Below are 49,722 nucleotides of genomic sequence, written 5' to 3'. Positions count from 1 at the left end.
CCTCACCGTGCAACGCGGCCAGCGCGCCTTCTGGGAGCAACCCTCCGGGAGCGGCCAGCAAGCGTCGCCTGCCGTTGTTGTGGCTCCTTGCCGTAGCACCCTACGACGCGTCGCCACGCCTAGGCAGACAACGCTTGCTGGCCACTCGCACTCGTAAATTAAATGTTAACAGGCCCTAAATTGCAGTCAATGGATTATCGCACGCGAATCGTTTCTTCTCTGGCCGAGATCGGCCAACCGGCATGGGACGGCCTGGTCGCCGCCCAGGATGAAGCTACTCCCTTCCTGTCCTACGCTTTCCTGCACGCGCTGCATGAGAGCGGTTCGGCCTGCGCCGAGACCGGCTGGCAGCCGCATTACCTGACGGTCTGGCACGACGATGCGCTGGCTGCCGCCCTGCCGCTGTACCTGAAATCGCATTCCTACGGCGAATACGTCTTCGACTGGGCCTGGGCCGAGGCCTACCAGCGCCACGGCCTGGAGTACTACCCAAAATTGCTGTCAGCCATTCCTTTCACGCCGGTACGCGGCAGCCGCCTGCTGGCATGCGACGAACAGGCGCGCTCGGCGCTACTGGCGGCGTTGCAAGCCCTGCAGCAGGATGAAGCGCACTCCTCCACCCATATCCTCTATCCGCCGCCGGAGCAGGCCCAGGCGCTGGCCGACGCCGGTTTCCTGCTGCGCAGCGGCGTGCAGTTCCACTGGCATAACGACGGCTACGCCAGTTTCGAGGAATTCGCCAGTACGCTGGATCGCAAAAAACGCAAGAACATCCTGGCCGAACGGCGCAAGGTGGCCGAGCAAGGCGTGCGCTTTCTCACGCTGCGCGGCAAGGAGATCGATGAAGCGCACTGGCGTTTCTTCCACCGCTGCTACCGGCGTACTTACGCCGACCACTATTCCACTCCATACCTCAACCTGGATTTCTTCCTGCGCATCGGCCAAACCATGCCGCAGAACCTGCTCCTGACAGTAGCCCAGCGGGACGGAAAACCCATCGCCTCCTCGCTCACGATATACGACAGCAACTCGCTGTACGGCCGTTACTGGGGCGCGCTGGAGCATGTACCCTGCCTGCATTTCGAAACGGCCTACTACCAGCCGCTGGAATTCTGCATCGCCGGGAAGATCGCCTGGTTCGAAGGCGGCGCCCAGGGCGAGCACAAGATGGCGCGCGGCTTCCTGCCGCAAAAGACCTGGTCGGCGCATTGGCTGGCGCACCCCGGCTTCTACGATGCGGTTGAACACTTCCTGCAGCGCGAAAGCGGCGGCATCGACGACTACATGAGCGAACTGAACGACCGCAATCCGTTCCGCGGCGCATAACGCACTGCCCCCTTTCCCAAAAACGAAGGCCGGCATCCGCATGCAGCGGATGCCGGCCTTCTGCCATGGCGTCAGACGTTACTTGTAGCCGACGCGATCCAGCATTTGCAGTACCTTCTGCTGGTTGGCGCCGACCGCGCCAATGTTGATCACTTCCGCCTTGAACGACCCCATCTTCAGCAACGCCGGGTTATCGGTCTTGACGCTCTTGACCGCAGGCCACTCGTTATTGCCTTCGGCGAAATAGCGCTGCGCATTGTCGCTGGCCAGGTACTCCAGGAACTGCACTGCCTCGGCCTTGTGCGGCGCATGCTTGGCCACACCGCCGCCGGCGATGTTCACGTGGGCACCATAGCTCTTCTGGTTGGGCCAGACGATGCCGACCTTCTCCATCAGCGCCACGTCTTCAGGCTTGGTCGAGCGCAGCAGGCGCGCTACGTAATAAGAGTTGGAAATGGCGACACCGCACTCGCCCGAACCGACTGCCTTGATCTGGTCGGTGTCGCCGCCCACCGGCTGTCGCGCCTGGTTGGCAACCATGCCCTTGAGGATTTCCTCTGTCTTGGCAGCGCCGTTATGCTCCAGCAGGGAACCGAACAGCGAGACGTTGTAAGGGTGCGAGCCACTGCGGGTGCACAGCTTGCCCTTGTTCTTCGGGTCGGCCAGCGATTCATAGGTGTCCACATCTTCCGGCTTGACGCTGGCCTTGTTGTAGACGATCACGCGGGCGCGGGTCGAGAAGCCGAACCACTGGGCGCCGTCGCTGCCTTCCTTGCTGTGCAGGTTGGCCGGGATGCGCTCATCGAGCACCTTGGACTTGACCGGCTGGAACAAGCCGTCGCTTTGCGCTTTCCACAGGCGCGCGGCATCCACCAGCAGGATCACGTCAGCCGGGCTGGACGCGCCTTCGCTTTTGAGGCGGGCGATGATGCCGGCGTCGTCGCCGTCGATGCGGTTGATCTTGATGCCGGTGGTCTTGGTGAAATCGGCATAGAGCGCTTCGTCAGTCTGATAGTGACGCGCCGAATAGAGGTTGAGGACCTTCTCCTGGGCGACGGAAGACAGCGCGGTACCGGCCAGCAAAGCGCCGACCACGAGTTGACGAGAGAACATGGACCATCCTTTTCCAAAAAATTGACGAATGCCGCGGCCTTAGAACCTGTTCTTATCCGGGCTTCTTTTTTGGCGCTGGAGGCGGTCCGGGAAATGAAGCGGTTTGCCCGACCGGGAAACAGCAAGGTGCAGCACCTTGCGCTTCCGCAGAAATGGCATCGTGCGATGCCTTGTAATTGGTATGTGGGCCGTTGAAGCGGCACGTGCCTCGCCGCGAATCAAAAACCGGATGCGACTATATCACAAATAAGAAGCATTACCATTTAAATCCAAAGACCCCCACAATGCCCCAAAACATTCGATGGAAAATCCATCGCTGAAAACAAAATACCCCTGCCGGCTTACGACGGCAGGGGTATTGCAAAAACGGGAACACCAACCGGTCAGGCCAGAACCCTGACCGCAAAATCGACGCCGATACCGGCCCACCATTCCTGTTCCTTCTGGATCCAGAAAGAAATACTGGGATGTTCCTTGACATAATCGCGCCGGATTTCCAGCTCGATCTTGCTCTTGAACTTGACCTTCACCTTATCCAGGTCAAGCGTGATATGCGAATGCCGGAACATCACCGCCAGCCGCAACGCCAGCACCGATTTGGCAAAATCGACATCGGCCAGCATCTCGCTGATCTTCTTCAAGTTGCCCTTCTGCCCCAGGATCAGCGTGCTCATCAAGCGTTGCTCACGCGTGGTGAAGCCCGGCAGGTCGGCGTTGGCGATCAGGTAGGACGAATGCTTGTGGTAACCGGTGGGCGATACCACCAGGCCCGCCTCATGCAGCAAGGCACTCCAGTACAGGTAACGCGCATAGGAGTCGGTGGCCGGCTTGAGCAGCTGGAAAAAGCCCAGCGCCGTATCGGCCACGCCATGGGCGCGCGCCGCATCGACATGGAAGCGGTGGGAGAAATCATCCACCGACATATCGCGCCGGTCCGCCTTGGTGGCGCGCAACTGCAGGTCCCACATCACGCCCATGCGCAATCCGGCTTCCACCGGTGTGACGACCTCAATGCCAAATTCCTGCATGAAACCGATCAGCACCGCCAACCCCCCCATGATGACGCCAGCGCGATCGGGCTTCATGCCATCCAGCTCGATCTGGCTCACGTGACCGAAGTCGATCAGGCGCTGCATCAGGTCTTCCAGGCCGGCCGGCGTGACGCGGCCATCGCCCATGCCGTTGCGGGCGATCGTATCGGCAATGGCGCGGATGGTGCCGGAAGAGCCATAGATGTTGACGCTGTCACTGAAGCTGAACAGATGCACCGCATCCTCGACATACGAGCGCGCCGACAGGATCGCGCGCTCAAAGGCGACAGCGGTGATCGCGCCATCCGGGAAAAACGCCAGGCTCTGGTTAACGGTGCCGATGCCAAAGGATTCGACATGGCGGATATGTCCACCCAGGCCGCGAATGACCTCGGTCGAACCACCGCCGATATCGATCACCATGCGCTCTTCATTGGGCTCGGCCAGCACGCCGGCCACCCCCATGTAGATCAGGCGCCCCTCTTCTTCGCCGGAAATGATTTCGACCGGATAACCGATGGCGCGCTCCAGCTCCGGCAACAGCTCGTGTGCGTTCTTGGCCACGCGCAAGGTATTGGTCGCCACGACGCGTACAGCGTCCAGCGAGTAGTCGCGCAGGATGGCGCGGAAACGGGTCAGCGAATCGAGCGCGCTCTTGCATGCTTGCTCGGTGAGATAACCATTCTTGTCGATACCGGCCGCCAGGCGGATAGGGTCGCGCGCGCTCTTGATGACGCGGATACTGTCGTTTTCATATTTTCCGATATGCAAACGAAAGCTGTTGGAACCGAGATCTACCGCTGCAAACATTCATTCCCTTCCGAACGATTCCAAGCATTCAGCGATGCTTAAAAATACTTAAAACGATTTAACCCGATAACACTGGCCAAGCAGACAAGATAATCGGCTTACGTGACAGTTTGATGACACTTTGGCGTACCTGAAGCGCCATACGGCACATCGTCCATCCCATCTTTCCATGGCTGCCGCCCGCAAAGCCGCGCGCAGCCTGTAAAATGACGATTCTGTACGCAGCATTGCGACACGAATATTATTTTATACAATTTATTCAATTTTCTCCGATGCCGGGCACTCTTTATCTGATACCCAACACCCTTGGCCCTGTCGACATTCCCCTTCAGGAAGATGGCACGCCGCACCCGCTGGACGCCATCATCCCGCGCGAAGTACAAGCCGTGGCCGCGCGACTGGATTATTTCGTCGCCGAAAACGCCAAGACTACGCGCGCCTTCCTGAAACTACTGGGCAGTTGCCAGGCGCTGTCCAAACCCATCCAGGAAATCGGCATCGCCGAGCTTAACGTCAATACCGACGCTTCGGCCTTGCCTGCCCTGCTGGCGCCGCTGCGCGAAGGCCGGGACGGCGGGTTGATTTCCGAAGCCGGGGTGCCTGCAGTGGCCGATCCGGGCGCCAACCTGGTGCGCATGGCCCACCAGCATGGCATCCAGGTGCGTCCGCTGGTCGGCCCGTCATCGCTGCTGCTGGCGGTGATGGCCAGCGGGCTGAACGGCCAAAGCTTCGCCTTCAACGGCTACTTGCCCACCGATGCCGATGCGCGCAGCAAGCGTATCCGCCAACTGGAAGATCGCTCGCGCAAGGAAAAGCAGACCCAACTGCTGATCGAAACGCCTTACCGTAATGCCGCCATGCTGGAAGCATTGTCCAGTCATTGCCAGAGCAACACGTTGGTGTGCGTGGCGACCGACTTGAGCTTGCAGACGGAGTCGGTGCGCACGCAGACAGCGGGGCAATGGAAAGCTGCACTGGCGGCTGGCAAGGGGCCGGATTTCCATAAGAAGCCGACGGTGTTTTTGTTATTGGCGGATTGAAGATACCCATGCCCTCCTGATAAAAATCAGGCCGTATTTCATTCGGATCGCACAAAACAGAAGGCCGGCTGTGTATCAGCCGGCCTTCTGTTTTCCGGTCACCGCGTTCAGCGCAACGAAGGCAGCGTCGACGACATCATTGTCTTGGCAACACCAGCCCCGAAGGCCACGCCGAACTTCTTCAACACGCGCTCGGAAAGGTTCTCGGTCTGGGTGTAGTCGACTACGTCTTCAGCCTTGATCACATCGCGCGCCACGCTGTCGACCGTACCATAGCCATCCGCCAGGCCCAGTTCGACGGCCTTGGAACCGGTCCACACCAGGCCGGAGAAAGTCTCGGGCGTTTCTTTCAGCCGCGTGCCGCGGCCCTGGCGCACCACTTCGATGAACTGCTGGTGGATCTCATCCAGCATGGCCTGCGCATACTCACGCTGCTTGGCGCTTTGCGGGCTGAACGGATCGAGGAAACTCTTGTTCTCGCCGGCCGTCAGCAGGCGACGCTCGACGCCCACCTTGTCCATCAGCCCGGTGAAGCCGAACCCGTCCATCAGTACGCCGACCGAACCGATCAGGCTGGCCTTGTTGACGTAAATGCGATCAGCCGCGGCGGCGATGTAATAACCGCCGGAGGCACACATTTCCTCGACCACCACGTAGATCGGCTTCTTCGGATACTCCTTGCGCAGGCGGGTGATCTCGTCGTTGATCATGCCGGCCTGCACCGGGCTGCCGCCGGGGCTGTTGATCTTGAGGATCACGCCGACCGAATCGGCTGCGGCGAAGGCCTTGTCCAGCGCCGGGATCACCACGCCGGCCGAGCCCTGGCCTTCCGATTCGATGGTGCCCTTGATTTCCACCAGCGCGGTATGCGTACCCAGCGGTTGGCTCTCGGTCTTGCCGTAGGTAAAGGCCATCCAGACGCCGAACACGATGACCATCAGGATCACGATGCGGAAGAAGATGCTCCAGCGGCGCCGCGCGCGCTGTTCCTTGACCGCGAACAGCGCCAGCTTTTCCAGCACGTCGCGCTCCCAACCGGTGTGTTTCTTGTCGTCGCGCCCAGCCTTGGACGCGGCAGCCGGCTCCGGGGCAGGCGAAGGCGAAGGCGTGGCGCCGGTCTGCGGCGGCGATTGGGGATTCTCGAATTCGTTATTGCTCATATGCTCACTCAAAACGAAAGGCGCTCATGCGCCTTCGCGGATTGCCCCGAGGCTCATGCCTCGGCAGCCTTGACCAGTTCGTCCGGGCGCCAGTAAATCCGGCCATCCCGCTCTACCGTCATGATCTTACGCAAATGCGCACCGGTACAAGGGCCGCCTTCGCATTTTCCGGTATCGGGCGCATAAACCGCGCCATGTGTTGCGCACATGAGATACAAGCCGCTGGATTCAAAGAATTCGCCCTCGAACCAGTCCAGTTCCACCGGCACATGCGCACAACGGTTCAGGTAACCATACACCTGGCCGCCATAGCGCACCACGAAGCCGCTGGTATCGTCGCCCCGCACTGTGACAGGAAAGCGCTTGCCTTTGCCACCCTCTTCAATCTCGGTCGAGGCGCAAATGTCGATGTCGGTCTGGCTGCTCATGGCGTTGGCAATGATCTGGCGATGGCGGAAGGCAGCGGCACCATGCCGCTTGCCAGGGTCGGAATTGGTTGATGTCAGGCGTTATCGGTGAGCCATTGGTGCAGCTCGCGGATGGATTTGGCGGAATACAGCGGGTTGAGCGCTTCCAACTGCGCCACCGGATGCGCGCCGAATTCTACCGCAACGCCTTTGGCGCCGGCGTTGATGGCCATCTGCAGGTCGTGAGTGGTGTCGCCGATCATCAGCGTGCGGCCCATGTCCTGGCCCAGTTCGCGCGTCAACTCCTGCAGCATGGCCGGATGCGGCTTGGAAAAGGTCTCGTCGGCACAGCGGGTGGCGTCGAACACCGACAGCAGGCCGGTGCTATTCATCGCGCGGTTCAAACCCACCCGGCTCTTGCCGGTGGCCACCGCGAGGAAATAGCCTTGTTGCGACAAGTCGGCCAGCATCTCCGGAACGCCATCGAACAGCGTGAGATCCTTGTCCTGCCCCAGGTAATGGTGACGGTAGCGCTCGACGATGCGCGGATAATATTTGGGATCGACGTCAGGAATGGCCGCCTGCATGGCGTCCTGCAGGCCCAGCCCGATCACGTAGGAGGCGGCGCTCTTGTCGGGAATCGGCAGCCCGAGATCCCGTGCGGCCGCCTGAATGCAGCGCACGATGGTCGAGGTGCTGTCCATCAGGGTACCGTCCCAGTCGAAGACGATCAGGTCGAATTGCTTTCTAGCCATGTTTTCTGTTCACTCTCGGCAAGCCCGCCGGCATCGCGACGATGGCCGGGCGGACATGCATAATTGTTAATGCCGGCCAGAAAGTATCACATCCGGCGCACCGCGGCACTCATCTTCAATCGCCCGCGGACTGGCCGGACCATACCGGATCGCTGCCGACATCTTGCAGGCTGCGCAGGAAATTCTCGCACTCGGCCGGCAAGGCGGCTTTCAGCGTCACGGTCTCGCCGCTGTCGGGATGGGTAAAGCTGATCTGCCAGGCATGCAGGAACATGCGCTTCAAGGCGATGCGCTTGCCATCGGCCTTCTGCAGCGCCTTGTTCAGTGCGAAATCGCCGTACTTGTCATCCCCTACGATCGGGAATCCGCTGGACGACAGGTGAACCCGGATCTGGTGCGTGCGTCCGGTCTTGAGTTCTGCTTCCAGCAGGGCAAACTCGCCGAAACGTTGCAGCAGGGAAAACACCGTATGCGATGCCTGGCCGTCGGCCTGCACCCGCACCCGCCGCTCGCCGTCAGGCGTGCTGTATTTGAATAATGGCAACTTGATGTGCTGGCGGGCATTCTTCCAGTCGCCCTGCACCAGGGTCAGGTAGCGCTTGTCGGTCACGCCGTCGCGCATCTGGTCATGCAGGTTGGTCAGGGCCGAACGCTTCTTGGCGATCAGCAGCACGCCGGATGTGTCGCGGTCGAGCCGGTGCACCAGTTCCAGGAACTTGGCCTGCGGACGCGCCGCGCGCAATTGTTCGATCACGCCATAGCTCACGCCCGAGCCGCCGTGCACCGCTACGCCGGCCGGCTTGTCGATCACCAGCATATGGCTGTCTTCAAGCAAGATCCGGAATTCGGCGCCGGGCACGGCAATTTCTTGTCTTTCTGCAACTCGTATTGGTGGAACGCGCACCACATCGCCGTCGACCAGGCGGTAGGTCTGGTCGATGCGGCCTTTGTTGACGCGCACCTCCCCCGACCGCAGGACACGATAGATATGGCTCTTGGGAACGCCTTTGCAGATCCGCAGCAGGAAATTGTCGATCCGCTGTCCGGCGTCTTCTTCGGAAATGGTCAGCAACTGCACTTGAGGGACGCTGTGCGAGCCTGCTGCGTTCCGGGGAGCTGCCGCCGTTTTGGCGGATTCAGAAGCCCCCCTAGAAAATCTCGCTAAGTCCTTCATTTTGAATATATAATCGTTCGACGCTGGTCAAAAAACAGCGTCAGTAGAATAAAAAGGAACATTCTACACAAGAGGAGACTTCGTCAGCCTCGCGAATTGCAAAATTGACGAAGGGGGCCCCGAAAATGACGACGTGCGGCACTGCAGATGCCCAAAACGGCGCTGCAACGGCTCGATCAAGCCAGATCAAGCAGCCGTAAATGCCGCCCGACTGACTACCAAGGCCTCGAAACGAGTACGCACCTTCCCTGCGCGAGTCTAGTTTGCACCGCAGTTGCAATCGGATAACGCACTTGGAAGTGGAACAGAATTGTTTGGATCATCAGGATAAAAGTCTGGCAAGACTCGCATCCGGTGGCCCGGATTCTGGATCGCAGCGCACAGCCCGCTGGCAACAAGCAGCGCAACAAGCGGTTGGCCTACATGGCCGGCCGCGATTTGCAGCGCTTTGCCCGGGCCGGGCCGCGAACCAAAGCCGGATCACCGCGAAGCTTGCCGGTTGATGCATTGAACCCGATCGCCGTCGCCAACCCATATAAACATGAATCGTTTGGCTCCACAGACCAGCTTACCGTCCGCAGCAGACTGCGCGACCGCCTATGGCGGAGCGCGCGGCGCGGATACGGCGCTGCCCGGCGTTCCCGTCCAGCGCATCCGCGCCCCGTTGTGCTTGAGTGCTTTATAAACTGCACTCCACACAGTAAGGCAATTCCCTCCCCGATCACTTCCGTTCTCGCGTACATCCCCTGTACTTTTGGCGTCGACTCCGCAACCGGACGGCGCCATTTGAAGGATCTTCGGATCCCGGAGTGAAAACATGAAACGTATGTTGTTCAACGCTACGCAGCAGGAAGAGCTGCGCGTAGCCATCGTTGACGGTCAGAAACTGATCGACATCGATATCGAAACGACCGGACGCGAACAACGCAAGTCCAACATCTACAAGGGTGTCATCACCCGCATCGAACCCTCGCTGGAAGCCTGCTTCGTCAACTACGGCGAAGAGCGGCACGGTTTCCTGCCTTTCAAGGAAGTGGCCCGCACCTACTTCAAGGAAGGCATCGATGTCCGCAATGCCACCATCAAGGAAGCGCTGCGCGAAGGCCAGGAAATCATCGTCCAGGTTGAAAAGGAAGAGCGCGGCAACAAGGGCGCCGCCCTGACCTCGTTCATCTCGCTGGCCGGCCGCTACCTGGTGCTGATGCCCAACAACCCGCGCGGCGGCGGCGTCTCGCGCCGCGTCGAAGGCGAAGACCGCCAGGAACTGCGCGAAACCATGGACAAGCTGGACCTGCCCGGTGGCATGTCCGTCATCGCCCGCACCGCAGGCATCGGCCGCAACGTCGACGAACTGCAGTGGGACCTGAACTACCTGATGCAACTGTGGCGCGCCATCGAAGGCGCCGGCCAATCGGCATCGGGCGCCTTCCTGATCTACCAGGAATCCTCGCTGGTCATCCGCGCCATCCGCGACTACTTCCAGCCCGACATCGGCGAAATCCTGATCGACACCGACGACATCCACGACCAGGCCCAGCAGTTCATGGCCCACGTGATGCCGGACATGGTCCATCGCGTCAAGCGCTACCGCGACGACGTGCCGCTGTTCTCGCGTTTCCAGATCGAACACCAGATCGAAACCGCCTACTCGCGTACCGTGCCCCTGCCCTCCGGCGGCGCCATCGTGATCGACCACACCGAAGCCCTGGTCTCGGTGGACGTCAACTCGGCGCGCGCCACCCGCGGCAGCGACATCGAGACCACCGCGTTCCACACCAACCTTGAAGCGGCCGACGAAGTGGCCCGCCAGTTGCGCCTGCGCGACCTGGGCGGCCTGATCGTGATCGACTTCATCGACATGGAGAACAGCAAGAACCAGCGCGAAGTCGAAGGCCGTCTGAAGGATGCCCTGCACCACGACCGCGCCCGCGTCCAGATGGGCAAGATCTCGCGCTTCGGCCTGATGGAACTGTCGCGCCAGCGCCTGCGTCCGTCGCTGTCGGAAGGCAGCCACGTGACCTGCCCGCGCTGCAACGGCACCGGCCACATCCGCGATACCGAATCGTCCGCATTGCAAGTCCTGCGAATCATCCAGGAAGAGGCAATGAAGGAAAACTCCGCCGCCATCCATGTGCAGGCGCCGGTTGATGTCGCTGCCTTCCTGTTGAACGAGAAGCGCGGCGAAATCCTGAAGATCGAAACGCGCCATCGCGTCACGGTCATCATGATCCCCAACAAGCACCTGGAAACCCCGCACTACAAGATGGAACGGATCAAGCACGACGATCCGCGCCTGGACGACGCCCAAGCCAGCTACGCCATGGCTGAACAGGCCGACACCGACATCGGCTACAGCAAGCGCCAGAAGGAAGACGTCAAGCCGCGCCAGGAAGCCGTGGTCAAGGGCATCACCCCGGACCAGCCCGCTCCCATCGTCGAGCGCCGCGTCCCCGAAGCAGCTCCCGTGCCACCGCCGACCCTGGCGCCTGAATCGGGCCTGCTGGGCAAGATCTTCAGCTTCTTCCGCAAGAAACCCGTCGCTCCAGTGCCTGCCCCGGCTCCGGTCGAAGCCAAGGCCCCGGCCAAGCGCGAGGGCGATCGCAACAACCGCGACCGCAACGGCCGTAACCGCAACCGCAGCGAACGCAGTAATGAACGTGGCGGCGAGCGCAATCCGCGCAACCGCGATGGCAGCCAGGCTGCCCCTGAGCTGAAGGCAGGCGAGGCGGCCATCGAAGGCAAGCAGCAGCGCTCGCCGCGTCCGCCGCGCGAAGGCCGTGAACCGCGCGAGCCGCGTGACACCCAAGCCCGCGAAGGCCAGGAAAACAAGGAAGGCCGCCGCGAACCGCGCGAAAGCCGTGAACCGCGTGAAGGCCGCGAAGGTCGTGAACAACGCGAACCGCGCCAGCCACGTGAACCGCGCGCACCGCGCGGCGAACGCAAGGAAGCCAAGTCCGAAGAGGCGCTGCCGCTGGAAGCCGCACTGGCTGCCGACGCCGCAATCTCTACTGGAACGGTAGCAATCGCGTCCGACGAGCAAACCACCCAGGTGGAAGGTGCACAGGTCGAAGCCGGCGAAGGCGCAGAAGCGTCCGAAGGCGGCACCGAACCGCGCCGCCGCCGCCGCCGTGGTGGCCGCAACCGCCATCGCCGCGAACGCGACGAAAACGGCAATGTGATTGAAGAAGGTTCGGAAGCCGGCAACGCTGATGCTGCTGATGGCGCCGACAACGCCACCACCGCCGCAGTGGTTGGCCAAGCTTCTGGCGAAGCAGCCGATGCTGCCATCGCACAAGCTTCCTTTGCCGCATCGCCGGTTCCGCAAGCCATTGCAGCTGAAACGCCTGCAGTTGCAGCGCCTGTCGAAAGCGCAGCCACCGTTGAAAGCGGCGTGAACTCGGTGGAAGCCGTCGCTGCCGCCGCAGCGGAAGCGACCGAAGCGGTATTCGCACGCAGCGAACCGATCGAGCCGCCGGCACAGTCCATCGATGCCAGCTTTGCCCCGGCGCCGGCCTTTGAACCGGTCCAGGCTCCCGCTGCCGTTCTGGCTGCATCGGAAGCTCCTGTGGAGTTGGTACAAACGGTACAAGCTGCCGAACCCGTCAGCGCCCCGTCGGCACCGCAGCAGATCAGCTTGCTGGACGCGACTGAAACTGCGCCGGCTGCATCGGCTCCGCAAGCTCCGGTGCAAACCGCAGGCAAGCCCGCGCAGTGGGACTCGCTGAACCAGATGCTGTCCCAAGCCGGCCTGACCCTGGCCACGACCGACCCGGTCAAGCTGCAGGCGGCACAGGCAGCTGCGGCCGACTTCGTGGCGCCCCCCCGTGTGCCGCGCGAACGCAAGCCGTTGCCGCCTCAATCGACCGAACCGTTGGTCCAGGTTGAGACGCGCCACTGATTTGCTTGAGCAGTGATGAAAAAGGGAGCTTCGGCTCCCTTTTTCTTTGATAGGAAGCGGCCGTGGTTACAGTTAAGTACCCGGAAGATAGATACAGTGGCAACGGCGCCATGCGGCCCACAAGCGCCAGCCATGCAGCCCTTGCCCGCAAAGCCTCTTGCAGCATGGAACCACCGCCTGCTCATGCCCGCCGACAATAGCGAATATGCATAATTGTGCATCTACCCCGTATTGCCAGCCGTGCTATCGTTACATATCTGTATCAGCCAGCCCGTATGAACAAGCGCGTCATTCCCATCGTTGATTTTCGGCAAGCCATGCCATTGGGCCTGGGAGCAGGCATGTTGCCCGTTCCCACGGAGCCGGTCGGCCTGCTGGGCGACGCATTGGGGCGGCCCCTGCACGATCTGCGCATCTCCGTGACGGATCGCTGCAACTTCCGTTGCGTCTATTGCATGCCCAAGGACGTCTTCGACAAGCAATACCAATTCCTGCCGCACTCGGCCCTGCTCACCTTCGAGGAAATCACCCGTGTGGCGCGCCAGTTCGTGGCGCATGGCGTGCACAAGATCCGCCTGACCGGCGGCGAACCGCTGCTGCGCAAGAACATCGAACGCCTGGTCGAGATGCTGGCCGCGCTGCGCACGCCCGAAGGGCGTGAAATCGACCTCACCCTGACCACCAACGGCACCTTGCTCAAGCAAAAGGCCCAGGCCTTGAAAGACGCAGGCTTGAAACGCGTGACCGTCTCGCTCGATTCGCTGGACGACGAAAACTTCCGCCGCATGAACGACGTCGATTTTCCGGTGGCGCGCGTGCTGGAGGGCATCGAAGCCGCGTACGCCGCGGGCCTGGGGCCGATCAAGATCAATATGGTGGTCAAGAAGGGCCTGAACGACCACGAGATCCTGCCGATGGCGCGCCGTTTCAAGGGCACGTCCGCTATCCTGCGTTTCATCGAATACATGGACGTGGGCAGTTCCAACGGCTGGCGCATGGACCAGGTCGTCCCCTCCAATGAAGTGGTGCGCCGCATCGCCACCGAACTGCCGCTGGTCGAAGCCGATCCCAACTACACCGGCGAAACCGCCGAGCGCTGGCGCTATGCCGACGGCAGCGGTGAAATCGGCGTCATCTCCAGCGTCACCCACGCCTTCTGCCAGGATTGCTCGCGCGCCCGCCTGTCCACCGAAGGCCGCGTCTATACCTGCCTGTTTGCCAGCGAAGGCCACGACCTGCGCGGCATCGTACGCAACGGCGGCAGCGATGCCGAACTCGCCGGCGCCATTGCCCGGCTGTGGCATCAGCGCGGCGACCGCTATTCCGAATTGCGCAGCGAGCAGCAAGATGCGCGCGCACTGCGCAAGGTCGAGATGTCCTACATCGGCGGCTAGGCCGTACGCCGCCCCTTTCCCTCACACCGCATCATGTCAGCCGTACCTGCCATTGCCGCCAGCCATATCACCGGCCTCGTCCTGGCTGGCGGACGCGCCACGCGCATGGGCGGCGTCGACAAAGGCCTGCAAGAGCTGCACGGCAAGCCGCTTGCCCAGCACGTGCTGGAACGGCTGGCGCCGCAGGTCTGCACGCTGGCGGTCAACGCCAACCGCTCCCAGCAACGCTATGCCGCCTTCGGCTATCCGATCTGGCACGACCTCTCGCCCGACTTCCCCGGCCCTTTGGCCGGCCTGCAATGCGGGCTCTCGCACTGCACCACGCCGTTTCTGGCCACTGCTCCCTGCGATTCGCCGCTGATTCCTTACGACCTGGTCGCACGGCTGGCCGATGAACTGATCGCCAGCGGCGCCGACGCCGCCTTCGTCGTCACCGGAAAGGAAGACAACAGGCAACGCCATCCGGTATGCTCGCTGCTGAGAAAGTCGACATTGCCCTCACTTGACGCCTTCCTCGCCGCCGGCGAACGCAAGATGGAATTCTGGTTCGCCACGCTGCAATACGTGGAAGTCGATTTCCCCGACGAACGCGCCTTCTGCAATATCAACACCGGGCTGGAACTGCAGCAGCTCGAACAAGAACGATGACCCAGACCTCCCCGCATTCCCTCAACGACATCATCAGTTGCATCAGCGGCTACGATCCCAACGCCATGACGGTGACGCAAGCGCAAAGCGTCATCCATGACTTCATCCGTCCCATCGAAGCGATGGAAAAAGTCGCCATCCGCAGCGCCCTGGGCCGCGTACTGGCGCAAGACATCGTCTCCCGCATCGACGTGCCTGCCCACGACAATTCAGCCATGGACGGCTACGCCATGCGCGGCGAAGATATCGCCGCAGGCAATGAGGTGCGCCTGGCGATCGCCGGTGCGGCGCATGCCGGCGCCAGCTTCGACGGCGAAGTCCTGCGCGGCCAGTGTGTGCGCATCATGACCGGCGCCCCCATGCCTTCCGGGTGCGATACCGTGATCCCGCAAGAATTGGCCGCCGATGCCGACCTGCAAGGCGTCACCATCCCCGCCGGCCGCGTGCGCCCCGGCGACAACCGCCGCCTGCGCGGCGAAGACCTGGCGATCGGTACCGTGGCGCTGCCGCGCGGCAGGCAATTGCGCCCTTCCGACATCGGCCTGCTGGCCTCGCTCGGCGTTGCCGAAGTACCGGTACAGCGCCGCCTGCGCGTGGCGTTCTTCTCCACCGGCGATGAATTGCGCTCGGTGGGCGAGCAGCTCGATCCGGGCTGCGTCTACGACTCCAACCGCTACACCTTGCACGGCATGCTCACGCGCCTGGGCTGCGACATCCTCGACATGGGCGTGGTGGGCGACGATCCGGCCGCACTGGAAGCAGCCTTCCGCAGCGCCTGCGAGGAAGCCGACGCAGTCATCACCTCCGGCGGGGTCTCGGTCGGCGCCGCGGACTACACCAAACAGATCATGGCCAGCCTGGGCGACATGCTGTTCTGGAAAATCGGCATGCGCCCCGGCCGCCCGCTGGCCTTCGGCCATATCGCCTCGAAAGGCCGCGACGCCTACCTGTTCGGCTTGCCGGGCAATCCGGTAGCGGTGACGGTGAGTTTCTATTTCTTCGTGCGCGATGCCCTGCTGCGCCTGGCCGGTGCCGAAGCATCGCCGCTGCCGCGCCTGCGCGTGAAATCGGCCGGCGCCATCCGCAAGAAGGCCGGCCGCACCGAATACCAGCGCGGTATCCTCGTGCCCGATGAACACGGCATATGGTCGGTGAAACTGACAGGCGCCCAGGGCTCGGGCGTGTTGCGCTCGATGTCGGATGCGAATTGCATCATTGAGCTGGAACATGAGCGCGGGGATGTGGCGGTGGGAGAAGAAGTATCGGTGGTGTTATTCGACGGCTTGGTTTGACGCCGCGGCGCTACTACAAGCCTTAGTTGTCCCGGCGCAGGCCGGGACCCAGTGTCGTTCAGCCGTCCGATGCATCCAACCAACCATAAGAAAGGGACGGCAAGCCGTCCCTTTTTCGTTACTTCCCTGCGCCTCACACACCTTCGGTGTCATCCCCCAGATCCAGCTCCTCCGTCCCCAGCAGCTTCTGCGCGCTCTCGGACGGCAAGGCTTCGACCGACTTGAGCTTGCGCGTCATCTGGCGCGTACGCGTTTCGGCCTGGTCGATGTTCTTGGCTGCACGCTCCAGTGCAAGCTTGGTCGAGGCCAGCACATCGCCGAACTTGCCGAACTCGGTCTTCACCGCGCCCAGCACCTGCCACACTTCCGACGACCGCTTCTCCAGCGCCAGCGTGCGGAAGCCCATCTGCAGGCTGTTCAGCAGGGCCGACAAGGTCGATGGCCCGGCGATGGTAACGCGATGCGTGCGCTGCAGGTCATCCGACAGGCCGGGACGGCGCATCACTTCCGCGTACAGGCCCTCGGTCGGCAGGAACAGGATGGCGAAGTCGGTGGTCAGCGGCGGCGACAGGTATTTCTCGGCAATGGTCTTGGCCTCATTGCGCACCGCGCGCTCCAGCTCCTTGCCGGCGGTCGCAACGCCATCGGCATCGGCGCGTTCGGCGGCATCCACCAGGCGCTCGTACTGCTCCTTCGGGAACTTGGCATCGACCGGCATCCACACCGGCGTCGCATCATCCTTGGCGCCCGGCAGGCGGATGGCGAATTCCACGCGCTCACCGCTGCCCGGCACGGTCTCGACGTTCTTGGCGTACTGGTCGGGCGTGAGCATCTGCTCCAGCAAAATCTCCAGTTGCACTTCGCCCCAGGTGCCGCGTGTCTTGACGTTGGTCAGCACGCGCTTCAAGTCGCCCACGCCGGTGGCCAACTGCTGCATCTCGCCCAGGCCCTGGTGCACCTTGTCCAGGCGGTCGGAAACCAGCTTGAAAGACTCGCCCAGGCGCTGCTCCAGCGTGGCATGCAGCTTTTCATCGACGGTCTTGCGCATCTCTTCCAGCTTCTGCGCGTTGTCGTTTTGCAGATCCTTGATCTTGGATTCCAGCGTGGCCCGCACTTCGGCCATGCGCTGGGAGTTGGATTCGGTCAGCGCCGACAACTGCTGGTTCAGGGTATCGCCAAAGCGCTTCAACGACACCGCCTGCTCCTCGCGGTTGACCTGGGCCTGCAGCGTCATCGACTGGCGCATGCCGTCGAGCTGCTGGGAATTGGTTTCATTGAGCTTCACCAGTTGCTGGGCGAAACCATCGATCTGGTTGTTCTGCAGCGTCGCCACGCTGGATATCTGCGTAGCCAGCGTCTGCTGCAGCTGGGCGAAATTGGCGCCCAGTTCCTGCCGCGTGCTTTGCGCGCTGGCCTGCACCTGGGTACGCAGTTCGCGTTCGATGCGTTCGCCGGTGTCTTGCTGGTGGCGCTGCAGGTCCAGCTTGAGCTGCTGCAAGGCAGCTGTATCGTCCTTGCGTCCGGAACGGACCAGCACCAGGATTTGCAGCACGATGCCAACCGCAACCAGGCCGGCAAGTATCAGTTCAAAGGATGTCATGGAACAGAAGAAATTGCGGCCCGCGCATCGCTGTCACAGGCCTTGGGAGAAAGATATGCCATGGTGCGCGATTGCGGCGCCCGGCGCAAGCGCAAGACGTTTTATTCCGCCTTGTTACGCATCCAGTCGGCGGTCTGGTAAAAGGCCGCCAGCAGGCGCTTTTGCAGCTCCTCGGACAGGCCCACATCCTGCATCGCCCACGCCATGCAGCGCAGCCACTGGTCGCGTTCGGATACGCCGATGGGAAAAGGCAGATGGCGCGCGCGCAGGCGCGGATGGCCGAACTGCTCGATGTACAGGTTGGGGCCGCCGGTCCAGCCGGACAGGAACATATAGGTCTTTTCGCGCGAACCGTCCAGCGAAGGCGGATGCAGCGCGCGGATACCTGCGAACTCAGGCTCCAGGTCCATCAGGTCGTAAAAACGGTCGACCATTTCGCGCAGTTTTCCTGCGCCGCCGATCAGGTCGAAAGTGGTCGGCTGATTGGGATCTTCGATTTGCATAAGACCGCCATGATACCGCAGCGCGCCCCTCGCCGCTGCCCGCACAGCCGCCGCAAGGCGGCATGGCGGCGGCTTTCCGACAACAATTTGTCTGGATCGGATCAGGCCTCGCGCAGCGTCTGCAGCGGCGGACGGCCCAGCACGTGGCGCAACCCGGCCCAGCCGCCGATGGCCGAACACCCGGCGCCGATGGCCATGCCGGCTACCCATACCAGCGGGCTTAAGGTCCAGTCGAAATTGAATACGTAATGCGCCAGCGCCCAACCGATGGCGGCGGCGCCGCTGGCTGCCAGCAAGCCTGCCACCGAGCCCACCAGCAGCACCTCGATGCGTTGCGCCCGGGAAAGCTCGGCCCGCGTCGCGCCCAGCGCCCGCAACAGCCCCGCCTCGCGCACCCGCTCGTCCTGCGAGCCGGCCAGCGCCGCATACAGCACCAGCACGCCGGAGCACAGCGTGAACAGGAACAGGAATTCAACCGCCGAAATCACCTGCCCCACCACGTCCTGGATCTGGCGCAGCACGTTGCCGATATCGACCACGGTCAGGTTCGGAAAATCGCGCGTGAGCGTATTGCCCAGCGCCTCCTGCGACGGCGCCAGATGGAAGGCGGTGATCCAGCTTTGCGGCGCGTCGCGCATCGCCGCCGGGTTGATGATCACGAAGAAGTTCACCCGCAGCGAGCCCCACTCCAGCTTGCGCAGGCTGGTCACCGGCACATCCACCAGCTGGCCGGCGATATCGAACTGCAGCCTGTCGCCCAGCTGGATCCCCAGCGTCTGCGCCAGGCCGCGCTCGACGGAGGCTTCCGGCTTGCTATCGTCATACCAGCGGCCGGCCACGATACCGTTGCCGGGCGGGATGTCCTTCATGGTCGAGAGGTTGAACTCGCGGTCGACCAGGCGCTTGGCACGGTCTTCCTTGTAGTCGGCTGCGCTGATCTGGCGGCCGTTGATCTGCACCAGGCGGCCACGGATCATCGGATAGAGCTGCGGCTGCCCGACCCCGCCCTGCTTCAATGCGCCGGCCACCGCTTCGCGCTGGTCGGCCTGGATGTTGATCACAAAACGGTTGGGCGCATCCGGCGGTGTCGCTTGTTGCCAGGCGCCGACCAGGTCGCCGCGGATCACGGTCAGCAGCAGCAATGCCATCAGGCCCAGCCCCAGCGCCACCACCTGCATCACGGCCGCTGCCGGGCGGCGCTGCAAGCCGTCGATGGCGAAGCGCCAGCTCTGGCTGTCGAACCAGCCGCGCAGCGAGCGCAAGGCACGCAGGCACAGCCACGCCACCAGCGCAAATAGACCAAAACCACCGAGGAAACCGGCAACCGTCAACAGGCCCAGCTTGAGGTCGCCTGCCTGCCACAGCAGCAAGCCTGAAAATACCAGCGTGCCCAGCACATAGGTCAGTACCGTCAGGGTCTGCGGCGTGCCCTGCTCGCGGCGGATCACGCGGTTGTGCGGCACATTGCGCAGTTGCAGGATGGGCGGCAGCGCAAAACCCACCAGCAACAGCAAGCCGGTGGCCATGCCTTGCAGCGCCGGCTGCCAGCCGGCCGGCGGCAATGCGGTCGGCATGAAACGTCCCAGCCATTGCAGCAGCGCCAGATGGGCGGCATAACCGAGCGCCACCCCGATGGCGCTGGCGGCCAGGCCGACCAGCACGAATTCGATCAGGTACAGCGCCGTGACCTCGTTTTGCGTCATGCCGAAACAACGCAGCATGGCGCAGGCATCCAGATGGCGCATCATGAAACGGCGCGCCGCCATGGCCACCGCCAGCGCCGCCAGCATGGCCGACAACAACCCCACCAGCGACAGGAATTGCTCGGCACGATCCAGCGTGGCGCGCATTTCAGGGCGGCCGTTCTCCAGCGACTCGATGCGCACGGCGCGCATCTTCTGCGCCTCGATCTGCCGCTCCACTTCCTGCTGGAAGACTTTGACCGGCTCCGGCGCGCCTGCCAGCAGCAAGCGGTAGGTGACACGCGAGCCCACCTGCACCAGGTTGGTGGCGGCCAGGTCGCTGTCGGCCAGCATCACGCGCGGCGCGAAATTGACAAACGCGCTGCCGCGGTCCGGCTCCACCGAAATGACATCAGCGATACGGAAATCCTTGTCGCCCAGCTTCAACGTGCCGCCCACGCGCACATTCAGTTCGGACAATATCTGCGGATCGACCCAGACGGTGCCTGCCGGTGGAACGCCGCCGGCAACATGGTCACCGCCGTCCGCGCCTTGCAGCTTCAACTGGCCGCGCAGCGGATAACCCGGCGTGACTGCCTTGATCGATGACAGCACCGAACGCGCCTGCTCGCCTTCACCGGCCTGGGCCATGCTGGGGAACACGACGGTCTGTGCCTGCGCCAGGCCGCGATCCTGCGCCTGCTGCAGCCACTGCGCCGGCATCGGCTGGTCGGCAGCGACCAGCAGGTCGGCGCCCAGCAGTTGGTGGGCGTCGCGCGTCATGCCCGCGCGCATGCGGTCGGCAAAAAAGCTGACGGAAGACAATGCCGCCACCGCAACGATCAATGCGATCAGCAGGAAGCGCAACTCGCCTGTGCGCCAGTCGCGCCGGGTCATGCGCAATGCTTGTTCAAACATGCCGGGGCCAATTCCTAATCGGAGTAAGGTTAAGGAGATACAAAACAATAAGGAAGCGGCCTCTGCCGCCGCAAGGCTGGCAGGCCACCTCTCGTTGGCTGATGTCGCTCAGGCTGCCAGCGACGCCATGTCAATGACGAAACGGTACTTCACATCGCTCTTGAGCATGCGCTCGTAAGCCTGGTTGATGTCCTGGATCTTGATGATCTCGATGTCGGAGTGGATGCCGTGCTCGGCGCAGAAATCCAGCATTTCCTGGGTTTCCTGGATGCCGCCGATGAGCGAACCGGCCAGGTGGCGGCGCTTGAAGATGAAGTTGGCCACCGATGGCGATGGGTGCGGATGCTCCGGCAGGCCGACCAGCGTCATGGTGCCTTCACGCTTCAACAGCACCATGAAGGCGTCCAGATTGTGCTGGGCGGCCACGGTGTTGAGGATGAAGTCGAAGCTGTTGGCATGCGCAGCCATCTGCGCCGCATCCTTGGACACCACCACTTCATCGGCGCCCAGGCGCAGCGCATCCTCCCGCTTGTCCGGTGAAGTGGTGAACAGCACCACGTGCGCCCCCATCGCATGCGCCAGCTTGACGCCCATGTGGCCCAAGCCGCCCAGGCCGACAATGCCGACCTTGTGGCCGGGGCCGACCTTCCAGTGGCGCAGCGGCGACCAGGTGGTGATGCCCGCGCACAAGAGCGGCGCGGCGCCGGCCGGGTCCAGCTTGTCGGAGACGGACAGCACGAACTTCTCGTTGACCACGATGTTGTTGGAGTAGCCGCCGTAGGTGTAGCCGCCGCTGACCTTGTCCGGCGCGCTGTAGGTGCCGGTGAAGCCGTTCTCGCAGTACTGCTCCAGGCCTTCGCCGCAGCTCGGGCAAGTCTGGCAGGAGTCCACCATACAGCCGACGCCGACGGTCTGGCCGACCTTGAACTTGGTGACATGCGCGCCGACCTTGGTGACGCGGCCGACGATCTCATGGCCCGGCACTACCGGGAACGCAGTCCCCTTCCATTCGTCGCGCGCCATGTGCAGGTCGGAATGGCAGACGCCGCAGAACAGGATGTCGAGCTGCACGTCATGCGCACCGACTTCGCGCCGCTCGAAGCTGAACGGCGCCAGCGGGGAAGAGGCATTTTGTGCGGCGTAGCCTTGTGATTTCAGCATGGGAAAATCCTTTCGGAAACAGGAGAGGAAAATAGCCATCCGCCGCCAACCAGCGAAGACGGATGGGCTGGAGTTCTGGTTTTCAGCGGCGAAACCGAAACGGCATTGCGCCGCCAGCTTGAGCTAAGAGCCGGCCGCAGAAAACCCAGCCATGGTAATACTATGCCGCCGATCTTGCTGACGACAGCAACAAGCGGCCGGCCATCAACGCAACCACAAGGCCGCCAGCCCCACGGCCAGCAATACGCAACATGCCATCAGCGCCCGCGTGCGCCGCCTCACCGCATCGAGGGCGGCAACCAGTTGGGCATTCTGTTCGGCCAGCGTGTTGATCAGCCTGCTCGCCTCCAGTTGCTCAACTTCCAGCTGTTCGATGCGTGCGGCCAGTTGCGCCGTGTCGCCTGGCGCGAGTATCGTGCCTTCGTGCGCTTCAGCTTCCGACTTGGCGCGGCGTGTGCGCGACCAAAGATCGCGGGCGCCGCGCACAATACCGGGCGTGGCTTGCACTACATCGACCCAGGGGATCAATTTGAGGGCGGACATCCAGCTCAGTCCCATTGACGGCACTCCTTTCAGCAATCAGAAACGGCTTGTTGCAATTGGCCGAGAACCTCGGCCCTGCTTGCTCTTCTAAGAACCAGTTTGCACGGCTCCCTGAAGATCGCAGACAACAACTCACTAAGACAAGCAAAACCCGATTTTATCCCGTTGGATGCACATGTCCCCAACCGATGCCGTTCGTTTCCCTCATGAAAATGTCGGCAGTCTCATGTGCGCCAGCCTTTACGGAGAAATACCCATGACACCATCCATCCGCTTTGCCCTGCTGCTGGCCCTGTGCGGCGCCAGCGCCGGCGCTTACGCACTGGATTGCAGCAAGGCCTCCACCCAGGCCGAGATCAACGGCTGTGCCGCCCGGGATCTCAGCCAGGCCGACACCGAACTCAATGAAACCTATCTGGCTTACCGGGCGAAACTGCGCCTGGCACAGCAGAACCAGATCCGCGATGTGCAGCTCGCCTGGATCAAGTATCGCGACCTCTCCTGCAGGTTTGAGAGTTCCAACGTGGCCGGCGGTTCAGCCGCCGGCATGGTGCTGCAGAATTGCCTGGCCGACAAGACGCGTCAGCGCACCAAGGAACTCCAGGCGTTGTCCGGCTGCCAGGAAGGCGATCTTGCCTGCGTACGTTGAGCGCGTCCCCCGCTAGGCAGGCGCTGGCTTTCATGCTGTAATGCCTCCGTCTGCGGACTACAGTCCATGCCGGCATCCCAAGGGCCTGTTCCCATTGGATCTATGAGTACAAGCAGCCAGCCTCTGCGGATCCAATGGGAACAGGCCCGAATCCACACTGTCCAGGGAGATTCCAATGAAAAAAATGCTGATCGCTATCGCTTCTTTCGCACTGGCCACCCCGCTGCTGCTAGCTACCCCCGCCATGGCGGAGAATTCGCAACAAACCAAGATGGCCGCCTGTAACAAGGATGCCACCGGCAAAAAAGGCGATGAACGCAAAGCCTTCATGAAAGATTGCCTGTCCAACAAGCCCGCACAGCCCCAGCCAATGACGCAGCAAGACAAGATGAAGCAGTGCAATGCCGATGCCACCGGCAAGAAGGGTGACGAACGCAAGGCCTTCATGTCTTCCTGCCTGAAGAAAGACAAGTAAGCACCTGCCGACCGTCGTCGGCTATGCTGCAAACAACAAGCCCCGGCATGCCGGGGCTTGTTGTTTGGGAACCTACACGCTACCTGCTCAATGCGTCGTACGCTTGAAGAAAAACAGGCCCGCGCCGACCAGCATCAATACCCCACCGAAAAATCGGTTCTGCGCCTTGACGGCCTTTTGGTTGCGGAAGAAGCGCTGCAAGCGGCTGGCAGCAAAAGCATAGCCATGCATCACCACCAGGTCCACTGCCACCATGGTCACCGCCAGCACCAGCAGTTGCAGCCACAGCGGACGGTCGTGGTCGATGAATTGCGGCAGTACCGCCACCATGAAGACGATGCCCTTGGGGTTGGTGGCATTGGTCAGGAAACCAGTCATACAACGCTGCCACCAGGCCTGGCCGCGCGTGGCCACCGCATTGGCATTGGCCGCGTCGAGCGCTTCGCCCTCTTTCTTTTCCACCGCCACCGGTGCGCGCCACTGCGAGAAACCCAGATAGATCAGGTAGGCAGCCCCCAGCACCTTGATCGTATTGAAGGCGGCTTCGGATGCCACCAGCAGCGAGCCCACGCCGGCGCCGGCGATGACCAGGATCACCACCAACGCGATCTCCAGCCCAAGGATCGTGGCGCTGGTGCGGCGCACGCCGTAGTTAAGGCCGTGGCTCATCGACAAGACCGCGCCCGATCCGGGTGAAACGGCGATCACGCAAGCGGCGATAAAGAATGCGAACCAAGTTTGATAAGCCATGAAACTCTCGATGATGCGGTTGGAAAAGCTCAACATTATAGGCCTTGTTCGAGACAGCTTGCCGGCCACACTTCACAGGCCCTGGTCTCCTCCTCTGTCCGCATCAAGCTCGGCAATGCGCCGAAGAACTTTGCGGCCCGTGCGGCATCGGAAACAATATCCGACCACAACAGGAGAATCGGCATGGACATCTATTTTTCTTTCGGCCCACTGGCAGCGTTGATCGCAGGCATTCTGATCCTGGTCATGCCAAGGCTGCTCAATTACATCGTGGCGCTCTACCTGATCGCGATCGGACTGGCAGGTTTGTTCGGGCATGGAAAGTTCATCTGACGCGCGGCCTTCTCCTCCTGCTTCATTTCATCGCGAATGCGCCAAGCCTCCCCTCAACACCGGAAAAAACGGCAGCAACGATTGCTTACAAATCTGCGATGAAATGAAACACTTTGATGTCGTCCACCGGATCGGCAGTTCGTTAATGGAAGTAAGGCGCCACGATAAGCGTGAAAAACCCAACATCAGGGGCCGAGAACAACCTCCACTTTCAAAAGGAAATTGCCATGAAAACCAAATCCATCATCGTCGCTTCCCTGCTGACCGCCCTGGCACTGCCAGTGTTTGCACAGACCGGCACCGCCGCCGCCCCGGCTGCAACACCAGCCGCTCCTGCAGCAGCCAAGACTGATGCAGCACCCAAGGCAAAGACCACGCATGCCAAGCACAAGAAGGCAGCAAAGAAGAGCGAAAAGAAGGAAGCCGCCGGCACTGAAGCCAAGCCGGCCGCCGATGGCGCCAAGAAGTAAGGCCTCATCGCTCAAAGAGCAATTCCAGAGTGCCTCGGCACTCTACCCATGTCCGGGATGACTGGGGTGCCGCATCATCTGTCGCAAGACATTGATGCGGCATTTTTTTTGTTGCGGCTCTTGATCAGTTGGCTTGCCAGCGTATGCGCACACGCTCGCCGCCGGTTGCGAAATGTGCGCAATCCATGCCGATACCCGCTGCAAAAATCAAATCGTCGCCCGCAAACAGCAGCGGCAAGAATGGCCGCTCCCAGGCCGGTACATCGGCTGTCTGGAAATGCTGCTTGAGGCTGCGCGCCGGGCGGTTATCCGCCAGCTTCACCCGCTCGCCCCCGCTGCGTCCACGGATGGACAGGCCCTGTCCCTGCAGCCAATCGATGTCGAAACCTGGTTGATGATCGTCGCCGGCGATGCGCTCGAAATGCAATGCGCCGTAATACGCATCGACAGACAGCCGCACTTCACCATTCCACTTCAACGCGATATCCATATCCTCTGCCGGTGGCGTACGGCGCGGCGAGAGAAATATCCGTTCGCGGTAGCGATGCACTTCTCCATCCGGATGCGATACGCATAGCTGCGCCTCGACACCGGCCTGCAGCAGTTGCTCGCGCATCTCCATCATCCACGCCGTCGAAGGCATGCGCATGCCGCGCAAGGCGAACCAGTGGCGCATCAGGTTGAAGAAGCGCTGCTGGCTCAACTGGCGCAAGGCAGGCATCAGCAGGTGATCGTCATGCCGGCACTGCGCCAGATCCTGTTCGGCAACCTCGTGCAGCAACTGCTGTGCGCCCTGCGCATGCCCGGCCGCGCGTGCCAGGCGCTGCTGGAACCCCGGAAAGGCATCGCCCAGCGCCGGCATCACACTATGCCGCAAGGCGTTGCGCGCGTAGCGTGTATCGGCGTTGGACTCATCCTCGATGTGGGAGATGCCCTTGCTCGCCGCGTACGCTTCGAGTTGCGCCCGCGCCATTCCCAGTAGCGGCCTTGCAATCAGCGTGGCATCGTCGCCCAGCAAGGCAGGTGCGGCATTGCATGCCTCCATGCCCGACATGCCGGCCAAGCCGCTGCCGCGCAATAGCTGCAGCAATACGGTTTCGGCCTGGTCATCCTGATGGTGCGCAGTCAGCAGAATGTCGACGCCGTGCTCGCGGCACATGCGCCCCAGCGCGGCATAACGTGCCACGCGCGCAGCCTCTTCGACACCGGAATCAGCCACATTGGAAAGGTGCACGCGTTCGGCAAAGAACGGCAGTTGCAAATCCTGGCTCCGCGCCTGGCAATGCGCCATCCAGTGATCGGCATTGGGGCTCAGGCCGTGATGCACGTGCAAGGCCAGCAGCGGAAAAGCCCGCTCGGCAGCGAAAGCAGCGGTCACATCGAGCAGTACCGAGGAATCGAGCCCGCCGCTGTACGCCACGGCCAATACCGCAGGACGACCGTTCGGCACCCGACCTGCCAAGGTTTGGTCCAGGGCCTGCCGCATGGCCTGCGCCACTTTCTGTACAGCGCGGGAATTCTCGGACATGGATGCGAAATCGGACATGGGGAGGTAGCGAACAAATGAATGAACAGGCTAGACGCGAAACATCAACAATGGCGCCGCACAAACGACAAGCGCCAGCGACCGGAATCGCTGGCGCTTGTCTTGCCCCGGCTGCCTCGCCCGCATTCCTGCGGCGAAGCAAAGGCGACTTATTCCGCCGAGTTCAGTTCCTTGAACTTGCCGTAGGCCATCAGCTTTTCGTGGCGGGAAGCCAGCAGTTCCTTGGTCTTCACACCCTGGAACTGACGCAGCGTATCCGACAACGCGCGCTTCAACAGCGAGGCCATTTGCTTCGGGTCGCGGTGGGCGCCGCCCAGCGGTTCATTGACGATCTTGTCGATCAGGCCGATTGCCTTCAGGCGATGCGCGGTCAGGCCCAGCGCTTCGGCGGCGTCGGAGGCGCGGTCGGCCGTCTTCCACAGGATGGAAGCGCAGCCTTCCGGCGAGATCACCGAATAGGTCGCGTATTGCAGCATCAGCACCGAGTCGCCTACAGCGATCGCCAGTGCGCCGCCGGAACCGCCTTCACCGATGATGGTGGCAATCAGCGGCACCTTCAGCTCGGCCATCACATACAGATTATGGCCGATCGCTTCGGACTGGCCGCGCTCTTCGGCATCGATGCCGGGGAATGCGCCCGGGGTATCGACGAAGGTAAAAATCGGTAAATTGAATTTTTCAGCGACCTTCATCAGGCGCATCGCCTTGCGATAGCCTTCCGGCTTGGGCATGCCGAAGTTGCGCATGGCGCGCTCCTTGGTGTCGCGCCCCTTCTGGTGGCCGATCACCATGCAAGCCTGGCCGTTGAAACGGGCCAGGCCGCCGACGATGGACTGGTCGTCCGCGAAGGTGCGGTCGCCGTGCAGTTCGTGGAAGTCGGTGAAGATTTCGCGCACGTAGTCCATGGTGTACGGACGTTGCGGATGGCGTGCGATCTGGGAGACCTGCCAGGGCGTGAGCTTGGCGTAGATGTCCTTGGTCAGTTGCTGGCTCTTCTTGACCAGGCGCTCGATCTCTTCGGAGATGTCGACGGCCGAGTCGTCCTGTACAAAACGCAACTCTTCGATCTTGGCATCCAGCTCGGCGATGGCCTGCTCGAAGCCCAGAAAAGTCGTTGTCGATTTACTCATTGTGTTCCTTTGTTCAACAAGTCCGATGGTATGCTGCAATGCCCGCGCCATGCGGGGTACGGCTTCGTCATCGGTTTGCCTTCAATCTTGCGAGGAGCGGAGTATACACCAGCGGCTACTCCTGCCCTCGCTCCCCTGTATCGTTCAATAGTCCGACGGCAGCGGATCGAGGCTGCGCCAGAGATACCATGTGGCAACAGTGCGCCACGGCTCCCAGTTAGCGGCAACTTCCCTTGCATCGCTGCGCGAGACCGGTTCACCCGAAAAGTAGCTGATGCTGATGCCTTTGAGCAATCCGAAGTCATCCAGCGGCAGCACGTTTGGACGCAGCAGATTAAATATCAAAAACATCTCTGCTGTCCAGCGGCCGATCCCGCGGATCTGGATCATTTCCGCAATGACATCCTCGTCCTCCATCTCGATCCATTTGTCGGGATGGACGGTCTTGGCCTTGAAATGGTTGGCCAGATCGAGGATGTATTCGGCCTTGCGCCGGGACAACCCGCAGGCGGCCAAACCGTCCAGGCCGGTACGGATCACCTGGGCCGGCGTACATTTGGGACAAGCTTCCAAAAAGCGTTGCCACACGGCATTAGCCGCCTTGGTCGAGATTTGCTGGCCGGTCACCGAGCGCGCCAGCGTAGTAAAGGCGTCGCCGCGCACCGTCAGTTGCAGATCACCGAACTGGGGGATGATCTTGCGCATGATGCGGTCGCGCTTCATCAGCTCGGCCTTGGCTTCTTCCCAATATCCTGGAACGATCAGCGTCGGATCGACCGGACTTGTTTTTCTGATGGTATTCAAATCAAGCTCTCCGCCATTCGGTCAGTCCGCCCGGTTTGTCTTCCAGAATGATGCCGGCCGCAGTGAGCTCCGCACGAATGCGGTCTGCTTCGGCAAAGTTTTTGCCCTGCTTGGCCGCCTTGCGAGCGGCGATCAACGCTTCAATCTGCACTTCTTCCAGGCCGCCTTCCTGCGTGCCGCTGCGGCCCTTCAGGAATTCGTCCGGGGTGCGTTCCAGCAACCCGATCACGCCGGCCAAGGCCTTGAGCTGGCGCGCATGCTGCGGCGAGCGGCTGCGGTTGACTTCATTGGCCAGCTCGAACAGTACCGACATCGCCACCGGGGTGTTGAAATCGTCGTTGAGCGCCTCTGCAAAACGCAGCGCATGCGCTTCTTCCGCATCCAGCGTGCCTTCTGCCGCCGGCACGTCCTTGAGCGCGGTATACAAGCGGGTCAGCGCCTGGCGTGCATCGTCGAGGTGGGCGTCGGAATAATTCAGCGGGCTACGGTAATGCGCGCGCAGGATGAAAAAGCGTACCACTTCCGGGTCGTACTTTTGCAGTACTTCGCGGATGGTGAAGAAGTTGCCGAGGGACTTCGACATCTTCTCATTGTCGACGCGCACGAAACCGTTGTGCATCCAGTAATTGACGAAGGTGTGGCGGTGCGCCCCTTCGGACTGGGCAATCTCGTTCTCGTGATGCGGAAACTGCAAATCCTGGCCGCCGCCGTGGATGTCGAAATGGTCGCCCAGCAGGTCGCTGGACATGGCCGAGCATTCGATATGCCAGCCGGGACGGCCGCAACCCCACTGCGAATCCCATTTGGCTTCATCGGGCTCGCCTTCCTTGGCGGCTTTCCAGAGCACAAAATCGAGCGGATCGCGCTTGCCGGTGTTGACGTCGACGCGCTCGCCGGCGCGCAGGTCGTCCAGCGACTTGCCGGAGAGCTTGCCGTAGCCGGGGAAATCGCGCACCGAGTAATTGACGTCGCCGTCGCTGGCCTTGTAGGCCAGGCCGTTCTGCTCCAGCTTGCCAATCAGCTCCAGCATTTGCGGCACGTATTCGGTGGCGCGCGGCTCATAGTCGGGACGCTGCACGCCCAGGGCGGCGGCGTCCTCGTTCATGGCCACGATGAAACGGTCGGTCAGCTGCTTGATCGACTCGCCGTTTTCCTGCGCACGTTTGATGATCTTGTCCTCGATATCGGTGATGTTGCGTACATATGTCACGGCGTAGCCGGACTTGCGCAGCCAGCGCTGCACCATGTCGAACACCACCATCACGCGTGCGTGACCGAGGTGGCAGTAGTCATACACGGTCATGCCGCACACGTACAACCGCACCTTGCCTGGTTCGATCGGGGAAAAGGTCTGCTTATCACGCGCTAGCGTGTTGTAAATTTTGAGCTCGCTCATGGGACGGGAATTCTCGGTTCGGCTGCACTGGAGACAGTGCCGTGGTCATGCTCCGCGCTTCGGGCTGCGCGCCGGGAAGAGTGCTTCCGGACGGGCGCACGCCCCCTCGATCATTGTTCTAGCAATGCTTGCAACATGAACGCGACACGATAGCCAAACCTCTTTTTGTGGTGCTTGTTTGATATAAAATGCCTGCTTTCGTCCGAGTATAGCATTGATAAACCATGCCCCCAGAATCACAAGAACAGACATCTATTCATGGTTTGCGCGGTTTGATCAATAGAACTGCCCACAAGACGGCGCTGCTGTCCGGCCTGGTCGCCGCCCTCTTTGCCATCCCTGCGCATGCCAGCGAGATGTCCGACATCAACAAGCTGATGCGGTCGGGCCAGTATGCCGATGCGCTCACGAAAACCGACGCCGTACTCGCGAAACACCCGCGCGACGCACAGATGCGTTTCACGAAAGGCCTGATCTTAGCAGAACAAAATCGTTCTGCGGAGGCCATCGCGGTGTTCACCAAACTGACCGAAGACTTCCCCGATTTGCCCGAGCCGTACAACAACCTGGCCGTGCTGTATGCCGCCAATGGACAGTACGACAAGGCCCGCGCGGCGCTGGACATGGCCATGCGCACCAACCCGACCTATGCCACCGCGCTGGAGAACCTCGGCGACGTCTACGCCAAGCTGGCCAGCCAGGCATATGACAAGGCCTTGCAGATCGATCCGGGCAACAACGTCCCGCAGCCCAAGCTGACTCTCTTGCGCTCGCTCAACGGCAATGCCACCGGCGGCACCGTGCCGCGCCTGGCCAGCGCCGCCCCCGGCCAGGTCGCGCAGGCGCAACGGGACGCCAAGGCCAAGGCAGATGCCGCAGCCGCCGAACAGCAGGAACGCGTGAAGGCGCTGGCCGCCGAGAAGGCCGCGCAGCAAGCTGCGGCCGACAAGGCGGCGGCGGAAAAGACGGTGATCGCCAAGGCTTCGGCCGACAAGTCCGCATCTGAAAAGGCTGTTGCCGACAAGGCGGCGGCGGACAAGGCGGCAGCGGACAAGGCGGCAGCGGAGAAAGCCGCCACTGATAAGGCAGCAGAAGACAAGGCTGCCGCCGACAAGAAAAAGGCCGACAAGGCTGCGTCCGAGCAGAAGCAAAAAGAGAAGGAACAGGCCGAGCGCCTGGAGAAGGAAAAGACCGCTCGGGCCGAGAAGGAAAAAGCTGCCCAGGCCGAGAAGCTCGCGGCAGCCGACAAAGCCGCCCAAGCCAAGGCAGCGGCGGATAAAGCCCGTGCCGACAAGGCCAAGGCATCTGCCGACACCGACCAGGACAAGAATATCGTGCTGGCCTCGCTCAACAGCTGGGCCAAGGCCTGGAGCGACAAGGACGTGAAGAGCTACCTGGCCCACTATGCCAGCGATTTCGAAACGCCCAAGGGCGCGACCCGCAAGGAATGGGCCGAAGAGCGCCGCGCCCGTATCGAGGACAAGGGCCATATTACCGTGAAGGTAAGCAACGCCCAGGTCGCCATCAAGGGCAATATCGCTACCGTGCGCTATCGCCAGATATATAATTCCAACCGGCTAACGGTGGACAGCCGCAAGACCCTGGTCTTTGTGAAACAGGGCAACAAATGGCTGATCAAACAGGAACGATCGGGAGGGTAATTGGTGGCTCAAGTTTTGCAAGGGCGTCCGGCGCGCATGCTGGGACGCCTGCTGATGTTATGTCTGGCCGGCCTGCCGACGACCGGCAGCGTTGCCTCCTCTTCTTCCATCCCCCCGCAAAGCGCCAGTCCGGCCGCGCCCGGCAAGCCCGATCCCGAGGCCTTGCTGATCGACGTCTACAAGGACCTCGGCGCCAACCGCCTGCGCGAAGCCCAGGCCAAGGCCGACGCCCTGGTGGCCGCCTATCCGACCTTCCGGCTCGGCCATCTGGTGCAAGGCGACCTGTTGCTGATGCATGCCCGCCCGGTGCGCAATTTCGGCGCCATGGCCGACGCCCCGCAGGACAAGCTCAAGGAATTGCGCGATGAAGCCATGGTGCGCATCCGCTCGCTGCAGGAAAAGCCCGATCCCAGCCTGATTCCCAAGGCCGTGCTGCAGATGGGCGACGACCAGAAAACCGTATTGGTGGTCGATACCTCGCGCTCGCGCATGTACGTCTACGAGAACCTGGACGGCCAGTTGAAGTACCAGACCGACTACTACATCTCCCAAGGCCGCTTCGGCGCCAACAAATCCAAGGAAGGCGACCAGCGCACCCCGATCGGCGTGTACTACGTCAACAACCGCATTCCCGGCCCCAAGCTGCCCGATTTCTACGGCACCGGCGCGCTGCCGCTGTCCTATCCCAATGAATGGGACAAGCGCAACGGCCGCAGCGGCTACGGCATCTGGCTGCACGGCACGCCATCCGACAATTTCAGCCGTCCACCGCTGTCCTCCGACGGTTGCGTGGTGCTGGCCAATCCTGACCTGCAAAGCCTGTACTCCACGGCTGAGGTTGGCAAGACCGTGGTGGTGATCAGCCAGGGTGTGCAATTCGTCAACAAGGGCGAATGGGACAAGCAGCGCCAGGCCGCGACCGCCATGCTGGAACAATGGCAACAGTCGCTGGAGAATCCCGACAGCGAGAAAACCCTGTCCTACTACTCGCGCGATTTCCGCTCGGCCCTGGGCGAAAGCCTGCCGACCTGGTTCTCGCGCCAGCAAAAGAGCATGAACGGCGCACGCTTCACCAGTGTCAAACTGCGCGATGTCAGCCTGTTCCGCTATCCGGGCCCGGAAGACATGATCGTCAGCACTTTCATCCAGGAAAGTGCCGTCGGCAAGAGTAAAAATGCGATCCGCAAACGCCAGTACTGGGTCAAGGAAGGATCGGAATGGAAAATTATTTACGAAGGTAATGCATGATGATTTCTCGTCGTAGCCTGCTGCGCGGCCTGGCCGCCCTCTCCCTGTCCGCCGCCCTGTCGGCGCCGGCTTTCGCCGCCGATGCGCCGCGCGTGCTGATCAAGACCAGCATGGGCGACATCGTGGTCGAGCTCAATCCGCAGAAGGCGCCCGTCACTGTCGACAACTTCCTCAAGTACGTCAAGAAGGGCCAGTACAACGGCACCCTGTTCCACCGCGTGATCAACGGTTTCATGATCCAGGGCGGCGGCTACGACCAGAACATGCGCGAAAAGGATACCGATGCGCCCATCAAGAACGAGGCCAATAACGGTTTGAAGAACGAGGTTTATACTATTGCCATGGCGCGCACCTCAGCCCCGCATTCGGCGACGGCCCAGTTCTTCATCAACGTGGCCAACAACGCCCCGCTGGATTACCCGAGCCGTGATGGCTGGGGATACGCGGTATTCGGCAAGGTAGTTCAGGGCGCCGATGTGGTCGACAAGATCAAGCAGGTGCCCACCGGCGCCGGCGACGTGCCACGCACCCCGGTCGTGATCGAATCGGCAACGCTGGTCAAATAAGCGCCGCGCAGCACCAGCCCTCAGGGACAGGCGGGCCATCGGATGCCCGCCTCGTTTTTTGTTTTCACCCTTATTTTTACCGTCAAGCAAAGGATTCAACATGGCAGTTCTGCTCACCACCAACCACGGCAACATCAAGATCGAACTGGATGCCGAAAAAGCGCCGAAGACCGTCGAGAACTTCCTGGCTTACGTGAACGCCGGCCACTACAACGGCACCATTTTCCACCGCGTGATCGACGGCTTCATGATCCAGGGCGGCGGCTTCGAACCCGGCATGAAGCAGAAGGAAACCAACGAACCGATCGAGAACGAGGCCAAGAACGGCCTCAAGAACGAGCCCTATACACTGGCCATGGCACGCACTGCCGCGCCGCACTCGGCGTCGGCCCAGTTCTTCATCAACGTCAAGAACAACAGCTTCCTGGACTTCCCGGGCCAGGACGGCTGGGGCTACTGTGTGTTCGGCAAGGTAGTCGAAGGCACTGAAGTGGTCGACAAGATCAAGGGCGTCAAGACCTCCCGCACCGGCATGTTCGCTGACGTGCCGGCCGAAGATGTCGTGATCGAAAAGGCGGAAGTGGTCTAACGCCACTCCCCACCTGACGATGACGATTTTCACGTCCTCACAAAAAGCGCAGCCGACGGTTGCGCTTTTTGTTTCCGACCTCCACCTGCAGGCTTCGCTGCCACGCACCACCGCAGCCTTCCTCGAATTCCTGCAAACCCATGCGACGCAAACGCAGCAGCTCTACCTGCTGGGCGATATCTTCGAATACTGGGCCGGCGACGACGATCTCGCCACGCCCTACAACCGTGAGATCGCCGATGCCTTGAAGGCGCTGCAGCAGCATGGCGTGCAAATCTTCTGGATCGCCGGCAACCGCGACTTCCTGGTCGGGACCGGCTTCGCTGAAGCCGCCGGCCTGGCGCTGCTGGACGACCCGCACGTGATCCGCCTGGCCGGGCGCGAAATCGCACTGGCCCACGGCGACGCGCAATGCACCGACGACACCGCCTACATGGCCTTCCGCGCCCAGGTGCGCCAGCCGGCCTACCAGCAGCAGTTCCTCGCCATGCCGCTGGCGCAGCGCAAGGCGATCATCGAGGGCATGCGCAAGAACAGCCAGGACTCCAACCAGAACAAGTCCGACGAGATCATGGACGTCAATGCCGGCGCCATCGGCCAGTTGTTCTCACAGACCGGCACCAGCGTGCTGATCCACGGCCATACGCACCGCCCAGCCCTGCATGTGCTGGGCAGCGGCGAAGACCAGCGCCTGCGCTATGTGCTGCCGGATTGGGAATACGATATCGAAACGCCGCGCGGCGGCTGGATCAGCCTGACGGCAGATGGTGTGCTGCATCGCTTCGATGCGGCGGGTGGCGAGATCGGCTGATTGGCCGATGACAAAAACCTCATCGGACACCGGCGCTCGCCGGGGTACGGAATCTCAGAATCCGTCGTCCTGACGAAAGCCAGGGCGACGATCCATGGAGTTGATGCTTAATGGAATGGCATCAATATGCCAAGCAGGATCAGTCCACCAGCTTGTTCAACTGATCAGCATCAAAGCGGCTCAATTCCTCGAAGCGTTGACACCCTATCCCCGCCCCCTTGAGTGCAGCCAGCATCACCTCGATCTGCTGCTCCTGCGCGGCCACCTGATTGATCAGCCCGTGCAGGGCTTTTGACAGCGGATCATCGCCATTGGGCATGACGCCGTAAGCGGCGAAGATGCGCGCGGCTGCCTGATCACGCGGATCCTGTGGCGCGGCGCGTTGCACGATGCGCGCCGGATTACCGACCGCTGTAGCGCCAGCCGGCACCTCCTTGGTGACTACCGCATTGGAGCCGACCTTGGCGCCGTCTCCCACCGTAAATCCACCCAGCACTTTTGCTCCAGCACCGATGATCGCGCCGCGCCCCAGCGTAGGATGGCGCTTGGCGCCCTTGGCCAGCGAGGTGCCGCCCAGCGTTACGCCCTGGTAAATAGTACAGTCGTCACCGATTACCGCGGTCTCGCCGATCACCACGCCGAAACCGTGGTCGATGAATACGCGGCGGCCGATGGTCGCGCCCGGATGGATCTCGATGCCGGTCAAGCCGCGCGCGATATGCGAGATGAAACGGCCCAGCCACTTGAAGTCAGCCAGCCAGCAGGCGTTGGCCCAGCGGTGCATGACCACTGCATGCAGGCCGGGATAACAAGTGAGCACTTCCCAAGTGTTGCGCGCGGCGGGATCGCGCTCGCGGATACTGGCGATGTCTTCACGTAGTCGGCTGAACATGGTGGTGCTTCCTGGAACGGGTAAGTAAATGCTGATGCAAAAAAAATCGCCGGACATCAAGTCCGGCGACGGTATCGTACCTGAGACGACCGGACTTATTTAGGCAGGCGCTGACGTCGCGCTTCGTAGAGACAGACGCCGGAGGCAACCGACACGTTCAGGCTCTCGACCGAGCCGAACATCGGGATATTGACCAGCACGTCGCAGGTCTCGCGCGTCAGGCGGCGCATGCCCTCGCCTTCCGAACCCATCACCAGCGCGGTAGGGCCGGTGAAGTCGCCTTCATACAAACCCTTCTCTGCATCATCGGTAGTGCCGATGAGCCATACGCCGCGCTCCTTCAAATCGCGCATGGTGCGCGCCAGGTTGGTGACGGTGATGTAGGGCACGGTATCGGAGGCGCCGCTGGACACCTTCATCGCCGTCGCATTCAGGCCCACGGCACGGTCCTTGGGGGCGATCACTGCGTGCGCGCCAGCGCCATCGGCTACCCGCAGGCAGGCGCCCAGGTTATGCGGATCGGTAATGCCGTCCAGGATCAGCAGCAACGGCGGTCCCTGCACTGCATCCAGCAATTCATCCAGCGTGCGCGCCAGCGACAGCGTGGCGGCCTTGGCCACCACACCCTGGTGGCGGCGCGTGCCGACCATCGCCGACAAGCGCTGGTCGTCGGCCTGGATGATGCGCACATTGGCTTCCTTGGCCGCGTGCAGCATGTCCAGCATGCGGCGGTCGCGGCGGTCGGCGTCCACATAGATTTCATCTACCGACGATGCTTCGTGGCGGATACGGGACGTGACGGCATGGAAGCCGAAAATCATTTTGCTCTTCATAAAACCTGCTTGTTTCTTCTCTTATTACTGTGACTTGCTACGAATCAAGGGCAAAAGTTCAGCGCTGGTTCAACGCTTCTTCTTGCCCTTGGAAAATCCCTTGGCTGCCGCCCGCTTGCGGTCGGTTTCACCGGGACGCGCATGCGCCGCGCCGCCTTTGGCCTTGGTCGCTTTGGCCGGCTTGGGAGCGGCCGCCTTCCTGGCTTGCGCCGCCGGCTTGGCCGCCCCGTTGGGCTTGCCGCGCGCGGCGCTTTCGGCGCGCTTGGCCTCGTTCTTGATCAGCGTGCGGATGCCCGGCTCGTTGACCAGCGAAAGGTCGATCTTGCGCGCATCCAGGTCGACCCGGCTGACCTGCACGGTCACGCGGTCCGTCAGCTGATAGCGGATGCCGGTGCGCTCGCCGCGCAATTCGTGGCGCGCCTCGTCGTACTGGAAGTAGTCGGCGCCCAGTTCGGTAACGTGCACCAGGCCCTCGATATACAGCGCATCGAGCTGTACGAAGATGCCGAAGGTGGCGACGCCGGAAATGGTGCCGGTGAACTCTTCGCCCAGCTTGTCGCGAATGAAATAGCACTTGAGCCATGCCTCGACATCGCGCGAAGCCTCATCGGCGCGACGTTCGTTGGCCGAACAGTGCAAGCCCAGCGCTTCCCAGATGGCCAGGCTGCTCTGCTTGCCGTCGCCGCGCGGCTTTTTGCCGGCAGCCAGGTCGGCTGCCCGCTGTTGCTGCTGCATCTTGCGCGCCGCCGGCGAAATCGATGTGTTCAGTGCGCTGCTGTCGATGCCCTTGGGTTCGTAGCGCTTGCCTTGCAAAACGGCCTTGATGGCACGGTGCGTCAACAGATCGGGATAACGGCGGATCGGGCTGGTGAAGTGCGCGTAGGACTCGTAAGACAGGCCGAAGTGGCCGATATTGTCCGGGCTGTAGACCGCCTGCTGCATCGAGCGCAACAGCATGGTCTGGAGCAGCACCGCATCCGGGCGCGCCTTGATCTTGGGCATCAGCTCCGCATAGTCGGACGCACTGGGCGTGTCGCCGCCGCCCAGGCTCAGGCCGGTTTGCTTGAGGAAATTGCGCAGCTGCGTCAGCTTTTCCTTGGTGGGGCCGGCGTGGATGCGGTACAGGGCTGGATGTTCATGGCGCTTGAGCAAGTCGGCCGCGCAGACGTTGGCCGCCAGCATGCACTCTTCGATCAGGCGGTGCGCATCGTTGCGGGTGCGCGGCAGGATCTTCTCGATCTTGCCTGCGGCATTGCAGACGATATAGGTTTCGGTGGTCTCGAAATCGATCGCCCCGCGCGCCTGGCGTGCCTGCAGCAGCGCCTGGAACACTTCGTACAAGTGCGTCAGGTGCGGCACCAGTGCGATGCGGCGCGCCGCCTCCGGTCCCTTGGTGTTGGCCAGGACGGAGGCCACTTCGGTATAGGTCAGGCGTGCGGCCGAATGGATCACGGCCGGGTAGAACTGGTAAGCCTTGATCTCGCCCTTGGCGGTGATCACGGCGTCGCACACCAGCGTCAGGCGGTCAACATCCGGATTCAGCGAACACAGGCCGTTGGACAGCTTTTCCGGCAGCATCGGGATCACCCGGCGCGGGAAGTAGACCGAGGTGCTGCGCTCCAGTGCATCGACATCCAGCGCATCGTTCGGCTTGACGTAATGACTGACGTCGGCGATCGCCACGATCAGGCGGTAGCCGTTGGCGCGGCCGATCTTGACCGGCTCGCAGTAGACGGCATCGTCGAAGTCGCGCGCATCTTCGCCGTCGATCGTGACCAGCGGCACGTCACGCAGGTCGACGCGGTCCTTGAGGTCGGCCGCGCGAACTTCGTTAGGCAACTTGGCTGCCAGCTTCTTGGCGACGTCCGAGAACTCATGCGGCACGCCGTATTTGCGCACGGCGATTTCGATTTCCATGCCAGGGTCGTCGATGTCGCCCAGGATCTCGACGATCTTGCCCACCGGCTGGGTGTAGCGCGAAGGCTGCTCGGTCAGTTCGACGCTGACCACCTGCCCCGCCTTGGCCTTGCCGGGCGAACCGGCCAGCAGTACGTCGTGGCCGATGCGCTTGTCTTCCGGCGCCACCACCCACACGCCGTTCTCATTGAGCAGACGGCCGATCACATGGGTATTGGCGCGATCCACCACTTCCACGATGGTGCCTTCCGGCCGGCCGCGGCGGTCGGTGCCGACGATGCGCGCCTGGACGCGATCGCCGTGCATGACCTTCTGCATTTCCTTCTCGGGCAGGAAGAGATCGTCGCTGCCGTCGTCCGGCAACAGGAAACCGAAACCGTCGCGGTGGCTGGACACCCGCCCCTCGATGAAATTTGGGGAATGGGTCAGCTTGTAGTTGCCGCCCCGGTCGGGCTTGATCTGGCCGTCGCGTTCCATGGCATTGAGCCGTCGCGTCAGGCCATCCATCTCTTCGGGCTTGACGCCAAGCGCCGCCGCCAGACTGGGCGCGCTTTGCGCCGTGGGCGAAGTACGCAGGATACCGAGGATTTCTTCCCGGCTGGGAATGGTATAGGGGAATTGGCTCAAAAGTGTCGTTTGCGCAATTGTTATTGATGAGACCGGTGCGGACGCGCCGATCCAGACGAATAGGCCTTAGTGTAACGGAGTTGCGGCCATTTACCTAACCGCAATACTGTGTGTATGGCACAGGCCCACCGTGCCGCTCCGGAAAAAATCGCAAATTCCGCTGCACAAAGACATTGACAAGGGGGCGTTATCGTATATAATCACTTTCTTTCGCGTTATTGCCCACGTGGCGGAATTGGTAGACGCGCATGGTTCAGGTCCATGTGCCGCGAGGTGTGGGGGTTCGAGTCCCTCCGTGGGCACCAAGCAATTAACGTGAAAGCCGAACGGCTTTACGGCCGGAATGTTGAAACGGGTCAAACCTTTGGGTTTCGCCCGTTTTTTCATTTTTACGCTGGATTTTCACCTCCATTCCGCCTGCCACCTATTCCGACATCACCGGCTCAACCTTGGCATCGCTGCCGAACTTGATCGGCGGCACCCGGCGCACCATCCACAAGCCGGCCAGCGCAGCCACGATGGCGATCGCGATCCCCATATGGATCGCCCCGACCAGCGCATCGCGCGCGGCATCGAGCAGCGCCGAACCGTTGTGCCCCGCCTTCATCAGTTGCGCCAGCAGCACCGATTGAATGTCATGGTTGACCAGCACTTCGGGATCGCTGAATTCCTTGAGCCATTGCGCAGCGTGGTCGCTCTCGAGCGCCTTCTGCACACCGCTGCCGTACATCTGGCTGACCAGCGTACCGGTAATGGCGGTACCCAGCATGCCGCCGATCATGCGCAGCGACTGCAGCAAGGCGGTGGCAATGCCCAAGTGCTCGCGGCTGGCGGCCTGCTGGGCGAACACGGTCAGGTTCGGCAAGACCAGGCCCAGGCCGAAACCGCCAGCCAGCATGGTCGCCAGCATGAAGCCGTTGCCGGTACCGCGGTCGCACAGCACCACGCCCAGGCAAGCCACCGAGATCAGTACGAAACCCACCGTCATCATCATGTTGGGATTGGGAATGCGCGTGATGATGCGGCCATTGACGATGCTGGCCACGGTAATACAGGCCACCAGCGGCGTGATCAGCAAGCCGGCCTCGCGCGGCGTCATCCCGAAGCCGCCCTGGAACAGCAGCGGCGCATACATCAGCAGCGAGAACATGGCGAAACCCGCCAGCACCGACAGGATGAACAGGCTGGACAGCGCGCGGTCGCGCATCATCTCGAATGGCAGGATCGGCTGCGCCGCACGCTGCTCCCATTTCCACAACGCATAAAAAGCCGCCATGCTCAGCACCAGCAACGCCAGCATGCCGCCGGTGATGCCGCGCTTGGGCAGCATCTCCACCAGCAGTTGCAGGCTGCCCAGCGACAGCGAGATCAGCAGCGCGCCCGGCCAGTCCAGGCGCATTTTGCCCTGGTGCTGGATATGGCGGATATGGGGCACGAAACGCCAGACGAAGAACAGCGAGATCACGCCAATAGGCAGGTTGCAGTAGAACACCCAGCGCCAGCCCAGCCCCTGCGTCAGGAACCCGCCCAGCGAAGGGCCGACGGCAGTGGCGATGCCAAATGAAGCGGAGAGGATGATCTGCCAGCGCAGGCGCACGCGCGGATCGGGAAACAGGTCGGCGATGGAGGCAAAACAGGTACCCACCAGCATGCCGCCGCCGATGCCCTGCAGGCCGCGCGCCAGCACCAGGAACAGCATGCTGTCGGCCATGCCGCATAGCGCCGACGCAGCCACAAACACGATGATGGACGCGATCACGAACGGCTTGCGGCCGAAATAATCGCCCAGCCGTCCGAAGATCGGCACGGTGATCACCGAAGTCAGCAGATACGAGGTCGCCACCCAGGCATACAGGTCAAAGCCCTTGAGCTCGGCCACGATGGTAGGCAGCGCGGTGCCGACGATGGTCTGGTCCAGCGCCACCAGCATGATGACGAAACAGATGCCCAACGTGGCCAGCAGGGATTCGCGGAAAGGCAGGACTTGGCCGCTGGAGTGCGCGGCATCGGTATGAAGAGCCATGTTGCGTGGAAGACAATCCGGGAAGAGGCGCTAACGCGCCGATTCGGCATTTTAGCAATTGGCGGCGTTTGTTGCTGAAAGGCACCGCATATTTCAAACCGGCGTGAGCGATACCGTGTCCTGACTTTCGCCAGGACGACGGATTGCTCGATCGGTGTCGTTTATCGCGCATCTCCCGATCCGTTGCGAAAGCAGCTGGCCTCACAGCAGCAACTCATACCGCTGCTCGTTGAGCCTGACACCCCAGCGCGTGCCCTGCCGCTCCTCGGTACACACAAAGCCATGCTTGCGGTAGAGATGGTGGGTGGCCTGCAGGCCGTCGAAGGTCCACAGATAAATAGAGGGGAAACCGCTGTCGCGGCAGAATTGCACCGCGTTGCCGATCAGGGCATCGCCCACGCCCTTGCCGCGCAACTTTTCGGAAGCGATGAACCAGCGCAGGTAAGCACCCTGCTCCTGCGCATGCTGGCCGTCGATGGCCAGCGAGCCTTCGATGCGGCCATGCACGGTAGCGGTCCAGAAGCCATCGCGCGCCTCGTCGTAGCGGCTCAGGAAAGACGACAGTTCGGTGGCGATCCTGGCTTCGAAATAGACGCCGAAACTCCAATTCTCGGTGTAGTAAGCCGCATGCAGTTCCGCGACCCGTCCGATGGCGCCGGGCGTATAGCCCCGATGGATATGGATATCGTCCATGGCTTGCCTCCTCGCTCCGCTCAAGTACGCGTCGCAGGCTGCCGCCATGGCGCCGCGCCGGGCATTTTCCGGCGGCGCGGGGTGTGGCAGGGTCAGTCGCCGGCGACGGTCATGCTTTCCAGCAGGATGGAACCGGTTTCCTTGGTGCCGCGTACCAGCGTGTCGTTGCCGATGGCGACGATCTGGCGCAGCATGTCCTTCATGTTGCCGGCGATGGTGATCTCTTCCACCGGATACTGGATCACGCCGTTTTCGACCCAGTAACCCGACGCGCCGCGCGAATAGTCGCCGGTGACGTAGTTCACGCCCTGCCCCATCAGCTCGGTCACCAGCAGCCCGGTGCCCATCTTCTTGAGCATGCCCTTGAACGTATCGCCCTTGGCCGTCAAGGTCGACGTCAGCGTCAGGTTGTGCGAGCCGCCCGAGTTGCCGGTAGTCTGCATACCCAGCTTGCGGGCCGAATAAGTCGACAGGAAATACCCCTGCACCACACCGTTCTTGACCACCTCGCGCTTGGCGGTACGCACGCCCTCGTCGTCGAACGGCGACGAACCGACGCCGCCGATCACATACGGGTCTTCCAGGATCTGGATGTGCTCAGGGAACACCTGCTGCCCCAGCGAATCGAGCAAGAAGCTCGACTTGCGGTACAGCGCGCCGCCCGACACCGCCTGTACAAAGGCGCCCAACAAGCCAGCCGCCAGCGGCGCCTCGAACAGCACCGCACACTTGCGGGTGGACAGTTTGCGCGCATTCAGGCGCGCCAGGGCGCGTTGTGCGGCATAACGGCCGATGTCTTCAGGCTTGGCCAGCTTCTTCGGGTCGCGCTTGGACGAATACCAGTCATCGCGCTGCATGCCGCCGCCCTTGCCGGCGATCGGCGCCACCGAGATGGTGTGGCGCGAGAAAGGATAGCCGCCGATGAAACCGCGCGAATTGGCCGCCACGAAATGCGAATGCTGGGCATACACGCTGGCGCCTTCGCTGTTGGAAATGCGCGAATCGGTTTCCAGCGCCGCCGCCTCGCAGCGTTGGGCGATCACGACAGCTTCCTCGGCGGAAATATTCCATTGGGAAAACAATTTCAGATCGCGCGGCGACATTTCCAGCATGTCGGCATCCGGCAGCCCCGCACAGTCGTCGATCGAGGTAAAGCGCGCGATATTGTAGGCGGCCTCGACCGTTTCCTTCAGCGCCTGCTGCGAAAAATCCGAGGTGCTGGCGTTGCCCCGGCGCACCTGGCGGCCTTCGCCGAGGAACACGGTCACGCCGATACCCTTGTCCTTGTTCTGCTCGATAGTCTCGACGCGGCCCTTGCGCACCGCCACCGACAGACCGCTGCCTTCGCTGATATCGACTGCCGAATCCGAGGCGCCCTTCTCTTTCGCATAGCGCAACACATCCTGCGCCAATTGCTTCAATTGGTCTTGACTATAGCTAAATGGGGTATCGCTCATGAGCCTGTTTTCTCTGAAATGCGGGTAAAACGGGTATCATAGCAGCCGTTCAGCAATATTTCCCGAAGCTATACCATGCCTAATGCCAACCGCGGCGCTGTCGGATTCAAGTCCAACGAATTCGAACAGGAATACGACCGCCCCTCCAAGTCCCAGCTCAAACGCGAAATGGAAGCCCTGCAAAAGCTGGGCGAAGCGCTGGTCGCCGAACCGCGCGACCGCGTCAAGCGCGTGCCCATGCCCGAGGATGTGCGCGATGCCATCCTCGAGTGCCAGCAAATCAAGGACCACGAAGGCCGCCGCCGCCAGATGCAATACGTCGGCAAGAAAATGCGCACGCTGGAAGAAGACGAGCTGGCCATCATCCAGAAGACCATCGACAGCTGGCGCGGCGCCTCCAAGGCCGAAACCGCTGCCATGCACGCGCTCGAACGCCGCCGCGAGAAGCTGCTGGCCGACGACAGTGCATTGACCGACCTGCTCACGCAGCATCCCGAAGTCGACGTGCAGCACATGCGCACGCTGATCCGCAACGCCCGCAAGGAACAGGCCGAGAACAAGCCGCCCAAGGCCTATCGCGAAATCTTCCAGATCCTCAAGCAATTGCAGATCGCCGCCGCCAAGAAGCGTGGCGAGGAAATCGACGAACAAGCATTCGGCGATGAAGAGTGAGCGCGAGCATCTGCTGATCGGCCTGGTATCGGTCTCCGACCGCGCCTCCGGCGGGGTCTATGAAGACCGCGGCATCCCGGCCCTGCAGGAATGGTTCGGCGCCGCACTGGCCAGCCCCTGGAAGATGGAAACCCGCCTGATCCCCGACGAACGTGCGGCGATCGAAAAAACCCTGATCGAACTGGTGGATGAGGCCGGCTGCGACCTGGTGCTGACCACCGGCGGCACCGGCCCGGCGCGCCGCGACGTTACCCCGGAAGCCACATTGGCCATCGGCACCAAAGAGATGCCGGGTTTTGGCGAACAGATGCGCCAGATCAGCCTGCAATTCGTGCCGACCGCGATCCTCTCGCGCCAGGTGGCCGTGATCCGCGAAACCGCCGGCCATGCCGCCTTGGTGATGAACCTGCCGGGCCAGCCGAAATCGATCAAGGAAACGCTGGAAGGCGTGAAGGATGAAGACGGCAAGCAGAAAGTGCCCGGCATCTTCGCCGCCGTCCCCTACTGCATCGACCTGATCGGCGGCCCCTACATCGAGACCAACGAAGCGGTATGCAAGGCCTTCCGCCCCAAGTCAGCCATCAGGCCTGCCGGTAAATAGTTTCCTCCTGAGGCGGCTTTACGCCCTCATTTTGGGCAAGGCCCCTCGTCCGCCCCGCCGCACAGTGTCGCGCCATTGAGCAAATCGAGATACTGCTGCAGCTTGGCCGGCGTAATGCGCCAGCCATATTCCTTCAACTCGTTCTGGGTCGCAGGACGCCAGCCGAACTGCACCACGAACAAGCGCTCCTGGCCCTGGAAGACGGCGACCACGCTGCCTTCACCATACGGTGCCGCAGCGCCTGCACGGTCGCAAAAGCCGCCGCTGACCGAAGTCGGAATGCCATTGGTCACGGTGTTTTTCTGTCCCATCGGCTGGAAGCGTCCCGGACAGTTGCGCTGCGCGCCTTGCATGATCTCCGCAATCGCCACCTGGGGTACGTTCAGGTTGCGCGCTTTGATATTGTCCAGCAGCGCACTGTCGGGAAAACTGCGGCGCTGCACGCCCATATAACCTTCGCGCCAGGAGTCGTGCGCTTCGTTGGGCGGCAGGAAGTCGACCACATAGTCGCCGTCCGGCTGGCCGTCCATGTACGCCATCCGCCATCCGGACGGCGGCGAAATCATCAGGTTTTCCCCTTTGGGCTGGAACACCGCCCCCGTGATCAGTTCCGCGCCGGCGCGCATGGGCAGCAACGCTGCCAGCGCCATGCAGGCGGTCATGGCCGCGCTCGTCAATTTTTTCAGGCCCATCGGCTCGCTCCTGGCAAGCGCCGAGATTTTCCCCGGCGTTCATCGTATGATTGGCGTCTTGCAGTGATACGCAATCGCGCAATCGAAACCGTATTGTGCCTGTGCGCCACCGCGCACACAAATCACCCCCTCCACCAACGCATAACAGGATACCCAAACCGCCATGGCTACCCAGCTCGACACCATCCAGATAGAAACCGCTCCCAACCCCACTGCCGCCGTCATCTGGATGCATGGACTGGGCGCCGATGGCTCCGACTTCGTTCCCATCGTGCGCGAGCTCGACCTGTCGAACTGCCCCGCCATCCGCTTCGTGTTCCCCACTGCGAACACCATGCCGGTCACCATCAACGGCGGTTACGTGATGCGCTCCTGGTACGACATTTTCACGCCCGATCTGGTGCGCCGCGAAGACGAAGCCGGCCTGCGCAATTCGCAGGCGCTGGTGGAAGAACTGATCGCACAGGAAAAAACGCGCGGCATTCCCGCCGAACGCATCGTGCTGGCCGGTTTCTCGCAAGGCTGCGCCATGACGCTGCAAACCGGGCTGCGCCATCCGGAAAAACTGGCAGGCCTGATGTGCCTGTCGGGCTACCTGCCGCTGGCCGCCAAGGCCGCCGAAGAACGCCACGCAGCCAACCAGGACACTTCCATCTTCATGGCCCACGGCCGCCTCGATCCGGTGGTGGTGATCGAACGCGCCGAGAAATCGCGCGACCTGCTAACCCAATTGGGCTACCAGATCGAATGGCACGAATACCCGATGCAGCATTCGGTGTGTGGCGAGGAAGTCGTGGATATCGGCCAGTGGCTGGCCAAAGTGCTGGCCTGAGCAGGCGCCTGTCAGCTCCATGGCGCTGTGTTAGGCTTTCCGCTTTGACCAGACGAGAGACACGGCAATGAAAGTCGCGGTGATGGGTGCAGGCGCAGTAGGTTGCTATTACGGAGGCATGCTGGCGCGCGCCGGCCATGAAGTCGTCCTGGTCGGCCGTGCGCAACATGTCGACGCCTTCAACAAGGTAGGCCTGCGGCTGCAAGCACAAGGCTTCGACGAAACCATTTCCGTGAAAGCCGGTACCGATGCCGCCATTGCCGCCGGCGCCGACCTGGTGCTGTTCTGCGTCAAATCCACCGATACCGAAACCGCCGGCGCGCAATTGCGCCAACACCTGCGCTCCGACACGCTGGTGCTGACGCTGCAAAACGGCACCGACAACGCCGACCGCCTGCGCAGCGTGATCCCGCAGCCGGTAGCAGCCGCCGTAGTGTATGTCGCCACGGAAATGGCCGGCCCCGGCCACGTCAAGCACCACGGCCGCGGCGAACTGGTGATCGAGCCCTCGGCACGCAGCGAAGACGTTGCCCAGGCGCTGGTCGCCGCCGGCGTCCCGACCGAGATCTCCGGCAACGTGCGCGGCGCGCTGTGGGTCAAGCTCATCCTCAACTGCGCCTACAACGCGCTGTCCGCCATCACGCAACTCCCCTACGGCAAGATCGTGCAAGGCCAGGGCGTGGCCGACGTGATCCGCAATCTGGTCACCGAATGCCGCGCCGTGGCTTCGGTCGAAGGTGTCACGCTACCGGGCGATGTCGATGCCGCGGTGCGCCTGATCGCCGAGACCATGCCCACCCAATACTCATCGACCGCCCAGGACCTGGCGCGCGGCAAGGCCAGCGAGATCGACCACCTGAACGGTTTCATCGTGCGGCGCGGCCAGGCGCTGGGGATTGCCACGCCGGTCAACCTGACGATGCATACGCTGGTCAAGCTGGTGGAGCAGAAAAAGGAGCCCTCACCAAACTAACTGTGGCGCGCGGCAAGACAAAAGAGGAAAGGGATGCCGCTCAGCGCAGCATCGCAGACATCGCCGACAGGCTGTTCAATACCCGCACCGCATATTCGGCATTAGGCGCATCGAATTCCACCATGACGTTGTCCACCCGTTCGAGGATAGGCAACTGGCTGAACAGGTCGGCCAGCGCCACGGTCTGCGCCTGCAGGCGGCAGCGCAGCGGACCTTGCAGCTTCAGCAGCGGCATGTCCGATGGCTGCGCCAGCCATTTCACCACCGCCTGCCGTGCGCGCTCCTCCAGCAGCGCGCAGGATTGCACGGGCGACAGCGTATCGCCGCTATTGGCACCGTAAGCCTTCTTGGTTTCGGCGAACACCGCATGCGGAAACAGCGGCTGGTTTTCCTCGACGAAAGCGTCGTCGCCGCTGCCGAAGATCACCGGCACACCATGCTCGCCGGCCAGTGCGCCATACAAACCGGCTTCCCCCATCTCCTGCCCACCCAGCCAAACGCGCGCGAAAGCGAAGCTGTTGGTGGTGTGCGCCAGGATGCCGCGCCCCTGGGCGCGCGAATGGTAGCCCACCAGCATCACGGCATCGACATCATGGTCGACGCCGCCCATCATGCCCAGCACGCGCGGCTTGCCCAGCACCATGCGCGCCTCCGGAAGCAGCAGGTCGGGCAACAGGTTGCGAAAGCCCCCGTGCGAATCGTTGACCTTGACGGCAGTGGCGCCGGCGGCCAACGCACCGCGAATGACGGCGTTGGCCTCCTCGGTCATCCAGCGCCGTGCGCGTTCGTATTCGCCATTGCCGGGACGGGTCTGCTCGGGATGGAAGACGCCGGCAACGCCTTCGATATCGACCGAGATCAGGATATTGGCGCGTTTGACGGTAGGCATGATGTGGTCCGGAAAATCAATCAGGATGGCAGGCGCGCCAGCCGCTCGCGCAGGCATTCGCGCACGTGACCATCACGGCCGTGCACGGTCTGTGCGGCGAAGAGCACATTGACAATGGCCTGCTCGACGCTGTCGGCGGCGGCATGGAACAACGGATCCAGCAGATGGTCTTGCAGCAGCGCCATGTTCAGGCACTCGCTGCCGGCCTCGATCTGCTGGGCAGTGGAAAAGGCCAGCGCAATATCGCCGCTGCCGTGGCCGTAGGCCGAACCGGTACGGGCCAGGCCGGCGCCGGCGCGGGTGGCCAGACGCTTCAATTGGCGCGCGTCGAGAGGTGCATCGGTGGCCAGGATCATGATGATGGAGCCTTTCTCGGGCGCCTTGTCGGACGCGCCCACCGCAGCCAATTCGCGGCCCAGCGGACGGCCATCCAGGATCAGGTCGTGCAGCTTGCCGAAGTTCGACAGCACCAGCGCACCGAGCGTGAATTCATCCTTGCCGCTCCCTACCGCGACCCTGCGCGAAGCGGTGCCGATGCCGCCCTTCATGCCGAAGCTGGACATGCCGCGCCCCGCCCCCACCGCGCCTTGCGGCACATCGGAAGACAAGACCGCCAGCGCCTGCCCGAAATGGCTCTCCTGCACGGCAAAGGCATGCAAGTCATTGAGGTAGCCGTCATTGCATTCCATCACCAGCGGATTGACCGTGGGCTGGCTGCGGCCAATCTCCGGATTGGCCTGCAGCGCATGGCGGATCTGCGCGGTGACGATGGCGCCGACGGCAAAGGTATTGGTCAGCGCGATCGGCGTTTCCAGCGTGCCCAGCTCTTCCAGCTGCACCAGCCCGGCGCTCTTGCCGAAGCCGTTGATGACGGCCGCCGCCGCCGGCAGCTTGTGCGTGAACAGGTTGCCGCCATGCGGCGACACCACCGTCACGCCGGTCTGCACCGGCCCGTTGTCCAGCGTGCAGTGGCCCACCGTCACGCCGTCGACATCGGCGATGCTGTTGCGCGGACCGGCGGCGAACCGGCCGATATGCGGCGCATCCATCAGCGCTGGTCGATCTTGGGATCGAGCGCGTCGCGCAAGCCGTCGCCCAGGAGATTGAACGCCAGCACGGTCAGGAAAATGGCGATGCTGGGAAACAGCGCAATATGCGGCGACGTGATCATGTCGGCGCGCGATTCATTGAGCATCAGGCCCCATTCCGGCGTAGGCGACTGCGCCCCCAGGCCGAGGAAAGACAGGCCGGCGGCGGTGATGATGGAAGTGCCGATGCGCATCGTGAAATACACCACGATGGACGATACCGTTCCCGGGAAGATATGGCGCCACATGATCGTCATGTCGGAAGCGCCGATGCTGCGCGCGGCTTCGATGTAGGTCAGGTTCTTGAGCTGCAGCGTATTGCCGCGCACCAGCCGCGCGAAGGCCGGAATGCTGAACACCGATACCGAAATGATGACGTTGAGCATGCCGCCGCCGAGGATGGCGACGATGCCGATGGCCAGCAGGATGCCGGGGAAAGCGAACAGCACATCGCAGATGCGCATGGTGATGCGGTCCCACCAGCCCTCGTAGTAACCGGCCAACAGGCCGAACACCGTCCCGATCACCGCGCCGATGGCCACCGACAGGAAACCCGATGCCAGCGAGATGCGGGTGCCCGCGATGATGCGGCTGAAGATGTCGCGGCCCAGCGCGTCGACGCCGAACCAGTGCGTCCAGGTCGGCGGCGA

The 49,722-nt window shown here is 62.3% G+C and carries 45 protein-coding genes and 1 tRNA gene (1 of these 46 cut by a window edge); 20 read left to right on the top strand and 26 right to left on the bottom strand.

Annotation, left to right across the window (positions count from 1 at the left end; genetic code table 11):
* The first annotated feature begins 189 nt into the window (after positions 1–189).
* Positions 190–1,326: a GNAT family N-acetyltransferase gene (locus tag AKL28_RS01520; RefSeq protein WP_082221320.1), complete on the top strand. Its 1,137-nt coding sequence runs from the start codon at positions 190–192 to the stop codon at positions 1,324–1,326.
* A gap of 78 nt (positions 1,327–1,404) precedes the next feature.
* On the opposite strand, the gene AKL28_RS01515 is transcribed toward AKL28_RS01520, so the two are convergent.
* Both AKL28_RS01515 and AKL28_RS01510 read right to left on the bottom strand, forming a co-directional pair.
* Entirely contained in the window at positions 1,405–2,439 is a 1,035-nt protein-coding gene (locus AKL28_RS01515; RefSeq protein WP_050466274.1) for a Fe(3+) ABC transporter substrate-binding protein, read from the bottom strand.
* A 383-nt stretch (positions 2,440–2,822) separates the two neighbouring features.
* Positions 2,823–4,280, bottom strand: coding sequence for a Ppx/GppA phosphatase family protein (locus AKL28_RS01510; protein WP_050466273.1), 1,458 nt, complete (start codon positions 4,278–4,280; stop codon positions 2,823–2,825).
* A 272-nt stretch (positions 4,281–4,552) separates the two neighbouring features.
* On the opposite strand from AKL28_RS01510, the gene AKL28_RS01505 reads away from it, so the two are divergent.
* The gene (locus AKL28_RS01505) at positions 4,553–5,320 is read left to right on the top strand and encodes an SAM-dependent methyltransferase (RefSeq protein WP_050466272.1); all 768 of its coding nucleotides are present in this window, start codon (positions 4,553–4,555) and stop codon (positions 5,318–5,320) included.
* Between the two features lie 107 nt (positions 5,321–5,427).
* Here the strand turns inward: AKL28_RS01505 and AKL28_RS01500 are convergent, their stop codons facing one another.
* The 4 genes from AKL28_RS01500 to AKL28_RS01485 all read right to left on the bottom strand — a co-directional run bounded on the left by AKL28_RS01500 (position 5,428) and on the right by AKL28_RS01485 (position 8,816).
* Positions 5,428–6,480, bottom strand: a complete 1,053-nt coding sequence (locus tag AKL28_RS01500) for a S49 family peptidase (protein WP_050466271.1) — start codon at positions 6,478–6,480, stop codon at positions 5,428–5,430.
* A gap of 53 nt (positions 6,481–6,533) precedes the next feature.
* Positions 6,534–6,908, bottom strand: coding sequence for a Rieske (2Fe-2S) protein (locus AKL28_RS01495; protein ID WP_050466270.1), 375 nt, complete (start codon positions 6,906–6,908; stop codon positions 6,534–6,536).
* A gap of 74 nt (positions 6,909–6,982) precedes the next feature.
* Entirely contained in the window at positions 6,983–7,642 is a 660-nt protein-coding gene (locus tag AKL28_RS01490; protein WP_050466269.1) for an HAD-IIIA family hydrolase, read from the bottom strand.
* A 115-nt stretch (positions 7,643–7,757) separates the two neighbouring features.
* The gene (locus tag AKL28_RS01485) at positions 7,758–8,816 is read right to left on the bottom strand and encodes an RluA family pseudouridine synthase (RefSeq protein WP_050466268.1); all 1,059 of its coding nucleotides are present in this window, start codon (positions 8,814–8,816) and stop codon (positions 7,758–7,760) included.
* 817 nt (positions 8,817–9,633) lie between these two features.
* On the opposite strand from AKL28_RS01485, the gene AKL28_RS01480 reads away from it, so the two are divergent.
* The 4 genes from AKL28_RS01480 to moeA all read left to right on the top strand — a co-directional run bounded on the left by AKL28_RS01480 (position 9,634) and on the right by moeA (position 16,048).
* Positions 9,634–12,714, top strand: a complete 3,081-nt coding sequence (locus AKL28_RS01480) for an Rne/Rng family ribonuclease (protein WP_050466267.1) — start codon at positions 9,634–9,636, stop codon at positions 12,712–12,714.
* Positions 12,715–12,989: 275 nt separating this feature from the next.
* Complete coding sequence (gene moaA, locus AKL28_RS01475) at positions 12,990–14,108, top strand: GTP 3',8-cyclase MoaA (protein ID WP_050466266.1); 1,119 nt, start codon at positions 12,990–12,992, stop codon at positions 14,106–14,108.
* 33 nt (positions 14,109–14,141) lie between these two features.
* On the top strand, positions 14,142–14,756 hold the full coding sequence (gene mobA / locus AKL28_RS01470) for a molybdenum cofactor guanylyltransferase MobA (RefSeq protein WP_050466265.1): 615 nt from the start codon (positions 14,142–14,144) through the stop codon (positions 14,754–14,756).
* A complete protein-coding gene (moeA, locus tag AKL28_RS01465) occupies positions 14,753–16,048 on the top strand; it encodes a molybdopterin molybdotransferase MoeA (RefSeq protein ID WP_050466264.1) in 1,296 nt (431 codons plus the stop codon). Before mobA ends, moeA begins: the two co-directional genes overlap by 4 nt.
* 133 nt (positions 16,049–16,181) lie before the next feature.
* Here the strand turns inward: moeA and AKL28_RS01460 are convergent, their stop codons facing one another.
* The 5 genes from AKL28_RS01460 to AKL28_RS01440 form a co-directional block, all read right to left on the bottom strand.
* Positions 16,182–17,648, bottom strand: coding sequence for a DNA recombination protein RmuC (locus AKL28_RS01460; RefSeq protein WP_174525320.1), 1,467 nt, complete (start codon positions 17,646–17,648; stop codon positions 16,182–16,184).
* 101 nt (positions 17,649–17,749) lie between these two features.
* Positions 17,750–18,151: a group II truncated hemoglobin gene (locus AKL28_RS01455; RefSeq protein ID WP_050466263.1), complete on the bottom strand. Its 402-nt coding sequence runs from the start codon at positions 18,149–18,151 to the stop codon at positions 17,750–17,752.
* A 101-nt stretch (positions 18,152–18,252) separates the two neighbouring features.
* Complete coding sequence (locus AKL28_RS01450; protein ID WP_050466262.1) at positions 18,253–20,751, bottom strand: ABC transporter permease; 2,499 nt, start codon at positions 20,749–20,751, stop codon at positions 18,253–18,255.
* Between the two features lie 108 nt (positions 20,752–20,859).
* Positions 20,860–21,912 (bottom strand): NAD(P)-dependent alcohol dehydrogenase, encoded by a 1,053-nt coding sequence (locus AKL28_RS01445; RefSeq protein WP_050466261.1) that lies wholly within the window; start codon positions 21,910–21,912, stop codon positions 20,860–20,862.
* Between the two features lie 204 nt (positions 21,913–22,116).
* Entirely contained in the window at positions 22,117–22,470 is a 354-nt protein-coding gene (locus AKL28_RS01440) for a hypothetical protein (RefSeq protein ID WP_050466260.1), read from the bottom strand.
* 241 nt (positions 22,471–22,711) lie between these two features.
* On the opposite strand from AKL28_RS01440, the gene AKL28_RS01435 reads away from it, so the two are divergent.
* The gene (locus tag AKL28_RS01435; protein WP_050466259.1) at positions 22,712–23,104 is read left to right on the top strand and encodes a lysozyme inhibitor LprI family protein; all 393 of its coding nucleotides are present in this window, start codon (positions 22,712–22,714) and stop codon (positions 23,102–23,104) included.
* Positions 23,105–23,279: 175 nt separating this feature from the next.
* Positions 23,280–23,579 carry a PsiF family protein gene (locus tag AKL28_RS01430; RefSeq protein WP_050466258.1) on the top strand — a complete coding sequence of 100 codons (300 nt, stop codon included), beginning with the start codon at positions 23,280–23,282 and terminating at the stop codon, positions 23,577–23,579.
* A gap of 87 nt (positions 23,580–23,666) precedes the next feature.
* Here the strand turns inward: AKL28_RS01430 and AKL28_RS01425 are convergent, their stop codons facing one another.
* A complete protein-coding gene (locus tag AKL28_RS01425) occupies positions 23,667–24,329 on the bottom strand; it encodes a LysE family transporter (RefSeq protein WP_050466304.1) in 663 nt (220 codons plus the stop codon).
* Between the two features lie 183 nt (positions 24,330–24,512).
* Between AKL28_RS01425 and AKL28_RS23790 the strand changes: the two genes are divergently transcribed.
* Both AKL28_RS23790 and AKL28_RS01420 read left to right on the top strand, forming a co-directional pair.
* Positions 24,513–24,662, top strand: coding sequence for a DUF3096 domain-containing protein (locus AKL28_RS23790; protein ID WP_082221319.1), 150 nt, complete (start codon positions 24,513–24,515; stop codon positions 24,660–24,662).
* 227 nt (positions 24,663–24,889) lie between these two features.
* Entirely contained in the window at positions 24,890–25,132 is a 243-nt protein-coding gene (locus AKL28_RS01420) for a hypothetical protein (protein WP_050466257.1), read from the top strand.
* Between the two features lie 124 nt (positions 25,133–25,256).
* Here AKL28_RS01420 and tilS read toward each other — a convergent pair whose 3' ends face one another.
* The 4 genes from tilS to cysS all read right to left on the bottom strand — a co-directional run bounded on the left by tilS (position 25,257) and on the right by cysS (position 30,008).
* Complete coding sequence (tilS, locus tag AKL28_RS01415; RefSeq protein ID WP_156226201.1) at positions 25,257–26,660, bottom strand: tRNA lysidine(34) synthetase TilS; 1,404 nt, start codon at positions 26,658–26,660, stop codon at positions 25,257–25,259.
* Between the two features lie 167 nt (positions 26,661–26,827).
* Positions 26,828–27,808: an acetyl-CoA carboxylase carboxyltransferase subunit alpha gene (locus AKL28_RS01410; protein ID WP_050466255.1), complete on the bottom strand. Its 981-nt coding sequence runs from the start codon at positions 27,806–27,808 to the stop codon at positions 26,828–26,830.
* A 144-nt stretch (positions 27,809–27,952) separates the two neighbouring features.
* Positions 27,953–28,612, bottom strand: coding sequence for a DNA-3-methyladenine glycosylase family protein (locus AKL28_RS01405; protein ID WP_050466254.1), 660 nt, complete (start codon positions 28,610–28,612; stop codon positions 27,953–27,955).
* A 1-nt stretch (position 28,613) separates the two neighbouring features.
* Positions 28,614–30,008: a cysteine--tRNA ligase gene (gene cysS, locus AKL28_RS01400; protein WP_050466253.1), complete on the bottom strand. Its 1,395-nt coding sequence runs from the start codon at positions 30,006–30,008 to the stop codon at positions 28,614–28,616.
* 224 nt (positions 30,009–30,232) lie between these two features.
* Between cysS and AKL28_RS01395 the strand changes: the two genes are divergently transcribed.
* From AKL28_RS01395 to AKL28_RS01375, 5 genes are all read left to right on the top strand, one after another.
* Positions 30,233–31,669 carry a YybH family protein gene (locus tag AKL28_RS01395; protein ID WP_050466252.1) on the top strand — a complete coding sequence of 479 codons (1,437 nt, stop codon included), beginning with the start codon at positions 30,233–30,235 and terminating at the stop codon, positions 31,667–31,669.
* A gap of 36 nt (positions 31,670–31,705) precedes the next feature.
* The gene (locus AKL28_RS01390; RefSeq protein ID WP_050466251.1) at positions 31,706–32,917 is read left to right on the top strand and encodes a L,D-transpeptidase family protein; all 1,212 of its coding nucleotides are present in this window, start codon (positions 31,706–31,708) and stop codon (positions 32,915–32,917) included.
* Positions 32,914–33,483 (top strand): peptidylprolyl isomerase, encoded by a 570-nt coding sequence (locus tag AKL28_RS01385; protein ID WP_050466250.1) that lies wholly within the window; start codon positions 32,914–32,916, stop codon positions 33,481–33,483. Before AKL28_RS01390 ends, AKL28_RS01385 begins: the two co-directional genes overlap by 4 nt.
* 100 nt (positions 33,484–33,583) lie before the next feature.
* Positions 33,584–34,072, top strand: a complete 489-nt coding sequence (locus AKL28_RS01380) for a peptidylprolyl isomerase (RefSeq protein WP_050466249.1) — start codon at positions 33,584–33,586, stop codon at positions 34,070–34,072.
* A gap of 19 nt (positions 34,073–34,091) precedes the next feature.
* Entirely contained in the window at positions 34,092–34,883 is a 792-nt protein-coding gene (locus AKL28_RS01375) for a UDP-2,3-diacylglucosamine diphosphatase (protein WP_050466248.1), read from the top strand.
* Between the two features lie 139 nt (positions 34,884–35,022).
* On the opposite strand, the gene cysE is transcribed toward AKL28_RS01375, so the two are convergent.
* The 3 genes from cysE to rnr form a co-directional block, all read right to left on the bottom strand.
* Entirely contained in the window at positions 35,023–35,775 is a 753-nt protein-coding gene (gene cysE / locus AKL28_RS01370) for a serine O-acetyltransferase (RefSeq protein WP_050466247.1), read from the bottom strand.
* A 95-nt stretch (positions 35,776–35,870) separates the two neighbouring features.
* Positions 35,871–36,608 (bottom strand): 23S rRNA (guanosine(2251)-2'-O)-methyltransferase RlmB, encoded by a 738-nt coding sequence (rlmB, locus tag AKL28_RS01365; protein WP_050466246.1) that lies wholly within the window; start codon positions 36,606–36,608, stop codon positions 35,871–35,873.
* Between the two features lie 69 nt (positions 36,609–36,677).
* Positions 36,678–39,152: a ribonuclease R gene (gene rnr, locus AKL28_RS01360; protein WP_050466245.1), complete on the bottom strand. Its 2,475-nt coding sequence runs from the start codon at positions 39,150–39,152 to the stop codon at positions 36,678–36,680.
* Between the two features lie 220 nt (positions 39,153–39,372).
* Between rnr and AKL28_RS01355 the strand changes: the two genes are divergently transcribed.
* Positions 39,373–39,457 (top strand) — tRNA-Leu (locus tag AKL28_RS01355).
* 119 nt (positions 39,458–39,576) lie between these two features.
* On the opposite strand, the gene AKL28_RS01350 is transcribed toward AKL28_RS01355, so the two are convergent.
* From AKL28_RS01350 to pmbA, 3 genes are all read right to left on the bottom strand, one after another.
* A complete protein-coding gene (locus tag AKL28_RS01350) occupies positions 39,577–41,175 on the bottom strand; it encodes an MDR family MFS transporter (RefSeq protein ID WP_050466244.1) in 1,599 nt (532 codons plus the stop codon).
* Between the two features lie 201 nt (positions 41,176–41,376).
* Entirely contained in the window at positions 41,377–41,868 is a 492-nt protein-coding gene (locus tag AKL28_RS01345; RefSeq protein WP_050466243.1) for a GNAT family N-acetyltransferase, read from the bottom strand.
* A gap of 92 nt (positions 41,869–41,960) precedes the next feature.
* On the bottom strand, positions 41,961–43,325 hold the full coding sequence (gene pmbA, locus AKL28_RS01340; RefSeq protein ID WP_050466242.1) for a metalloprotease PmbA: 1,365 nt from the start codon (positions 43,323–43,325) through the stop codon (positions 41,961–41,963).
* 75 nt (positions 43,326–43,400) lie between these two features.
* On the opposite strand from pmbA, the gene yjgA reads away from it, so the two are divergent.
* Complete coding sequence (gene yjgA / locus AKL28_RS01335; RefSeq protein WP_050466241.1) at positions 43,401–43,997, top strand: ribosome biogenesis factor YjgA; 597 nt, start codon at positions 43,401–43,403, stop codon at positions 43,995–43,997.
* Positions 43,987–44,598, top strand: coding sequence for a molybdopterin adenylyltransferase (gene mog, locus AKL28_RS01330; RefSeq protein WP_050466240.1), 612 nt, complete (start codon positions 43,987–43,989; stop codon positions 44,596–44,598). Before yjgA ends, mog begins: the two co-directional genes overlap by 11 nt.
* A 26-nt stretch (positions 44,599–44,624) precedes the next feature.
* On the opposite strand, the gene AKL28_RS01325 is transcribed toward mog, so the two are convergent.
* The gene (locus tag AKL28_RS01325; RefSeq protein WP_050466239.1) at positions 44,625–45,290 is read right to left on the bottom strand and encodes a hypothetical protein; all 666 of its coding nucleotides are present in this window, start codon (positions 45,288–45,290) and stop codon (positions 44,625–44,627) included.
* 163 nt (positions 45,291–45,453) lie between these two features.
* On the opposite strand from AKL28_RS01325, the gene AKL28_RS01320 reads away from it, so the two are divergent.
* Together AKL28_RS01320 and AKL28_RS01315 are read left to right on the top strand one after the other, a co-directional pair.
* Entirely contained in the window at positions 45,454–46,122 is a 669-nt protein-coding gene (locus AKL28_RS01320) for an alpha/beta hydrolase (RefSeq protein WP_050466238.1), read from the top strand.
* A 67-nt stretch (positions 46,123–46,189) separates the two neighbouring features.
* Complete coding sequence (locus AKL28_RS01315) at positions 46,190–47,095, top strand: ketopantoate reductase family protein (protein WP_050466237.1); 906 nt, start codon at positions 46,190–46,192, stop codon at positions 47,093–47,095.
* 40 nt (positions 47,096–47,135) lie between these two features.
* On the opposite strand, the gene AKL28_RS01310 is transcribed toward AKL28_RS01315, so the two are convergent.
* The 3 genes in view from AKL28_RS01310 to gsiD are tightly spaced (at most 20 nt apart) and all read right to left on the bottom strand, a layout consistent with a single transcriptional unit that may run on beyond the window.
* Positions 47,136–47,984: a M55 family metallopeptidase gene (locus AKL28_RS01310; protein ID WP_050466303.1), complete on the bottom strand. Its 849-nt coding sequence runs from the start codon at positions 47,982–47,984 to the stop codon at positions 47,136–47,138.
* A gap of 20 nt (positions 47,985–48,004) precedes the next feature.
* Positions 48,005–49,033, bottom strand: a complete 1,029-nt coding sequence (locus AKL28_RS01305; protein ID WP_050466236.1) for a DmpA family aminopeptidase — start codon at positions 49,031–49,033, stop codon at positions 48,005–48,007.
* Positions 49,033–49,722 carry the 3' portion of a glutathione ABC transporter permease GsiD gene (gsiD, locus tag AKL28_RS01300; RefSeq protein WP_050466302.1) on the bottom strand. It continues 207 nt past the right edge of the window, so only the last 690 of its 897 coding nucleotides appear in the window; its start codon lies off the right edge, out of view; the stop codon is at positions 49,033–49,035. The genes AKL28_RS01305 and gsiD overlap by 1 nt, the downstream gene beginning before the upstream one ends.

This window comes from Herbaspirillum chlorophenolicum (genome assembly GCF_001189955.1).
GTDB lineage: Bacteria > Pseudomonadota > Gammaproteobacteria > Burkholderiales > Burkholderiaceae_D > Herbaspirillum > Herbaspirillum chlorophenolicum.
This window is presented reverse-complemented; position numbering and strand designations above follow the sequence as displayed.

Bases quoted from the DNA above. Each gene is read 5' to 3' on its own strand.
- AKL28_RS01410 (WP_050466255.1), bottom strand. From the start codon at position 27,808: ATGAGTAAATCGACAACGACTTTTCTGGGCTTCGAGCAGGCCATCGCC.
- mog (WP_050466240.1), top strand. From the start codon at position 43,987: ATGAAGAGTGAGCGCGAGCATCTGCTGATCGGCCTGGTATCGGTCTCC.
- AKL28_RS01480 (WP_050466267.1), top strand. From the start codon at position 9,634: ATGAAACGTATGTTGTTCAACGCTACGCAGCAGGAAGAGCTGCGCGTA.
- AKL28_RS01450 (WP_050466262.1), bottom strand. From the start codon at position 20,751: ATGTTTGAACAAGCATTGCGCATGACCCGGCGCGACTGGCGCACAGGC.
- rlmB (WP_050466246.1), bottom strand. From the start codon at position 36,608: ATGAAGAGCAAAATGATTTTCGGCTTCCATGCCGTCACGTCCCGTATC.
- AKL28_RS01310 (WP_050466303.1), bottom strand. From the start codon at position 47,984: ATGCCTACCGTCAAACGCGCCAATATCCTGATCTCGGTCGATATCGAA.
- AKL28_RS01320 (WP_050466238.1), top strand. From the start codon at position 45,454: ATGGCTACCCAGCTCGACACCATCCAGATAGAAACCGCTCCCAACCCC.
- AKL28_RS01495 (WP_050466270.1), bottom strand. From the start codon at position 6,908: ATGAGCAGCCAGACCGACATCGACATTTGCGCCTCGACCGAGATTGAA.
- AKL28_RS01430 (WP_050466258.1), top strand. From the start codon at position 23,280: ATGAAAAAAATGCTGATCGCTATCGCTTCTTTCGCACTGGCCACCCCG.
- AKL28_RS01305 (WP_050466236.1), bottom strand. From the start codon at position 49,033: ATGGATGCGCCGCATATCGGCCGGTTCGCCGCCGGTCCGCGCAACAGC.
- AKL28_RS01460 (WP_174525320.1), bottom strand. From the start codon at position 17,648: ATGACATCCTTTGAACTGATACTTGCCGGCCTGGTTGCGGTTGGCATC.
- AKL28_RS01485 (WP_050466268.1), bottom strand. From the start codon at position 8,816: ATGAAGGACTTAGCGAGATTTTCTAGGGGGGCTTCTGAATCCGCCAAA.
- AKL28_RS01435 (WP_050466259.1), top strand. From the start codon at position 22,712: ATGACACCATCCATCCGCTTTGCCCTGCTGCTGGCCCTGTGCGGCGCC.
- AKL28_RS01375 (WP_050466248.1), top strand. From the start codon at position 34,092: ATGACGATTTTCACGTCCTCACAAAAAGCGCAGCCGACGGTTGCGCTT.
- AKL28_RS01420 (WP_050466257.1), top strand. From the start codon at position 24,890: ATGAAAACCAAATCCATCATCGTCGCTTCCCTGCTGACCGCCCTGGCA.
- tilS (WP_156226201.1), bottom strand. From the start codon at position 26,660: ATGTCCGAGAATTCCCGCGCTGTACAGAAAGTGGCGCAGGCCATGCGG.
- AKL28_RS01440 (WP_050466260.1), bottom strand. From the start codon at position 22,470: ATGGGACTGAGCTGGATGTCCGCCCTCAAATTGATCCCCTGGGTCGAT.
- AKL28_RS01500 (WP_050466271.1), bottom strand. From the start codon at position 6,480: ATGAGCAATAACGAATTCGAGAATCCCCAATCGCCGCCGCAGACCGGC.
- AKL28_RS01325 (WP_050466239.1), bottom strand. From the start codon at position 45,290: ATGGGCCTGAAAAAATTGACGAGCGCGGCCATGACCGCCTGCATGGCG.
- AKL28_RS01395 (WP_050466252.1), top strand. From the start codon at position 30,233: ATGCCCCCAGAATCACAAGAACAGACATCTATTCATGGTTTGCGCGGT.
- AKL28_RS01345 (WP_050466243.1), bottom strand. From the start codon at position 41,868: ATGGACGATATCCATATCCATCGGGGCTATACGCCCGGCGCCATCGGA.
- AKL28_RS01425 (WP_050466304.1), bottom strand. From the start codon at position 24,329: ATGGCTTATCAAACTTGGTTCGCATTCTTTATCGCCGCTTGCGTGATC.
- AKL28_RS01315 (WP_050466237.1), top strand. From the start codon at position 46,190: ATGAAAGTCGCGGTGATGGGTGCAGGCGCAGTAGGTTGCTATTACGGA.
- AKL28_RS01445 (WP_050466261.1), bottom strand. From the start codon at position 21,912: ATGCTGAAATCACAAGGCTACGCCGCACAAAATGCCTCTTCCCCGCTG.
- AKL28_RS01515 (WP_050466274.1), bottom strand. From the start codon at position 2,439: ATGTTCTCTCGTCAACTCGTGGTCGGCGCTTTGCTGGCCGGTACCGCG.
- AKL28_RS01380 (WP_050466249.1), top strand. From the start codon at position 33,584: ATGGCAGTTCTGCTCACCACCAACCACGGCAACATCAAGATCGAACTG.
- moaA (WP_050466266.1), top strand. From the start codon at position 12,990: ATGAACAAGCGCGTCATTCCCATCGTTGATTTTCGGCAAGCCATGCCA.
- AKL28_RS23790 (WP_082221319.1), top strand. From the start codon at position 24,513: ATGGACATCTATTTTTCTTTCGGCCCACTGGCAGCGTTGATCGCAGGC.
- AKL28_RS01520 (WP_082221320.1), top strand. From the start codon at position 190: ATGGATTATCGCACGCGAATCGTTTCTTCTCTGGCCGAGATCGGCCAA.
- AKL28_RS01390 (WP_050466251.1), top strand. From the start codon at position 31,706: ATGCTGGGACGCCTGCTGATGTTATGTCTGGCCGGCCTGCCGACGACC.
- cysE (WP_050466247.1), bottom strand. From the start codon at position 35,775: ATGTTCAGCCGACTACGTGAAGACATCGCCAGTATCCGCGAGCGCGAT.
- AKL28_RS01490 (WP_050466269.1), bottom strand. From the start codon at position 7,642: ATGGCTAGAAAGCAATTCGACCTGATCGTCTTCGACTGGGACGGTACC.
- AKL28_RS01505 (WP_050466272.1), top strand. From the start codon at position 4,553: ATGCCGGGCACTCTTTATCTGATACCCAACACCCTTGGCCCTGTCGAC.
- yjgA (WP_050466241.1), top strand. From the start codon at position 43,401: ATGCCTAATGCCAACCGCGGCGCTGTCGGATTCAAGTCCAACGAATTC.
- moeA (WP_050466264.1), top strand. From the start codon at position 14,753: ATGACCCAGACCTCCCCGCATTCCCTCAACGACATCATCAGTTGCATC.
- AKL28_RS01385 (WP_050466250.1), top strand. From the start codon at position 32,914: ATGATGATTTCTCGTCGTAGCCTGCTGCGCGGCCTGGCCGCCCTCTCC.
- AKL28_RS01510 (WP_050466273.1), bottom strand. From the start codon at position 4,280: ATGTTTGCAGCGGTAGATCTCGGTTCCAACAGCTTTCGTTTGCATATC.
- pmbA (WP_050466242.1), bottom strand. From the start codon at position 43,325: ATGAGCGATACCCCATTTAGCTATAGTCAAGACCAATTGAAGCAATTG.
- AKL28_RS01455 (WP_050466263.1), bottom strand. From the start codon at position 18,151: ATGCAAATCGAAGATCCCAATCAGCCGACCACTTTCGACCTGATCGGC.
- cysS (WP_050466253.1), bottom strand. From the start codon at position 30,008: ATGAGCGAGCTCAAAATTTACAACACGCTAGCGCGTGATAAGCAGACC.
- mobA (WP_050466265.1), top strand. From the start codon at position 14,142: ATGTCAGCCGTACCTGCCATTGCCGCCAGCCATATCACCGGCCTCGTC.
- AKL28_RS01350 (WP_050466244.1), bottom strand. From the start codon at position 41,175: ATGGCTCTTCATACCGATGCCGCGCACTCCAGCGGCCAAGTCCTGCCT.